50 protein-coding genes, 1 other RNA gene and 1 pseudogene are annotated in these 57671 nt (G+C 63.2%); 17 read left to right on the top strand and 35 right to left on the bottom strand.

The window, feature by feature from the left end:
• The first annotated feature begins 65 nt into the window (after window positions 1–65).
• The 5 genes from ACN0YJ_RS02170 (at window position 66) to ACN0YJ_RS02150 (ending at window position 4001) form a co-directional block, all read left to right on the top strand.
• A complete protein-coding gene (locus ACN0YJ_RS02170) occupies window positions 66–1124 on the top strand; it encodes a DUF3667 domain-containing protein (protein ID WP_417495204.1) in 1059 nt (352 codons plus the stop codon).
• A gap of 123 nt (window positions 1125–1247) precedes the next feature.
• Entirely contained in the window at window positions 1248–1571 is a 324-nt protein-coding gene (locus ACN0YJ_RS02165) for a hypothetical protein (protein WP_417495203.1), read from the top strand.
• A 239-nt stretch (window positions 1572–1810) separates the two neighbouring features.
• Window positions 1811–2287: an SspB family protein gene (locus tag ACN0YJ_RS02160; protein ID WP_417477265.1), complete on the top strand. Its 477-nt coding sequence runs from the start codon at window positions 1811–1813 to the stop codon at window positions 2285–2287.
• Entirely contained in the window at window positions 2287–2781 is a 495-nt protein-coding gene (locus ACN0YJ_RS02155) for a PaaI family thioesterase (RefSeq protein ID WP_417477264.1), read from the top strand. The genes ACN0YJ_RS02160 and ACN0YJ_RS02155 overlap by 1 nt, the downstream gene beginning before the upstream one ends.
• Window positions 2778–4001 carry an MFS transporter gene (locus tag ACN0YJ_RS02150; protein ID WP_417495202.1) on the top strand — a complete coding sequence of 408 codons (1224 nt, stop codon included), beginning with the start codon at window positions 2778–2780 and terminating at the stop codon, window positions 3999–4001. Before ACN0YJ_RS02155 ends, ACN0YJ_RS02150 begins: the two co-directional genes overlap by 4 nt.
• 27 nt (window positions 4002–4028) lie before the next feature.
• Here ACN0YJ_RS02150 and ACN0YJ_RS02145 read toward each other — a convergent pair whose 3' ends face one another.
• Window positions 4029–4403: a RusA family crossover junction endodeoxyribonuclease gene (locus tag ACN0YJ_RS02145; protein WP_417488651.1), complete on the bottom strand. Its 375-nt coding sequence runs from the start codon at window positions 4401–4403 to the stop codon at window positions 4029–4031.
• Between the two features lie 158 nt (window positions 4404–4561).
• Between ACN0YJ_RS02145 and fumC the strand changes: the two genes are divergently transcribed.
• Both fumC and ACN0YJ_RS02135 read left to right on the top strand, forming a co-directional pair.
• Window positions 4562–5956, top strand: coding sequence for a class II fumarate hydratase (gene fumC, locus ACN0YJ_RS02140; protein ID WP_417495201.1), 1395 nt, complete (start codon window positions 4562–4564; stop codon window positions 5954–5956).
• A 2-nt stretch (window positions 5957–5958) separates the two neighbouring features.
• A complete protein-coding gene (locus tag ACN0YJ_RS02135) occupies window positions 5959–6144 on the top strand; it encodes a DUF4169 family protein (protein ID WP_417488653.1) in 186 nt (61 codons plus the stop codon).
• Window positions 6145–6386: 242 nt separating this feature from the next.
• Here the strand turns inward: ACN0YJ_RS02135 and ACN0YJ_RS02130 are convergent, their stop codons facing one another.
• Window positions 6387–6656 (bottom strand): hypothetical protein, encoded by a 270-nt coding sequence (locus ACN0YJ_RS02130; RefSeq protein ID WP_417477259.1) that lies wholly within the window; start codon window positions 6654–6656, stop codon window positions 6387–6389.
• Window positions 6657–6731: 75 nt separating this feature from the next.
• Here ACN0YJ_RS02130 and ACN0YJ_RS02125 point away from each other — a divergent pair, with 75 nt between their 5' ends.
• Complete coding sequence (locus ACN0YJ_RS02125) at window positions 6732–7025, top strand: ribbon-helix-helix domain-containing protein (protein ID WP_417495200.1); 294 nt, start codon at window positions 6732–6734, stop codon at window positions 7023–7025.
• On the opposite strand, the gene ACN0YJ_RS02120 is transcribed toward ACN0YJ_RS02125, so the two are convergent.
• Complete coding sequence (locus ACN0YJ_RS02120) at window positions 7022–7633, bottom strand: hypothetical protein (protein ID WP_417495199.1); 612 nt, start codon at window positions 7631–7633, stop codon at window positions 7022–7024. The two genes, ACN0YJ_RS02125 and ACN0YJ_RS02120, sit on opposite strands and share 4 nt — an antisense overlap.
• A 126-nt stretch (window positions 7634–7759) precedes the next feature.
• Here ACN0YJ_RS02120 and ACN0YJ_RS02115 point away from each other — a divergent pair, with 126 nt between their 5' ends.
• The 4 genes from ACN0YJ_RS02115 (at window position 7760) to ACN0YJ_RS02100 (ending at window position 12889) form a co-directional block, all read left to right on the top strand.
• Window positions 7760–9394: a chloride channel protein gene (locus ACN0YJ_RS02115; RefSeq protein WP_417495198.1), complete on the top strand. Its 1635-nt coding sequence runs from the start codon at window positions 7760–7762 to the stop codon at window positions 9392–9394.
• A gap of 70 nt (window positions 9395–9464) precedes the next feature.
• Window positions 9465–9992 (top strand): hypothetical protein, encoded by a 528-nt coding sequence (locus ACN0YJ_RS02110; RefSeq protein ID WP_417477255.1) that lies wholly within the window; start codon window positions 9465–9467, stop codon window positions 9990–9992.
• Window positions 9993–10101: 109 nt separating this feature from the next.
• Window positions 10102–10452: a hypothetical protein gene (locus ACN0YJ_RS02105; RefSeq protein WP_417477254.1), complete on the top strand. Its 351-nt coding sequence runs from the start codon at window positions 10102–10104 to the stop codon at window positions 10450–10452.
• A gap of 139 nt (window positions 10453–10591) precedes the next feature.
• The gene (locus ACN0YJ_RS02100) at window positions 10592–12889 is read left to right on the top strand and encodes an ATP-dependent helicase (protein WP_417495197.1); all 2298 of its coding nucleotides are present in this window, start codon (window positions 10592–10594) and stop codon (window positions 12887–12889) included.
• A gap of 85 nt (window positions 12890–12974) precedes the next feature.
• On the opposite strand, the gene ACN0YJ_RS02095 is transcribed toward ACN0YJ_RS02100, so the two are convergent.
• Entirely contained in the window at window positions 12975–15494 is a 2520-nt protein-coding gene (locus tag ACN0YJ_RS02095; RefSeq protein WP_417495196.1) for an acyltransferase family protein, read from the bottom strand.
• A gap of 527 nt (window positions 15495–16021) precedes the next feature.
• Here ACN0YJ_RS02095 and ACN0YJ_RS02090 point away from each other — a divergent pair.
• Window positions 16022–16882 (top strand): 50S ribosomal protein L11 methyltransferase, encoded by an 861-nt coding sequence (locus tag ACN0YJ_RS02090; RefSeq protein ID WP_417495195.1) that lies wholly within the window; start codon window positions 16022–16024, stop codon window positions 16880–16882.
• Window positions 16883–16913: 31 nt separating this feature from the next.
• Here the strand turns inward: ACN0YJ_RS02090 and ACN0YJ_RS02085 are convergent, their stop codons facing one another.
• Window positions 16914–17090 carry a hypothetical protein gene (locus tag ACN0YJ_RS02085; protein ID WP_417477250.1) on the bottom strand — a complete coding sequence of 59 codons (177 nt, stop codon included), beginning with the start codon at window positions 17088–17090 and terminating at the stop codon, window positions 16914–16916.
• A gap of 149 nt (window positions 17091–17239) precedes the next feature.
• Between ACN0YJ_RS02085 and ACN0YJ_RS02080 the strand changes: the two genes are divergently transcribed.
• Both ACN0YJ_RS02080 and ACN0YJ_RS02075 read left to right on the top strand, forming a co-directional pair.
• Complete coding sequence (locus tag ACN0YJ_RS02080; protein WP_417495194.1) at window positions 17240–19078, top strand: aminopeptidase P family protein; 1839 nt, start codon at window positions 17240–17242, stop codon at window positions 19076–19078.
• The gene (locus ACN0YJ_RS02075; protein ID WP_417495193.1) at window positions 19078–19602 is read left to right on the top strand and encodes a hypothetical protein; all 525 of its coding nucleotides are present in this window, start codon (window positions 19078–19080) and stop codon (window positions 19600–19602) included. The genes ACN0YJ_RS02080 and ACN0YJ_RS02075 overlap by 1 nt, the downstream gene beginning before the upstream one ends.
• 174 nt (window positions 19603–19776) lie before the next feature.
• Here ACN0YJ_RS02075 and ACN0YJ_RS02070 read toward each other — a convergent pair whose 3' ends face one another.
• The 28 genes and pseudogenes from ACN0YJ_RS02070 to ACN0YJ_RS01935 all read right to left on the bottom strand — a co-directional run bounded on the left by ACN0YJ_RS02070 (window position 19777) and on the right by ACN0YJ_RS01935 (window position 50057).
• Window positions 19777–20379 carry a 3'-5' exonuclease gene (locus ACN0YJ_RS02070; protein ID WP_417495192.1) on the bottom strand — a complete coding sequence of 201 codons (603 nt, stop codon included), beginning with the start codon at window positions 20377–20379 and terminating at the stop codon, window positions 19777–19779.
• A 154-nt stretch (window positions 20380–20533) separates the two neighbouring features.
• Entirely contained in the window at window positions 20534–22642 is a 2109-nt protein-coding gene (gene ligA / locus ACN0YJ_RS02065; protein ID WP_417495191.1) for an NAD-dependent DNA ligase LigA, read from the bottom strand.
• 111 nt (window positions 22643–22753) lie between these two features.
• Window positions 22754–24451 (bottom strand): DNA repair protein RecN, encoded by a 1698-nt coding sequence (recN, locus tag ACN0YJ_RS02060; protein ID WP_417495190.1) that lies wholly within the window; start codon window positions 24449–24451, stop codon window positions 22754–22756.
• 27 nt (window positions 24452–24478) lie between these two features.
• Window positions 24479–25309, bottom strand: coding sequence for an outer membrane protein assembly factor BamD (locus ACN0YJ_RS02055; RefSeq protein ID WP_417477244.1), 831 nt, complete (start codon window positions 25307–25309; stop codon window positions 24479–24481).
• A 110-nt stretch (window positions 25310–25419) separates the two neighbouring features.
• Window positions 25420–26319: a UDP-3-O-acyl-N-acetylglucosamine deacetylase gene (lpxC, locus tag ACN0YJ_RS02050; RefSeq protein WP_417477243.1), complete on the bottom strand. Its 900-nt coding sequence runs from the start codon at window positions 26317–26319 to the stop codon at window positions 25420–25422.
• Between the two features lie 124 nt (window positions 26320–26443).
• Window positions 26444–28021 carry a cell division protein FtsZ gene (gene ftsZ, locus ACN0YJ_RS02045; RefSeq protein WP_417495189.1) on the bottom strand — a complete coding sequence of 526 codons (1578 nt, stop codon included), beginning with the start codon at window positions 28019–28021 and terminating at the stop codon, window positions 26444–26446.
• A 147-nt stretch (window positions 28022–28168) separates the two neighbouring features.
• The gene (locus tag ACN0YJ_RS02040) at window positions 28169–28567 is read right to left on the bottom strand and encodes a hypothetical protein (RefSeq protein ID WP_417495188.1); all 399 of its coding nucleotides are present in this window, start codon (window positions 28565–28567) and stop codon (window positions 28169–28171) included.
• Between the two features lie 102 nt (window positions 28568–28669).
• Window positions 28670–29995, bottom strand: coding sequence for a cell division protein FtsA (gene ftsA / locus ACN0YJ_RS02035; protein WP_417477240.1), 1326 nt, complete (start codon window positions 29993–29995; stop codon window positions 28670–28672).
• Window positions 29992–30768, bottom strand: a complete 777-nt coding sequence (locus tag ACN0YJ_RS02030) for a cell division protein FtsQ/DivIB (RefSeq protein ID WP_417488667.1) — start codon at window positions 30766–30768, stop codon at window positions 29992–29994. Before ACN0YJ_RS02030 ends, ftsA begins: the two co-directional genes overlap by 4 nt.
• Window positions 30769–30887: 119 nt before the next feature.
• Window positions 30888–31802 (bottom strand): D-alanine--D-alanine ligase, encoded by a 915-nt coding sequence (locus tag ACN0YJ_RS02025; protein ID WP_417495187.1) that lies wholly within the window; start codon window positions 31800–31802, stop codon window positions 30888–30890.
• Window positions 31799–32770: a UDP-N-acetylmuramate dehydrogenase gene (gene murB, locus ACN0YJ_RS02020; protein WP_417495186.1), complete on the bottom strand. Its 972-nt coding sequence runs from the start codon at window positions 32768–32770 to the stop codon at window positions 31799–31801. The genes ACN0YJ_RS02025 and murB overlap by 4 nt, the downstream gene beginning before the upstream one ends.
• On the bottom strand, window positions 32728–34134 hold the full coding sequence (murC, locus tag ACN0YJ_RS02015; protein ID WP_417495185.1) for a UDP-N-acetylmuramate--L-alanine ligase: 1407 nt from the start codon (window positions 34132–34134) through the stop codon (window positions 32728–32730). The genes murB and murC overlap by 43 nt, the downstream gene beginning before the upstream one ends.
• Window positions 34131–35237, bottom strand: coding sequence for an undecaprenyldiphospho-muramoylpentapeptide beta-N-acetylglucosaminyltransferase (murG, locus tag ACN0YJ_RS02010; protein WP_417495184.1), 1107 nt, complete (start codon window positions 35235–35237; stop codon window positions 34131–34133). The genes murC and murG overlap by 4 nt, the downstream gene beginning before the upstream one ends.
• Complete coding sequence (gene ftsW, locus ACN0YJ_RS02005; RefSeq protein WP_417477234.1) at window positions 35234–36361, bottom strand: putative lipid II flippase FtsW; 1128 nt, start codon at window positions 36359–36361, stop codon at window positions 35234–35236. The genes murG and ftsW overlap by 4 nt, the downstream gene beginning before the upstream one ends.
• On the bottom strand, window positions 36358–37782 hold the full coding sequence (gene murD / locus ACN0YJ_RS02000; protein ID WP_417495183.1) for a UDP-N-acetylmuramoyl-L-alanine--D-glutamate ligase: 1425 nt from the start codon (window positions 37780–37782) through the stop codon (window positions 36358–36360). The genes ftsW and murD overlap by 4 nt, the downstream gene beginning before the upstream one ends.
• 3 nt (window positions 37783–37785) lie before the next feature.
• Entirely contained in the window at window positions 37786–38889 is a 1104-nt protein-coding gene (gene mraY, locus ACN0YJ_RS01995; RefSeq protein ID WP_417477232.1) for a phospho-N-acetylmuramoyl-pentapeptide-transferase, read from the bottom strand.
• A 7-nt stretch (window positions 38890–38896) separates the two neighbouring features.
• Complete coding sequence (locus ACN0YJ_RS01990) at window positions 38897–40309, bottom strand: UDP-N-acetylmuramoyl-tripeptide--D-alanyl-D-alanine ligase (RefSeq protein WP_417495182.1); 1413 nt, start codon at window positions 40307–40309, stop codon at window positions 38897–38899.
• Complete coding sequence (locus tag ACN0YJ_RS01985; protein ID WP_417495181.1) at window positions 40302–41774, bottom strand: UDP-N-acetylmuramoyl-L-alanyl-D-glutamate--2,6-diaminopimelate ligase; 1473 nt, start codon at window positions 41772–41774, stop codon at window positions 40302–40304. The genes ACN0YJ_RS01990 and ACN0YJ_RS01985 overlap by 8 nt, the downstream gene beginning before the upstream one ends.
• Window positions 41771–43438, bottom strand: coding sequence for a peptidoglycan D,D-transpeptidase FtsI family protein (locus ACN0YJ_RS01980; protein WP_417495180.1), 1668 nt, complete (start codon window positions 43436–43438; stop codon window positions 41771–41773). The genes ACN0YJ_RS01985 and ACN0YJ_RS01980 overlap by 4 nt, the downstream gene beginning before the upstream one ends.
• An 86-nt stretch (window positions 43439–43524) precedes the next feature.
• A complete protein-coding gene (gene ftsL, locus ACN0YJ_RS01975) occupies window positions 43525–43908 on the bottom strand; it encodes a cell division protein FtsL (RefSeq protein ID WP_417477228.1) in 384 nt (127 codons plus the stop codon).
• Window positions 43905–44909, bottom strand: coding sequence for a 16S rRNA (cytosine(1402)-N(4))-methyltransferase RsmH (gene rsmH, locus ACN0YJ_RS01970; RefSeq protein WP_417495179.1), 1005 nt, complete (start codon window positions 44907–44909; stop codon window positions 43905–43907). Before rsmH ends, ftsL begins: the two co-directional genes overlap by 4 nt.
• Window positions 44906–45367 carry a division/cell wall cluster transcriptional repressor MraZ gene (locus tag ACN0YJ_RS01965; RefSeq protein WP_417477226.1) on the bottom strand — a complete coding sequence of 154 codons (462 nt, stop codon included), beginning with the start codon at window positions 45365–45367 and terminating at the stop codon, window positions 44906–44908. Before ACN0YJ_RS01965 ends, rsmH begins: the two co-directional genes overlap by 4 nt.
• A gap of 206 nt (window positions 45368–45573) precedes the next feature.
• Window positions 45574–45967: RNase P RNA component class A (gene rnpB, locus ACN0YJ_RS01960), an RNA gene on the bottom strand.
• 296 nt (window positions 45968–46263) lie between these two features.
• On the bottom strand, window positions 46264–47436 hold the full coding sequence (locus tag ACN0YJ_RS01955; RefSeq protein WP_417488676.1) for an iron-containing alcohol dehydrogenase: 1173 nt from the start codon (window positions 47434–47436) through the stop codon (window positions 46264–46266).
• 58 nt (window positions 47437–47494) lie between these two features.
• Window positions 47495–47962: pseudogene (locus ACN0YJ_RS01950) on the bottom strand (N-acetylmuramoyl-L-alanine amidase); the annotation flags it as partial.
• A complete protein-coding gene (locus ACN0YJ_RS01945) occupies window positions 47962–48876 on the bottom strand; it encodes a DMT family transporter (RefSeq protein WP_417477224.1) in 915 nt (304 codons plus the stop codon). The pseudogene ACN0YJ_RS01950 and the gene ACN0YJ_RS01945, both read right to left, overlap by 1 nt.
• A 118-nt stretch (window positions 48877–48994) precedes the next feature.
• Window positions 48995–49282: a hypothetical protein gene (locus ACN0YJ_RS01940; protein WP_417477223.1), complete on the bottom strand. Its 288-nt coding sequence runs from the start codon at window positions 49280–49282 to the stop codon at window positions 48995–48997.
• A gap of 55 nt (window positions 49283–49337) precedes the next feature.
• Window positions 49338–50057, bottom strand: coding sequence for a TerB family tellurite resistance protein (locus ACN0YJ_RS01935; RefSeq protein ID WP_417477222.1), 720 nt, complete (start codon window positions 50055–50057; stop codon window positions 49338–49340).
• 167 nt (window positions 50058–50224) lie between these two features.
• On the opposite strand from ACN0YJ_RS01935, the gene ACN0YJ_RS01930 reads away from it, so the two are divergent.
• Window positions 50225–53785: a hydantoinase B/oxoprolinase family protein gene (locus ACN0YJ_RS01930; protein ID WP_417495178.1), complete on the top strand. Its 3561-nt coding sequence runs from the start codon at window positions 50225–50227 to the stop codon at window positions 53783–53785.
• Between the two features lie 107 nt (window positions 53786–53892).
• On the opposite strand, the gene ACN0YJ_RS01925 is transcribed toward ACN0YJ_RS01930, so the two are convergent.
• Window positions 53893–54891, bottom strand: a complete 999-nt coding sequence (locus ACN0YJ_RS01925) for a hypothetical protein (protein WP_417495177.1) — start codon at window positions 54889–54891, stop codon at window positions 53893–53895.
• A 329-nt stretch (window positions 54892–55220) separates the two neighbouring features.
• On the opposite strand from ACN0YJ_RS01925, the gene ACN0YJ_RS01920 reads away from it, so the two are divergent.
• The gene (locus ACN0YJ_RS01920) at window positions 55221–55643 is read left to right on the top strand and encodes a hypothetical protein (protein WP_417495176.1); all 423 of its coding nucleotides are present in this window, start codon (window positions 55221–55223) and stop codon (window positions 55641–55643) included.
• Between the two features lie 375 nt (window positions 55644–56018).
• Here ACN0YJ_RS01920 and rimK read toward each other — a convergent pair whose 3' ends face one another.
• Complete coding sequence (gene rimK, locus ACN0YJ_RS01915; RefSeq protein WP_417495175.1) at window positions 56019–57440, bottom strand: 30S ribosomal protein S6--L-glutamate ligase; 1422 nt, start codon at window positions 57438–57440, stop codon at window positions 56019–56021.
• Window positions 57441–57671: the final 231 nt, after the last annotated feature.

Genomic DNA, 57671 nt, shown 5'->3' with positions numbered 1-57671 from the left:
CGAGCTTGACGCGCGGGCCGTCTCTCCGGCTAGATAGCCCTTGCCCGCGCGGCGCAGGAGCTTGCATGACCCCGACCCAGCCGCCTGACCATCCCCGACCCGCCCTGTGCGCCAATTGCGGCACCCCGCTCGAGGGGCCCTATTGTGCGGCCTGCGGCCAGTCGGATGCCGACTTGCGCCGCCCCGTCCTGTCGCTCGTCACCGATTTTCTCGACGGCGCGGTGGCCTGGGATGGCCGCTTCCTGACAACGCTGCGCGGCCTCTATACCCGGCCCGGCAAGGTCGCGCGCGACTATGTCGACGGCAAGCGGATGCAGTTTTCGCCGCCGGTGCGGATCTATCTGATCATGACCTTGATATTTTTCGCGGTGAACGCCGCGGCCGGCACACGCCCCGTCTCGATTATCTTCACCCCCGATGCCGCCACCATCCGCAGCCAGACCGCCGGGGATGTCGAAGCAAGACGCCAGGCCTGGGAGGCTTATGATGCGAGGGCCCGCAGGGACGGCACCGGCCCGCGCTTCACATGCGGCGTCATGCCCGGACCCGACGAATTCGATCCCGATGGCGGTCTCGTCTATGCGCGCGATACCGGTATCAATGTCACCCTGTTCCAGCGCGGCCGCCCGCCGGAGCCCCGTAGCCTCGATGCACAGGGCGAAGCCTGTTTCCGGCAGGCACTGATCGCCGAGGACGCCGGCTGGATCGTGCCGGTAATCCTTGAAGCCATCCGTCATCCAGACGCCTATGAGGCGCGCGCGGCGGCGATTGCCAGCCAGGCCCTATTGTTCATGGTGGCCGCCTTTGCCCTGTTGAACATGGCGCTGCACCCCCGGCGGCGGGTGATCGAACATGTCGTCTATTCGCTCTACTGGAATGCCAGCATGGTCCCGGCGATCATGCTGACCATCCTGACCTTCAATCTCGGCGGCATCAGCGCACCAAGCCTTGTCGCGCTGGCCTGTATCAGCATCGCCACCCAGGTTTTTACGGCGCTGCAGGAGCGCGGCTTCTATGGCTCGAGCTGGCTGGGCACCGCGCTGCGGCTGCCGGTTCTGGTCGCTGGCTACGGCGCCGGCATGACCGCAGTCTCGTTCGGGTTGATCTGGCTGGGCGCGCGATGAGGGCGCGCTTGTCTGAAACATCTGCGCCCCCAACTCTTGCGGGAACACGCACCAACCGCCCGAACGGGTTGACTTAATCGCGCCCATAGCTTGAATAGCGCTTTATTTAATGGGGGGTCCCAAATGAAAACATCTCAAATTGCCGCGCTCGCCGCGACCGTATTCATCGTGTCAGCCTGCACATCGACACCGAAGGTCAATGTTCGTCAACCCGGCGACCGCAATCTCAGCTGCGCCGAAATTCAAAGCGAGTTTGACAGCCTGGACAATGTCCAGAACGAAGCTGAGGACAATCAGGGCGTGAACACAGCGAATGTCGCCGCTGTCCTGTTCTTCTGGCCCGCCGCCGTGGGCAATTACATGGATGCTGATCGCGCCATGGATCTGGTTGAAGAGCGCCGCGCGGTCCTGATGGACCTGTATGAAGCGAAATCCTGCGACGCCTGATCGCGCCTGTCCAAACCGGTATGGAATAAAGGGGCTCCTGGGCGGAGCCCCTTTATTCTTCCCGATTGGAGAGCGCATACCCGCCGCCCCTTGCATGCCAGGCGCGAAAATCCCGCCTAACGGGCAAAACCCGAACGCCTGTCTCACCATGCCACGCCTTGTGCAGTGAAACGACCAGAATGCGTTGACCTGCTCACGCCGTGAGTTACCCTTGATGCAAGGGAAAAACGGGGATTTTCATGGCCAAGGATCTGATGCGCTACGACTTGATGGCGCAAGAGGCGCTGCGCGGCGTTGTCCGTCAGGCTCTGCTCAGAGCGGGTATGCCGCAAGGCCTGCCCGGCCCGCACCATTTCTACATCACCTTCCGCACGCGCGCGCCGGGCGTCGATATCGACCCCTCCCTGCTCGAGAAATATCCTGATGAGATGACCATTGTCCTGGAGCATCAATTCTGGGACCTGGAAGTGACCGATATCGGTTTCGAAGTGACGCTGAAATTTGGCGGCGTGCCGAAATATATCAAAATGCCCTACTCAGCCGTGTCGCGTTTCCACGATCCCAGCGTCGGCTTTCACCTGCAATTCGACCAGGCTGTCACCGGCGATGATCCGGCCGCCGATAGCGGCCCCGGCTCGAAACCCGCCCCCCGGGGTGCCCCCGCCGAGGGCGAGGCCGGCCAGGTCGTCAGCCTCGACAGTTTCCGCAAGAAGTGATGTCGGGCCAACGTCCGGTTGCCCCTGATCTGAGCGATGGCCCGGTTCACAGGCTCGACGCAGAGCAGATTCGCGCCCGGCTCACCGCGATGACCCATCTGGAGCACGCCGCGACCCTGCTGGGCTTTCGCCTGCTCGATTTCTCCATTGAAGACGGTTGGCTCGAGGCTGAATTCAACCCCTCGCCCCAGGTCTCCAATCTGCGCGGCGGCGTGCAGGGCGGCATGATGTGCGCCATGCTCGATGAGGTGATGTCACTCGCGGTCCTGGTCGATCAGGGCTTCACGGTCGGGGTGCCGACGCTGGAGATGAAGACCAGCTTTCTCGCACCGCTGCCGCTGGCCCGGTGCAAGGCACGCGGACAGGCGCTCCGCGTCGGCCGCAATGTCGCTTTCATGGAAGGCACGATCTGGACTGGCGACGGCATTATTGCGGCCAAGGGCACAGCGACCGCACAGGTGCGCCGGCCAAGGGCGCTGCGCGACAAGGTGTGAGTCCGGCCAGCGCCTTTACCGGAAAGACCCACGCCCTGGCGCTGATCGCGCTGGCACAATTCCTCGCCCTTTCGGTCTGGTTTGCCGGCGCCGCCGCGCTGCCAGCCCTGCTGGAGGCCGCGCCCCTCTCCGCCTTCCGCCAGGCCGCCCTGACCAGTGCCGTCCAGGCCGGTTTTGTCGTCGGCGCCGTGCTGAGCGCGCTCTACGGTCTGCCCGACCGGATTGAGCCGCGGCGCCTGTTCGCGATCGGCGCGGCGATTGCCGCCCTTGCCAATCTCGCGGCGCTCGCCCTGCCCCCGGGCGGACTTGCGATGATCGTCAGCCGGGCGATTGCCGGTGCCGCACTGGCGCTGGTCTATCCGGTCGGCATGAAGCTGGCCGCCAGCTGGGCCCGCGATGATGCCGGGCTCCTGGTCGGCCTGCTGGTCGGGGCGCTGACACTGGGCTCGGCCACGCCCTACCTGTTCAATCTCGCCGAGATCGGCCTCGGCTGGCAAACGCCCTTCGCGCTCTCGGGCATCGTGGCGCTCATCTCGAGCGGCATTATTTTGCTGGCGCGCGCCGGCCCTGGCCTGCATGCCGCCGCGGCGTTTGATCCGGGCGCGATCCAGCTCGCGTTTCGCGACCCGGCCCTGCGCCTGGCCAATCTGGGCTATCTCGGACATATGTGGGAATTATATGCGATGTGGGCCTGGATTGGCCCCTTTCTGCACGCCTATTGGGCCCTGCAGGCGCGCAGCGGCGTGGCAAATGCTGCCAACCTCTCGGCCTTCGCCGTCATCGCCATTGGCGCCATCGCCTGCGTATTGGCGGGGCGCGCCGCCGACCGGTTCGGCCGTACATCGGTCACCATGCTGGCGATGGCGATCAGCGGCAGTTGCGCCCTGCTGGTCGGTTTCTTGTTCGAGGCCTCACCCTGGCTGATGCTGCCGCTGCTGATGATCTGGGGCATGAGCGTGATTGCCGACAGCGCCCAGTTTTCCGCCGCCATCACCGAATTGGCGCCCGCGGACCGTGTCGGCACGCTCCTCACCGCGCAAACCGCGATGGGTTTCGCCCTGACGACACTCCTGGTGCAGATCCTGCCACTCTGGATCGGTGTTTCCGGCTGGAGCTATGCCTTTGCACCGCTGGCGATCGGGCCGGCGGTCGGCGTCTGGGCGATGTGGCGGTTGCGCCAACGGCCCGAAGCGCGGCGCATGGCCGGTGGCCGACGCTGATCACGGGCCAGCCTGCCCCGATGGGCGTCAGGCGTCTTCGAGCACGCGCTGCCGCCGCACGGCCAGCGGCGGGGCGATAACGGGCGGGGTGCTGATCGGCCGCGCCACAATACTGACCCGCGCCTGTTCGCCATCATGGCGGGTCACCGATAGCGCATTGACCGGGCTGTCATCGTGAAACAGCACGCCGGTCAGCGCATCAAACACCGATCGGGCGACATGATCGACCTCCGGGTCGGCGCTGGTGCCGGGCCGTTCGATGCGGATACACACTTCATAGACACGGCCCGGCAAGCGGTCGCGCTTGAACTCCAGACGCAGGAATTCGCCGATCAGCGACCGGAAACGGCGCGTCTGACTGGTCAGCGCATCGACGCGCATATTGAGTTCGTCACCCGACATTGTGCGAAATTTCGCCCCTGCTTCCAAGCTGACCGAATGCAGTGCCCCCACGGCGATGCGCATCATCATCTTGATCCGTCATCTGTGAGTGATACACGTCCGACCTGTTCTTCACCATCTTCGTCCGGCGCACCACGCGCTGCAAGGAGCTTCCCCTCATGCGCGAGACCCGCACCGAAACCGACAGCTTTGGCCCGCTCGAAGTTCCCAGTGAAAAGCTCTGGGGGGCACAGACTGCCCGCTCCCTGATCAATTTCCCGATCGGCACCGAGACGATGCCGAAACCGCTGATCCGCGCGCTCGGCGTCGTGAAATACAGCGCCGCCCGCGCCAATCAACGGCTCGACAATCTGGACGCCAATCTGGCCGACGCCATCGCCAGGGCGGCGCTGGAAGTCGCCGAAGGCAAGCTCGACGATCACTTCCCGCTCTCCGTCTGGCAGACCGGTTCGGGCACCCAGTCGAACATGAATACCAATGAGGTCGTCTCCAATCGCGCGATCCAGATCCTTGGCGGCGAGGTCGGCTCGAAAGACCCGGTCCACCCGAATGATCACGTCAATCGCTCGCAATCGTCCAATGATACATTCCCGACCGCGATGCATATTGCCGCCGCCGAAGAGATCACCCACCGGCTGATCCCGGCGCTGCAAACCCTGCACAATGCGCTCAACGACAAGTCGCAGGCCTTCAAATCCATCATCAAGATCGGCCGCACCCATTTGCAGGATGCGACGCCTTTGACCCTCGGTCAGGAGTTTTCCGGTTATACGGCCATGGTCGCCAATGCGATCCGCCGCGTTGAAAGCGCCCTGCCGGCGCTTTGCGAACTGGCCCAGGGCGGTACCGCTGTCGGCACCGGGCTGAACACCAGGATCGGTTTCGCCGAGGCCTTCGCCGAGGAAGCCGCCGCGCTGACCAAAATCCCCTTCATCACCGCGCCCAACAAGTTCGAGGCGCTGGCGACCAAGGATGGTCTGGTCGAGGCGCATGGCACGCTCAACTCCGTCGCCGTCTCGCTGTTCAAGATCGCCAATGATATCCGCCTGCTGGGCTCGGGCCCGCGTTCCGGTCTTGGCGAACTGGCCCTGCCGGAGAATGAGCCGGGCTCGTCAATCATGCCGGGCAAGGTCAATCCGACCCAGTGCGAGGCGTTGACCATGGTCTGCACCCAGGTGATGGGCAATAACACCACCGTCTCGATGGCCGGCAGCCAGGGCCATTTCGAGCTCAATGTCTACAAGCCGGTGATCATCTTCAACGTGCTGCAATCGATCCGCCTGCTGGCGGACGCCGCGGAGAGTTTCACGGAACGCTGCGTCGTTGGCATCAAGGCGCGCGAAGACAATATCGCGCTTCTGATGAACCGCTCTTTGATGCTGGTCACCGCGCTCAATTCCACCATCGGCTATGACAAGGCGACCATCGTCGCCAAGACGGCCCACAAGAACGGCACCACCCTGCGCGAAGAAGCCGTCAAGCTCGGCTTCGTCACAACCGAACAGTTCGACGCCATCGTGAAGCCGGAAAACATGCTCGGGCCGAAGGATTAGGCGTGGGCAAGCCGGTCAATCTCAAACAGGCGCGCAAGCGCAAGGCCCGCGCCGAAAAGGCGAAGAAGGCCGAGGCCAACCGGCTGCTGCACGGGCAGCCGAAAGCCGTGACCGATCTGGCCAAGGCGCGCAGCGAGAAAGCCGCGCGCGAGCTGGACGGCAAGAAGCTTGAGACGCCCGGGGATTGAGCTCCTGATTGATGGGTGCATGCAAGCGTCTGCCCCTATGATCCTCACCAGCTCCGTCGGCTTCGCCGCCACCTCTTCCATCAAGGAAGAGGAGGGTGATTGATTGATGCGGGGCACCAGGATTCGAGCCGGCATCACCTGAAATCGCCGCAAGCTGCCCACCTCTTCCTTGATGGAAGAGGTGCGCCGGACTTAAGTCCGGGGCGGAGCTGGTGACCGCCGTGGAGCTCCGGCGACGGTCGCTAGAACCCGGAATTATACATCGGGCGCTCACCGCGGCGGTCGCGGTATTCGGCGAGGAAGCGGGTGGCTTCCTCCGATTCGCTCAGGCTCTCGAAATACAGGAAAGCCGCCGGCCGGACCGGCCAGTTCTCCGCCGGCTCGAGCCGGATCTGGCTGAACGCCCCGCGCAGGGATCGCGAGGAGGCAATCTTGAGCACAGAGGAAGGATCGGTCTCGGACCGCAGCAGGACATAAACGCCAGGCCGGTTCGGGACACGCCGTTCACTCATCGCCGAAAACGGCAGGGGTTGGCTCCATCTACGCATAGGGTCAGATAGCACGCCAATAGCTGCGGATTGGTAACCATGAACGCGGGCGACGCAGTGACGACTGCGCATCACCGGCTTGCCTGCACGGCGGCGCTGGGAGATGCTGCCGCCATGCCCCTGATCAAACGCTCAGTTTCGCTTGCCGGTCACCGTACCTCCCTGTCGCTGGAGCCGGAATTCTGGGCCGTGATCGACACGGCTATCCGGGCCGACGGCCTGTCGCTGGCCGGGCTGATCGCGCAGATCGACGAGGCCCGCGGTCTGGAACCGCTCGCCTCCTCGATGCGCGTCTGGGCCCTGAAACGCGCGCAGGGCTTGCCGGACGACTAGTGCCCGGGCCGGCGCTGGGCCGCGACTGTCAGCACGTCCATCTCTGAATCGAGATCGAACACGATCGGTTCCTCGATGCCGCACTGCCAGCCCGGCGCCAGATAATCGGCTGCATCGCGGGCGATCTGATTGGCATTGGGCTGCTGCGCCGCCTCGATATAGGCGACATGGCAGGCGCCAACTTCGCCGTCGGGCCGCAAGGCGGCGACGGTCAGATATTGCCCGCCATCGCCGCGCTCATACCCGGTGAATATCGAGCGATAAATCGTCGCGAAGGGTGCGCCGGACGCGTCCAGACGCCATTCCATCACCTGGCCGAGATCCTGGAACACCGCAGCGCGCGGCGGGTTCTGCCCCCATTGGGTTTCCTTGCCGCGCTGGGAATAGGCCACCGCCGCACCATGTTCGCCGGCGACGATATGGACCGTCCAGCCTGCGAAGCCGGCGCAATCGGAGAAATGGACCGGCTCGTCCTCGGCCTGGTAGCTCGTGCAATTGTCGAAGACGCGCACATAGGCGCTGTCATGGCCGGCGCCGCCCGATTGGGCATGGGCCGGGACGGCCAGTGCGAGAATGGCGATCAGGCTTGCAGGCATAAAGTGTTGCATGGGGTCTCCCTTTTCCGCTTCAGTCTAGGGCGGGCTGGCCGGTCTGTGCCAGAAAAAACCGCCCGGCCGTGCACACCCTTGCCGCTTGCCCTTGACCCCGGTCGCCGGAGCACGGCAAATCGCCTTGTGTCAAAGCCAAAGCCCAAAGCCTCCACCGGGGAATTTCTCGTCCGCTCCATTCGCGATGGCCGCGGGCCGGTTCTATGGGTGCTGGGGATATTCGTCGGCCTGATCGCCGGCTATGCCACGATCGGCCTGCGGCTGGGCATCAGCTTTTTCGAGCAACCCGCCTTTGGCGTCACCGAAGAGAATCTGGCCAGCCAGGCTGCGACCCTGCCCTATCTGCGCCTGGTCTTGATTCCGCTGGCCACCGGCGTCGTGATCGCCTCGCTCTATTATATCGCCCGCCGCTTCGGACTGGTGACCGAGCCCAGCGGCAAGGCGGTCGCCGACATAGTCGAGGCGCGCGCCGTCAAGGGCGGCAAGGTCGAGCTGAAGTCCGGCCTGTATTCGGCCCTGCTCGCGGCGATCTCGCTCGGCGGCGGGGCCAGCGCCGGGCGCGAAGGCCCGGCCGTGCATCTGGGCGGCACAATGGGATCGGCGCTGGCGGCCTGGCTCAATATGCCCGCCCGCGCCAGCCGTATCCTGCTCGCCTGCGGCGCCGCGGCCGCCGTCTCCGCCAGTTTCAACGCCCCGGTCGCCGGTGCCCTGTTCGCCTTCGAGGTCGTGCTCGGCCATTACGCCCTGCGCTCGATCGCCCCCGTCGCGGTCGCCAGCGTGGTCGGCGCGTTGATCCTGCGCCTGCATCTGGGCGAGGATCCGGTGTTTGGCCATTTGCCGGTCGCCCCGGTCGGGCTGTGGGATTATCCCGCCGCCGCCGTGCTCGGCATTGCCGCCGCTGGCCTGGCCATCCTGTTTGATCGCGGCGTGCTGCACGGCCCCGTGATTGTCACAGGCTGGGCTGACAGAATTGGCTTTCCCCACTGGATGCTCCCAATCCCCGGCGGGCTTCTGGTCGGACTGCTGGCGCTGATCGCCCCGGAAATCCTCGGCGTCGGTTATGAAGCGACATCCAATGCACTCAATGTCGCCTATCCGCTGCAACTCCTCCTGCTCTTCATCGCGCTCAAGGTGATCGCCACCACCATCACCCTCTCCTTCCGCTTTGCCGGCGGCGTGTTTTCACCCTCCATCTATCTGGGCGCCATGCTCGGCTCGGCGTTCGGCCTGGTGATGGTGACCCTGTTCGGTGATGCGACCGCCGGCGCCGGATTCTTCGCCGTGATCGGCATGGGTGCCGTCGCCGGCGCCGTGCTCGGCGCGCCGCTCTCGACCACGCTGATCGTGTTCGAACTGACCTCGAGCTATGAGGCCTCGGTCGCGGTGCTGGTCTCGGTCTCGCTGGCGACGATATTGACCCAGTCAGCACTGGGCGGCTCGCTCTTCCAGCGCCAGATCATGCGCCATGGCTATGACATCTCAGGCGGTTCAAGCCGGCTGGTATTGCAAACCGTGCGGGTGCGCGACTTCATGATTTCACTGGATGAATGGGGGAAGGCCGAGCTGGCCACCGGCGTCTGCCTGTATGAGGATGACACGCTGAGCCGCGCCATGGGCCTGCTCGACGCCGAGCAGATTGACGGCGCCCCGGTGCGCAGCCGCTCTGATGACCAGTCCGTCGTCGGCTGGGTCACCAAGGCCGATGCCCAGGCGGCCTATGCACGGCGGCTGGCCGAAATCAGCGAAGAGGAACATCGCTGATCGCACCGGGCTTCAATTCCCGCACGGCGATTATCCGTCTGGAAAGAATGTCGGCGTATATGTGTGACACATGAGCGCAGAGCAGCACGACATGACGGGGCCAACCCCGCTTCTGGGAGAGGGCCTTCTGAGCGCCGAAGCCCTGCGTGCAGCCAATATCAATCCGGTTACCGGCCTGGCGACGGACTATCTCAATCACTTCAATGAAGTGATGATGTTGATGGAAATGCTCCCCGACATGCCCGATTGCGCCGAAGACGTGCTCGACTGGGCCCCGGCCGACTATACCGCCCACTTCACCAATTCCCGCTTCAAGGACAAGGAACTCGCCGTGCTGGCCTTCCAGGCGGCGCCGCGTCATGTCCGGGCGGAACTGGTCACCGTGGTCTTGCAGATCGAGGCCGAGGTCGAACGGGCCCAGGACATGTTGCGCGGTGAAGCCGATGCCAGCGCCTGCCGCGCGGTGGCCGGTCTGGCGACCGACTGCATCAAGCCGCTGATCGCCGCAGCGTCGGGTGCCATCCACGGCCAGGTCGAGAGCGTCGATGATTTCGGCGATGAGAATGTCCAGGCCGGTGTCGACGCCCTCTTCGACTAGTTGCGTATTGCGACCTCACACGCAGTTTCATATTCTATGAGTTGGGTTAACCAGGAAAATCGCGAATAAGCGCGCCGCTATTCATTGTTCCAATTACGAGAATCCCATCATGCCCCGCCTGACACTGGTCCCGCCCTCATCCCGCAATCCAACACCATGCCCGACGCAGGAATTGCAGGCGATCATCGATGATCTGCATGCAGCGCGTGATGGCATGACCGATGGCCCTGAAGTGCTGTGGCTGGTGAATGATCTGATGTCCTGGTGCGACAGCCGGATCGAGGATGACGACACGCAGGCGACTGGCAATGCCCAGCTCACCCTGTCCCGCCAGAATTTCATGGCCCGCCTGACCGGCTATGCCGAGAATATCCGGCGCTCGAATGGCGAAATCACCGATGAATTCCTCGCCTTCCTCGCCACCGCGCAGACCGCGATGGATGCACCGACGACCAATTAGGCCCGCTCCGGCCCGCCGCAGGTTTCGGCCCTGCCATCCGATGCGAACAAATAACGAACAATTGCACATCACCGGCTTGGGATTGCGCGCTTTTCAGTCCAGACTATCCGATTGAACGACTCGTAATCTGCAGGCTGGCATGTCTAACCTCTCGATTTCCGACATGGCGCGCCCGGCGCCGCCCTCGCCTTATCTTGAAGGGCTCAATACCGAGCAGCGCACCGCTGTCGAGGCGCTCGACGGGGCCGTGCTGGTGCTCGCAGGTGCCGGCACAGGCAAGACCCGCGTGCTGACCACCCGCCTCGCCCATATCCTCGCCACCGGCCGCGCGCGTCCGTGGGAAATCCTCGCCGTCACCTTCACCAACAAGGCGGCGCGCGAGATGAAGGAACGGGTCGGCAAGATTATCGGCGAAGCCGTCGAGGGCGTGCCGTGGATGGGAACCTTCCACTCGGTCTCGGCCCAGATCCTGCGCCGCCATGCCGAGCTCGTGGGTCTGAAATCCGCCTTCACCATCATCGATACCGATGATCAGCTGCGGCTGATGAAACAGATCATCCAGGCCGAGGGGCTCGACGAAAAGCGCTGGACGCCGCGCCATCTGGCTTCGGTGATTGATGGCTGGAAAAATCGCGGCCTGATGCCGGAACAACTGGGCGAGGAAGACAAATACGCCTTCGCCGAGGGGCGCGGCAAAGACCTCTACGCGATGTATCAGGCGCGCCTGAAAGTGCTCAATTGCTGCGATTTCGGCGACCTCCTGCTGCACACGCTCCACATCCTGAAAGATAATCCGGACGTGCTGGCCGAGTATCACCGCAAATTCCGCTATCTTCTGGTCGACGAGTATCAGGACACCAATGTCGCCCAATATATGTGGCTGCGCCTGCTCGCACGCGGCACCGGAAATCTGTGCTGCGTCGGCGATGACGACCAGTCCATCTATGGCTGGCGCGGCGCCGAGGTCGACAATATCCTGCGCTTCGACAAGGACTTCCCCGGCGCAACCGTGGTCCGTCTGGAGCGCAATTACCGCTCGACCGAACACATCCTTGGCGCCGCCTCCGGCCTGATCTCCGCCAATCGCGACCGGCTCGGCAAGACGCTGTGGACCGATGAGGAAGGCGGCGAGAAAGTCCAGGTTCGCGGCCTCTGGGATGGCGAGGCGGAAGCGCGCTTTGTCGCCGAGGAATGCGAGAACTGGGTCTCGGCCGGCCGCTCCTATGCCGATATCGCCATTCTGGTGCGCGCCTCCTGGCAGATGCGCGCCTTTGAAGAGCGCTTCATCATGCTGGGCCTGCCCTACAAGGTGATCGGCGGCCCGCGCTTCTTCGAGCGCGCCGAAGTGCGCGATGCCCACGCTTACTTGCGCCTCGTGCGCTCGCCGGAGGACGATCTCGCCTTTGAGCGTATCGTCAACACGCCCAAGCGCGGCATTGGCGATACCAGCGTCCAGAAAATCGCCATGCTGTCGCGCGAGCTGCAGATCCCGATGACCGAAGCGACGCGGATCATGGTCGGCACGGACGAGATCCGCGGCAAGGCGCGCACCAGCCTTCAGGTTTTCCTGCGCGATCTGGCGCGCTGGCGCGATCTGTCCGAAACCAGCCCGCTCAACGAGATGGCCGAAATCATCCTCGATGAGAGCGGCTATACCGCGATGTGGCGCGAGGACAAGACGCCCCAGGCCGCCGGCCGGCTGGAAAACCTCAAGGAATTGGTCAGTTCGATGGCCGAATGGGACACGCTGGAAGCCTATCTCGAGCATGTCGCCCTGGTCACCGATGCCGATCGTGCCGTCAGCGAGGACGAGGTCTCCCTGATGACACTACACGGCGCCAAGGGCCTGGAATTCCCGCACGTCTTCCTGCCCGGCTGGGAAGAGACCGTCTTCCCCTCGCAGCGATCGCTCGATGAAGGCGGCACCAAATCCCTCGAGGAAGAACGCCGCCTCGCCTATGTCGGCATAACCAGAGCGCGCGAGCGCGCCACCATCACCTTCACCGCCAACCGCATGATCTATGGCCGCTGGCAGAGCGTGCTGCCGTCACGCTTCATCGACGAACTGCCGCACGACCATGTCGAGGCGCGCAGCGAGACCGGCTATTACGAGGGCGGCGGCCCCGGCTTCGAAAACGTGCGCCAGACCGCCGACCCGATGGCGTCGAGCTATTCCAGCCCCGGCTGGAAACGCTACCAGGCCTCAGCCCAGGAAAACCGCCGCACCACCCCGCTCACCATCGACGCCAAGGCCAATCTGATCGAAAGCGGCCCGGTCGGCGGCGGCAGCGGCAAATGGAAAGCCGGCGACCGCGTCTTCCACGACAAGTTCGGCTATGGCCGCATCAAGACGGCGGACGGCTCAAAGCTGACGGTTGCGTTCGACAAGGCCGGGATCAAGAAGGTGGTGGAGAGCTTTGTGCGGGAGCTGCCTTAGGGGGGCAGCGCGCCCCTGCAGTCTCGCCCCGCCCAGTTTCGGCCCATTTCGGAATTCGCGCGCTGTCAGGCTTGCCTGAGCCCGGTCACTCCGGACCCGCCAGTCGCTCGAAATTCATCCCGCCTACCGACACCCGACTGACCGCCGCGCGATCCGCATGCGCGGCGTCAGGGCCCCATGCAGGGAATAATGACAACTCCAGCACGCTCGCCTCAGGCAGTTCAAACTCGAATGAGATTTGGTAGGAGTCAGCGTCCAGTTCGTCGAGCGAAATCGCGTCGACATTGATCCGGCGCCACACCTCCGTCGCCGGGTCCAGCGCGACTTCGTAACGCAGCTCATTGAGGGGACGCCCAGGCTTGCGAAGCCGGATCGCGAACGCTCCCGCCTCCGGCCCGCCCAGACGGGCCGTCAGCCGGTAGCGCCCTGCCTCAAAGGCTTCGCGACCAGTCCAGACTGCCGGTTCCCAGGCGCTGGTTGAGCTGTCTACGACAATAGCGGCGAGCCCGTCCCGGGCCGCCGGGTTTGCGTCGACGGAACCTGACCAGCCAGAATTACCGTAGAAAGGCAGCGGCAATTCCAGGGCAGTGCCATTCCAGGTGGCCGCACGAGCGGCCCCTTGAGTGAGATCAGCCAAGGGATGCCCGGCCATATATTCAAAGAGCGATTCGTTCAAACCACTCTGGAGCGCCGCCGGGATAATCACCTGCATCCCCGTGAGACTGAAATGATTGACGTCCCGGATGATCGGCTCCCCCGCAAATTCAATATTGCAGGAGGTAATGCTGTCTGTTGTGCACAGCAAGTCGATCTGATCGATGTAGAAGAAATCCAGTCTCGGCCAGTGGCTACTGATTTCGCGCCGCTCATCCGGGTTGAAATAGGACACGTACTCAGGGTCCAGACAGGCTCCGGCGCTACCGAGCGAACGTGCCAGATCCGGGCAGCGATAGGGTGAGAAATTTGCGAAAGATCCCAGCACCACAATTTTGATATCGGGATTGAGAGCCTGAAGCGCCGCTGCATAGTCCAGATAGATGCGCGAATAGGTAAATGGCAGAAACCCGGCGACGGCGACCACATCGAATTGCCGGGCGATTTCTTCCATATCATTCAGTGCCGAGGCGAGGCCCCGGCAACGAGCCGATGGTGTCGATAGTGGCACACCTGCATTGTCGCCAAACTCGCACTCGACATCATCTCTTACGTGGGTGGATCCATAGACAAGTCCGACATCCATCGCGTTGATCTGGTCGAGGAACAGGGTCCGTAACAGTCGATAGAGATGCAATTCATGTGAATTACCAATGGTCAGAATGCGGGTTTCTGCGTCCGGCGAGCAAAGCCGGTTGCCGTAACGATCCAGCGAGGCTTCCGGGTCCTGCCCAAGCAGACAGAATTCCGTCGCCGCCCGTGTATCAATCGGGGCATCGGCCAAAGCCGGCACCGCGTCGCCATCATCAGTGCGAGCCTGCAAGCTCCAGGAAAGCGCGGCCAGCAGGACGCAGATCGAAACTGCGCCGCCCAATGTCACGCTGAGAACCCGGGTCGGCGTCCAGCGACTTCCCGCAAGTAGTCGGTAGCGAACAGGGTTCTCCAGCCCATGATGGAGCATCACGGAGATGAGCACCATCAATGACAGAAGAGCAGCAATCTCAAAAGTCGTGTTTTGACCCGGATTCATATAATTGAAGAAAACAATTATCGGCCAATGAACCAGATATAGCGCATAACTGATTTTGCCCAAGTACACGACAGCAACATTGCCGAAGACATGCCTAGAGATAGAGTTTTGGCCATCCAATATTATAGCGGCGGTCGCGACTGATACGATCAATGCACTCCAGGATGGGAATCGGACCGCCTCATCTATCAGCAGCACCGCCGCAAACAGGCCGATAATCCCCGCAATGATAAGGGGGAATCGGAATGATTTTCGAATATAGCCGGCCGCGCCGATTTCGAACGCGATCGCGCCAATGCAGAACTCAAACACGCGAAACGGCGTCAGATAGAAGGCCGCGCTATTATCGAGATAAACGCCAAGAATGGCCATTTCCGCGGTCAGAAATGAGACCAGACCCAAGACCGCGAGCACCGCGATTCTCGCGCCTCTGGAAAACCGGCTGATCGCGACAATCAGAATGGGCCAGAAGATGTAAAACTGCTCCTCAACACCAAGCGACCACGTGTGGAGCAAGGGTCGGAGGGTTGAGATGGCGTCAAAATAGTCTGAGTTAAAATAGAAATATACGTTCGCCAAGCTTAACGTGGCGTATTTTGCCGAATTCAGATAGTCTAACCTTATATCTACCGGAAATAATATATATGCTGCAATGGTTGATGTCAGAATTACGAAAAACAGGACTGGAAGCAAACGCTTAGCGCGTCTAGACCAAAAATTTAGAAAAGAAAACCCGTTAGAGCTAAGCGATTGCCTTTGGATGATGCCCGTAATTAAGTAACCACTAATTACGAAAAAAACATCGACGCCAATGAATCCGCCAGAAAAGCCGCTTACGCCAATATGATAAAGAATTACGACTGATACAGCGAACGCGCGAAGGCCGTCAATATCAGATCTGTACTCTATTTGCTTAGACATTTATCAATCTTGATTTTGAAGTGGGGACATTGAAAACCGAAGCTTTAGGCGAAATTTTATTAAATCCAAAAACTACCTTAGGCAACAACCTTGCTCTATGCGAGCTGCCGGATAGTCCGTCAAACCAGTGAATATTCAAGGGGATTGATTGCGCCTTCCGGGCAGGCGGCCAGCTGTGCCGGTGAGCAGGCCGGCGGGTGGCGCCGGGATGGTCTTGATCGGACCGCCCTTAATTGGCTCGCAAGGGCCGGGCTTCACCGGGTTGTGGACGGTCCTCCCGGGACAAAAGACACCAGAAGACAAACGCAGACTTCCCGATGGATCGTCCGCAATGCCCGCCGATACGGGATCGGGACATGATCCGGCCTCAACGAGGCCGGTGCGTGTCCCGTTTTGCGTGGTGAAGCGCGCGCCCACCACATGGGGACACGCACCGGCTGGACGCCGGACCATGTCCCCGGCGCGGCGCTCTTGAATTTCGCGCTTCATCGGTCCAAACCCGCGCCACACCATCCAAGGACATTCCGATGAGCACGATCTGGCGCCTGACTGCCTTTGCTGATTTCAAACCCCTGGCCGATGCCGTCGAGCGGCTGGATGAGGCCTATCCACCGATTGCCCTGTCCTGGCTCCTGTTTGAGGATGGCGCGGCGGCGCGGATGGATGTGTTGTTTGAGGCGCGGCCCGATGAAGCGGCCTTCCGGGAGGCTTCAGGTCTGGCCGGTGATATCGCCCTTACCGTCGAGCCGATGCCGGACGAGGACTGGGTGCGGATTTCGCTGGAGGGTTTGAAGCCGGTCGATGCCGGGCGTTTTGTATTGTTCGGCGCGCATGACCGCGAGGCGATTGCGCCGGGACAGATCGGGATCGAGATCGAGGCCGGGCCGGCCTTCGGCACCGGGCATCACGGCACCACGCGCGGCTGCCTGATCGCCTTTGACGACATGCTCAATACCGGCTTCGAGCCGAGCACCGTATTCGATCTCGGCTGCGGCACCGCGGCCCTGGCGATCGCCGCCGCGAAAGTCCTGCCCGACGCCGAGGTGATCGCCTCGGACATCGATCCGGAAGCGGTCGAGGAGAGCGCCGAGAATTGCACCAAGAACGGCACGCCAGGGATTGATTGCTTCGTCGCCGAAGGGCTCGATCATGCCAAGCTCGCCGGGCGCGAGTTTGAGCTGATCTTCGCCAATATTCTTGCCGGCCCGCTGGTCGATCTGGCACCGGGAATTGCCCGGGCGCTGACACCGGGCGGGCGGGTCATCCTGTCCGGTCTCTTGACCGAACAGGAACCCTGGGTGCGCGCCGCCTATGAATCGGCCGGGCTCGACGTCCACCGCCAGCCGCCCCTGGAAGGCTGGGAGTGTCTTGTAGCCAGCAAACAATAGTCCAGCGGGTGACGAACGGCAGGGTAACGCGCTATTTGCGGCGGGCTTTGAGACCACAGGCCGACAGGAAGCTGTCGACATCATGATTGCGCGCACGCACACGCACACCGGCACGCTCGCGGGAGCGATCCAGCGTGTGTGAGAAACTGTCACCGCCATTGAGGCGCAGGACGTCATCCATCATCGAATACATTGCAGGCTCTTTCATGCTCGGGTCGGGCAGATGTTAAATTCGCCCTGCCTTTGCAGCGCTTTGCGCGAGATGTAGAGGGCCTTTACCGCAGGGCGGCCCTGCGCAAATGCATGCAGAAGCCGACAGGCATTGAAACGCGCCGCGCTGAGGCCTAGCTTGCGCTCATGACCCAGATGATCTCCCAGACTTTCGACGTAAAAGGCGGCTTTCACTATGGCCGCGACAATGTTCCCAAGCTGCGCGCAGAGCTGAAAAAGCTCGGCCTCGATGGCTTTCTCGTCCCGCATGAGGATGAGTATGACAATGAGTATCTACCTGATTGTAATGAGCGTTTACTGTGGATCGCCGGCTTCTCCGGTTCCGCTGGCGCCGCCATTGTGATGAGCGACCGCGCCGCGATTTTCGTCGACGGACGCTATACCGCACAGGTCAAGCATCAGGCCGCACCGGAGATTTTCGACTATTGCGACCTGGTCAATCAGGGCCTGTATGGCTGGATCGAGGAACACGGCAAGCCCGGCGAGACGATCGGCTATGATGCCCGTCTGCACAGCCCCGCCGCCCTCGATCTGCTGAAGACCGCCGCGATGCGGGCCAAGGTCGAACTGGTCGCGGTTGAGACCAATCCGATCGACCTCGCCTGGAGCGACCGTCCGGCCGCGCCGATGGCGCTTATCAACCCGCAACCGCTTGAATTTGCGGGCGAAGACCATAATTCCAAACGCCAACGCATCGGCATTGCCATCGAGCGCGGCGGCGCCGATGCCGCCGTCATCACGGCACCGCCCTCGATCGCCTGGCTGTTCAATATCCGTGGCGGCGATGTCTCGCGTTCGCCCCTGCCCTTGTCCTCCGCGATCATCAACAAGGATGGCACCGCGACCCTGTTTGTCGCTCCGGAAAAGATCACCGACGAAACCCGCAGCCATCTCGGCAACCAGGTCGCCCTGCGCCCCGAAAGCGAGTTCGAATCCGGCCTGTCCGAGCTTGCTGGCAAGACAATCCGCGTCGATCCATCGACCGCATCAGCCTGGGTGCTGGAACGCCTCGGGGCCGGCGGCGCCGAGGTGCAAAAGCTGGAAGATCCGGTGATGCGCCCCAAGGCGATCAAGAATGCCGCCGAGATCGAAGGCTCACGCCAGGCGCATATCCGCGATGGCGGCGCCATCGTCAAATTCCTGCACTGGCTCGACACCACCGCCCAGACCGGCGAAGTCGATGAAATCATTGCCGCACGCAAACTGGAATCGATCCGCAAGACCTTGCCCGAACTGCGGGATTTGTCCTTCGACACCATCTCCGGCGCGCAAGGTAATGGTGCCTTCGCGCATTACCGCGTCTCCGAGGCCAGCAATCTGAAACTCGTGCCCGGCTCGCTCTATCTGGTTGATAGTGGTGGCCAATATCCCGATGGCACCACAGACATCACCCGCACCGTGCCGATCGGCCAGCCAACGGCGGAAATGCGCACCCAGTTTACCCGCGTCCTCAAGGGCCATATCGCCCTGTCGCGCGTGCGCTTTCCCAAGGGCACGACCGGCACCCAGCTGGATATCCTGGCGCGTCTGCCATTGTGGGAAGCCGGCTTCGATTATGATCACGGCACCGGCCATGGCGTCGGCGCCTTCCTGGGCGTGCATGAAGGCCCGCAGCGCATTGCCAAGTCACCCAATGCCGTCGCCCTCGAGCCGGGGATGATCCTGTCCAATGAGCCGGGCTATTACAAGGAAGACGGCTATGGCATCCGGATCGAAAACCTGCAGGTGGTCACAGAGGCCGAGCTGATCCATGGCGGCGACCGGCCGATGCTCGGCTTTGAGACGCTGACCATGGCACCGATCCATCGCAAACTGATCGACGTGCCCTCCCTGACCCCGGCCGAGCTGCAATGGCTCGACGCCTATCACGCCGAAGTCCGCGCCCGTATCGCACCATTGGTCGATGGCGAAACTGCGGTCTGGCTGCATGGCGCGACCGAGCCGCTCGCGGGCGCCACACCCTAGTGTCGCGCTTTGCGATTCTCCTTGCGGCACTGATCCTGAGCGGCTGTTTCTATTCGGAACGGCCGCTGATCGGCCGCCGCGCAGCGGAGTTTCCGATCGCTGACGGCTTCTATACCCACACGCCCTATCTCACCGACGGCACCCCCTTCGACCAGCCGATGTGGCGCGGCGAGATACGTCGGCGCGGTGTCAGCTATTATTCGGAAGTCGTGGATTTCCCGCACGAAAATGTCCGCCTGCGCGAACTCTCGCGCGGGATATATGTGGCGATGAAGCCCGATTACAATAACTGGGTTTACGGCCTGGCCTGGGTCTATCCCGGCGGCGTCATCACCTATCACCAGCCCTCCTGCTCTGAGCTGGAACAGGCCGTACTCGATGATTACGACATCACCCAGACCGAAGGCGAAGCGGGCTATTGCCGGGTCAATGACTGGGACCGGCTGAGCGGGATCATGCTGAGCTATCTCGAGGCCGTGGGCGAGCCGCGCATTGACGGGGTTTACCGGCTGGTCAGCGAGTAGTCGCAGCGCCTTCCCTCCCTGCACTTCCCTCTCCGTGAGGAGAGGGTCCGGCGAAGCCGGGGGTGAGGCGGGCAGCACCACGCTCTCAGACGGCACCGCCCACCAGAACCGTCTTGGCCGAAACCGAGCCCGCTGCCTTGGACCGAGCGGTTGCGCCTTGGGTTCGCCGCGCCTCTACACCCGGCGCGGTCTTCGCGCAGCGGGCCCGGTGCAGGCCTGGTATCCACGCCCCGCCAGACGCCCCGGGACGATGCGAAGTCGTTGGCACGCCTCGTAGAAACACCCATCGCCATGGGATTCTCCGATCTCACCAGCGACAAGCCCGCAGACACGGGCATCGTCTTCGGCACGGTGATGGTTGAATTCAAATTGGAACCGGGCCGCCAGGAGGTTCAGCTTGACGCGATCCATATCCGGAAAAGCCACCCTGGCCGCATTCATGGTGCACAAGTATTCGAGCTGCGGATATTGAAGGCCATAATGGTCGCACGTATGGCGGATGACGCTCATGTCGAATGAGGCATTGTGCGCAACGACCAGCGAGCCGCCAATGATCGCCGTGAGTTGTTCCAGAATTTCCCGGAAGTCCGGCGCATCCTCAACATCGGTCGGCCGAATACCGTGAATGCCGATATTGAATGAGCTGAACCGCATTTCCGGCGGGCGGATAAGGAATTCATGCGAATTGACCAGTTCGCGTCCTTCGAAGACCGCGATCCCGACGGAGCATGGGCTGCCCCGCTGCTCATTTGCGGTTTCGAAGTCGATCGCCACCATTCTCATTGAGCAAACCCCTGAATACCTTGATCACCACCCGACAGTGTGGCCCGTTCGGCCTCCGGGACAAGCTCATTTTCGGAGCAAAACAAGGACTCTGCGCCCTCAGGAAGAGGCGCCCCCAATGCGGCCAGAGCTGGTGAGGCTGTGGCGCTCACCCCTCCCCGATCAGCACGAACCACTCATCCTCGGAGATCATCTCCACCCCGAGCTCTGCGGCTTTCTTCGCCTTCGAACCGGCACCGGGACCGGCGACGACAAGATCCGTCTTGGCCGAAACCGAGCCCGCGACCTTGGCACCGAGCGATTGCGCCTTGGCCTTGGCCTCGTCGCGGGTCATGCGTTCCAGCGCACCGGTGAAGACGACTGTCTTGCCAGCGACCGGGCTATCACTGGCGACGGCCTGCGCATCCTCGATGGTCAGCTCAGCCACCAGGCGCGCCAGAAGATCGCGATTATGCGGTTCGGAGAAATACTGGTCGAGCGCCTCGATGACGGTTTCGCCAATGCCATCAATGCCGAGCATTTCGGCGCGAACGGTCTCGTCGGAGAGATGTTCGGCGGCGGCGCTGAACGCGTCCCAGCTGCCATAGGTGCGCGCCAGCAAGGTCGCCGTATTCTCACCGACATGCCTGATGCCGAGCGCATTGAGCAGCCGCGCCAGCGCAATCGTGCGCCGGCTCTCAATGGCGGCGAAGAGATTGTTGGCGCTGGTCTCGCCCCAGCCCTCTCGCTCCTGTATCGGCGGAACGACCTCGCCGGCCTCATTGCGCGCTTTCAGAGTGAAGATGTGCGAGGGTTCGGTGATCAGGCCCTCTTCGTGGAAGGCCTCGATCTGCTTGGCGCCCAGCCCCTCGATATCGAAGGCCTTGCGGCTGACGAAATGGCGCAGCCTCTCCTTGATCTGGGCCCCGCAGATCAGCCCACCGGTGCAGCGGCGCACGACATCAAGCTTGCCGGTCTTCTCGTCATGCTCGCGCACGGCCTGGCTGTGGCAGATCGGGCATTCAGTGGGAAAGACGAAGGCCTCACCCCGGCCCGCCCGCTCGGCATCAACGGCGCGCACAATCTGCGGGATGACATCGCCGGCGCGCTGGATCACCACCGTATCGCCTACGCGCACATCCTTGCGGGCAATCTCGTCTTCATTGTGAAGGGTTGCATTCGACACGACGACGCCGCCGACCGTGACCGGTCTGAGCCGCGCCACCGGGGTCAGCGAGCCGGTGCGGCCGACCTGGATATCGATGCCCTCAAGCACGGTGGTTGCCTGTTCGGCGGGAAATTTATGGGCGATAGCCCAGCGCGGTGCGCGCGCGACCTGGCCAAGACGGGCCTGCCAGTCGAGCCGGTCAACCTTGTAGACGACGCCGTCGATATCATAGCCCAGGCTGGCGCGCTGCGCCTCGATATCGCGATAGACGGCGATCAGGGCCTCAATGCTGTCGCAGCGCTGCATCAGCGCATTGATCGTGAAGCCCAAGCCCTTGAAGCGTTGAACGGCTTCCATCTGGGTCGGTGCCAGGGGCTCGCTCAACTCACCCCAGGCATAGGCGAAGAATTTGAGCGGCCGCTGCGCTGTCATTTTCGGATCGATCTGGCGCAGGGAGCCGGCGGCGGCATTGCGCGGATTCTTGTAGGCGGGCTTGCCGGCCGCTTCCTGGCGCTCATTGAGCGCTGCGAAATCGGCATGGCTCATATAGACCTCGCCGCGCACTTCCAGCACATCGGGCCAGTCGCTGCCGGGCAGGCTTTGCGGGATGTCCTTGAGGGTACGGATATTGGCGGTGACATCCTCGCCGGTCGTGCCATCGCCGCGCGTCGCGGCGGAGACCAGCTCGCCCTTCACATAGCGCAGGCTGGCCGAGAGCCCGTCAATCTTGGGCTCGGCGGTGATGGCGACCGGCTCCTCATCGGTGAGGCCGAGAAAGCGGCGCACCCGGCCGACAAAATCGGCGACATCCTCATCATTGAAGGCATTGCCCAACGAGAGCATGGGCACCGCATGCGTGATCTCGCCAAACTTGCCCGAGGGTGTGGCGCCGACCCGCTGGCTCGGGCTGAACAGGTCGACCAATTGCGGAAAGCGGGCCTCGACCGCCTCGAGCCGCTGACGCAGGGCGTCATAGACGGCGTCTGAGACCTTGGGGGCATCGTTTTGGTAATAGGCCTTGTCGTGGCGGCTGATTTCACGCGCCAGCCGGGCATGCTCGGCATTCGCCTCGGCCTCGCTCAACATGCCGACATCTTTCAAAGCGCTCATGATTTGCTCGCGTGCTGGGCTAACCGGTCGAATCTAGCCGCTTCCGGGCGCATTGTGGAGCGTTTGTCGGCGAGGTCGAGCGCGCGCTCACACCACTGTGCAGTCAGCCCCTCAAGCCTCGACCGCCATCAGCTGATCGGCCTGGGCCCGGGCCGCATCGGTAACCTCGGCTCCGGAGAGCATGCGGGCAATTTCCTCGCGGCGGGCGTCACCGTCGAGCTGGATCAGAACCGTGCGGACACCGCCCTTGCCATCATCTTCCTTGACGATCTTCCAGTGATGGTCGGCCAGGGCAGCAACTTGCGGGCTATGGGTGACCACGAGGGTCTGACCGGTCTTCGCCAGGCGTTTGAGACGGCGGCCAACGGCATCGGCAACCGCACCGCCGACCCCCTGATCGACTTCGTCGAAGACCAGAACACGGCCATCATCATCGCCGGCCAGCGCCACTTTCAATGCCAGACCGAAACGCGACAGCTCGCCGCCGGAGGCGATCTTGTCGAGAGCGCCAAAGGGCGCGCCCGGATTGGTCGAAACTTCAAAGCGGACGCTGTCGCAGCCATCCGGCCCGCCATGCCCGGCATCGGTCACCAGCGCGACACGGAATTGCGCCCTGTCCATTTTCAGCGGTGGCAATTCGGACGCCACGGCGGCACCGAGTTCTTGCGCCGCGCTGTCGCGTGAGCGCGTCAGGGCCCCTGCCGCGTCGCGATATAGTGCCTCGGCCGCCTGCACGTTCTTCTCCGCCTCGGCGATACGCTCACCGGCATTCTCGATCGCATCGAGCTGATCGGCGAACCGGATCTGCAAGCCCGGCAATTCCTCGATCGCGACATCATGCTTGCGGGCCAGAGCACGCAGGGCGAACAATCTTTCCTCGACGCTCTCCAGCCGGCCCGGCTCAACCTCAAAGGCGCGTGCTGCATCGCCGAGCGCATCGCCGGCTTCGGAAAACTCGATCAGGGCCCGCTCGATCGCCGCCGAGGCCCGGTCGAGGGCCGTCCCGGCCTCGCCGCCCGCGCTGCCAATCTGGTCACGCACGCGTTCCAGACCGCGCACAGCCGTATTGAGCCGGCCTTCAAGCCCGCCGCCATCTCCGGCCAGCGCATCCTGGGCTTCCTGAAGATCGCCGAGCGCGCGCTCGGCCGCCATCAGAAACTGCCGCTCCTCGGCCAGGGCATCTTCCTCACCGGGACGCGGCTGCATCTTGTTGATCTCGGCGAGCGCATGGCGCAGGAAATCCTGCTCCTCGGTCGAGGCCGAATGCGCACGCACCAGGTCGTCGAGACCGTTTCGGGCGGCCGAGACGGTGGCCCAGGCCTTGCGGCAGGCGTCGCGCAGCGATGCATTGCCGGCATAGCTGTCGAGTTGACCGCGATGGGTTTTGGGGTCGAGCAGGCCGCGGCCATCATGCTGACCGTGCACTTCAACGAGGACATCGCCGAGACTGCGCAACAGGCCAATACTGGCGGGCTGGTCGTTGATATGGGCGCGGCTGCGGCCATCCTCGGCGAGGCGGCGGCGCAGAATCAGGGCCTCACCGGGTTCCACCACAAGCCCGGCCTCTTCGAGCACAGCCCAGGCGGCATGCCCGGGAGCCAGGTCGAATTCAGCGGCGGCAGAGGCTTCATCCGTGCCGGCGCGAACGAGACCGCGCTCGGCACGTTCGCCGGCAGCCAGCCCGAGGGCGCCCAGGAGAATGGATTTTCCGGCACCGGTTTCGCCCGTCAGCGCACACAGACCCCGGTCGAAGCCGGCATCGAGGCTGTCGATGAGCACAACATTCCGGATCGAGAGCGATTGCAGCATTCAGAGCGATCGCACCCCCTGCCCGACCTAGCCGAAGATACGCTGCATGGCGCGTTCAATGAAGGTTGGATCGCGCTGATTGACAGCATCTTCGATCGCAATGCCCTCCCGCGTCAGCAGGTTATAGCTGTTTTCATACCAGTCACTGCCCGGGAAGTTATAGCCCAGAACCGACGCGACCTGGGTCGCCTCGCTATCAAGGCCGAGCGCCACATAGGCTTCGACCAACCGGTGCAGGGACTCCGGAACATGCGATGTCGTGCCATAGTCCCGAACGACATTCTGGAAGCGGTTGACCGCTGCAAGATGATAATTGCGGCGCAGATACCAGCGCCCGATATCCATCTCCTTGCCGGCGAGATGGTCACGCGTCATGTCAATCTTCAGCCGCGCGTCGGTGGCATAACGGCTCTCGGGATAACGGCGCACCACTTGCTGCAACGCATCGAGCGCCTGCTGCGTGATCTGCTGGTCGCGGCCGACATCGACGATCTGCTCGAAATAGCTGATCGCGATCAGGTAATAGGCGTAGGGCGCGCTGCGATTGCCCGGGTGTAGCGAGATGAAGCGCCGGGCATCAGAGACCGCCTCGTCATATTTATTGGCCTGGTAATTGGCGAAGGCGGCCATCAGCATCGAACGCCGGGCCCACTCTGAATAAGGGTGCTGACGCTCGACCTCATCGAACTGGGCCGCGGCAAGCTGATACTGGCCACGCTCCATGGTCTGAAAAGCGTCGGCATAGATCAGTTCGGCCGGCCGCTCGACATAAGCTACCGAAGTATCCGGTCCATTTGCGCAGGCCGCGACAAGAACGGACAGGAAAAGTGTCGGCAACAAACGCGGCAAGAAGGTCATATTGAACACGGCCCAGCAGCTAGGGCGGTCGAATGACCGCCGGTCCAGAAAAGCTTGTAGCGGATCATGCGCCGCGACAAAAGTGCCGCGTCAGGTCAACCGCCGCAATATCAGGAGTTGGCCATCGCCACGTCGTGCTGGCAAGCGTCACGCACTGTAACCATTTTCCAGGCGGACTTGTCGGCCAGCAATGCGCGCAGTGCCAGATTATTGATCGCATGACCGGGACGCTGGGCATGATAGCGGCCGATAATCGGCGCACCGGCCAGGTAGAGATCGCCCAGCGCATCAAGCGCCTTGTGCCGTGCAAACTCATCGTCGAAGCGCAGCCCTTCAGGGTTTGCGACACCGTCATCATCAAGGACGACAGCATTATCCATCGAACCACCGCGTGCCAGACCGGCGGCGAGAAGCGCGTCGAGATCCTTGCGGAAGCCGAAGGTGCGGGCCGCAGCGATATCGCCGGCAAAGATTTCAGGCGTGACTTCAAACGTGCAGGTCTGATTGCCAACCGCGCTGTGCTCAAAATTGATTTCGACTTCGATCATCGAACTCAGGGCCGGCAGGAAACTGGCGCGGCGGCCTTCCGATTCGACGACAACAGGCTTGAGAACCTGGATGGCCCGGCGCGGTGCAGCGAGCTGCTTCAGGCCGACCCGATTGACCAGATCAACGAAAGGCGCCGAGGAGCCATCCATCACCGGCAATTCAGGACCATCGATCTCGACAACCGCGTCATCGACACCGAGCCCGGCGAGGGCCGCCATCAGATGTTCAACCGTCGCGACCGACACGCCCGCCGCATTGGCGATCGTGGTTCCCAGTCGAACGGTGGTGACATTATCGGCCAGGGCCGCGATCCGGTTATCACGATCCGTGATGTCGGAGCGCACAAAGCTGATACCGGCACCGGTTGAAGCCGGCTTCAGGACGAGACGGACACGTTCGCCCGTGTGAAGGCCAATGCCTGCGCACACTACGGGTGCCGCCAATGTTTGCCGGTAAATCACAACACAACGCCGTTTGTTCTGGGCCAATAATCAGCGACTTGCGTCGCCCCTCGCCTGCACAAAACGACATGCCGGGTCAGCATTCAACTAAAGCTTTGTTGCGATTTGTTACGCTTAAGGCAGGCTAGTTCGCCTGACGACGCAGGAAGGCCGGGATTTCGAGATCGCCTTCGTCCACGCTCTCACCGAACAAATCGCCGCTCGCCATGCGAGTGGTTGATTGCACAGGGGTATTGCGTGTGGTCGGAGCGGCCTTCGGTGCCGGCTCGGCCGGCTTGCGACGGCGTCCGAACAGGGAGAACCCGCCACGCTTGGGCTCGTCGGCGACCGGTTGGGCGGAATGGCCTGGAACTTCGCCGGCACGGCGTTGCTCATAACGGGCATTCAGCGTTGCGGCCTCTTCGGCCAGGCGGGCCTGATCGACACGGACCTGGGGCGTCTGGGCGCTGACATGATGTGTGTCGTCGGCTTCGGCGACATAGGGGTCGCGTGAATTATCTTCCGGTGCCTGGGCGACCGCATCGCTCAACTCTTCGGCGCCAACGGCCATCGGCAGGGCTCCGGCCTGGGCTTCGCGGGGCGCTTCATTGCGCTCGCCCGACTCAACCTTCTGCTCGACGGCAACACGACCGGGACGGTCGGAATTGGTCCGCTTCCACGGCAGGATCGCATCATTGGGGGCACGTTCCGGCGCCGCGGCGCCGCGCAGGCGCGAGCGTGGATCGACGACGGCGACCTCGGCATCGATACCGGTTGCGACCACGGAAACCCGCATCGAACCTTCCATCGTCTCGTCAAAGGTCGAACCGACAATGATATTGGCTTCAGGGTCGACTTCGGAGCGGATCTCATTGGCCGCTTCATCGACTTCATACAGCGTCATGTCATAGCCGCCGGTGATGTTGATCAACACGCCGGTCGCACCGCGCATCGAGACATCGTCGAGCAGCGGATTGGAAATCGCAGCCTGGGCCGCTTCAATGGCGCGCTTCTCGCCGGACGCTTCGCCGGTTCCCATCATCGCCTTGCCCATCTCATTCATCACGGAACGGACATCGGCAAAGTCGAGATTGATCAGGCCGGGCATCACCATCAGATCAGTAATGCCGCGAACGCCGGAATGCAGGACCTGGTCGGCCATTGAGAAGGCTTCGGAGAAGGTGGTTTTCTCGGTCGCGATCCGGAACAGGTTCTGGTTGGGGATTACGATCAGCGTATCAACATGATCCTGCAGCTGGCCGATGCCGGCCTCCGCCAGTTTCATGCGGCGCGTGCCCTCGAAATGGAATGGCTTGGTGATCACACCCACGGTCAGGATACCCATTTCCCGAGCCGCGCGCGCCACGACGGGTGCAGCGCCAGTCCCGGTACCGCCACCCATTCCGGCGGTAATGAAGACCATGTGTGCGCCACCGAGGTGCTCGCGAATTTCCTCGATCGAATCCTCGGCCGATTGCTCGCCCACTTCCGGACGGGCGCCAGCGCCGAGCCCTTCGGTGATTGCCGCGCCCATCTGGATGCGTTTTTCGGCCTGTGAACGTGTCAGGGCCTGGGCATCGGTATTGGCGACAACGAAGTCGACGCCTTCGAGTTTGGACTCGATCATGTTGTTGACGGCATTGCCGCCAGCGCCACCGACACCAAACACCACAATACGAGGGCGCAATTCAGTCGTTTCGGGAAGGGAAAGATTCAACGTCATGCGAGACCTCGTGGCCGAATGGGTTCGGGTAATAATCGATTCACCATGAAGTTTCCGCCTGCGACGCTTAAGCGAGCGTTAAACGTCGTGGAATTTTTCAAGTGAGTGCTGCTGCTCGTGGACCGCATGCCGGCAGCCGGGCCGCTCTCAGCCGGTGCGGCGAAGACGCGTCGCAGGCGTGCGGGTCCAGGCCTCGACATCCGCCGCAGCATCGAGGTCCCTGATCTCATGACCCTGGGCGAGCATGTTGGCGGCGAAGGCATTGATCGTCGCGCAGGCCCGCTGATCGACGGGCCGGATAATGCCAATACTCATCTGCTGGTGGGCAAATTCGTGAAAGAATTCGGCCACGTGGGGCGCTTCCACAACGGCAACGCGCATATCGACGAGCCGGAAATCAAGCAGGACGCGTCGCACATCGAGCTGTTCGACGGCGGCGACGATCCGCTCGATCGTGTCGACCGCCGACAGCCAGTCCTCGTGGCCGTCAAAAACGACCTCGATATAGCCCGCTGCGCGGTGTGGAAGAATGCGACTGAATGACATGGTTCCGGCCTGTATGTTTCACAGGCGGTATAACGCGTCTGATGCCGGAAAGTCTTACCGCCAGGCTCATTGATTATGAGCTGTGCAGCCCTTTGCAGGCGGTCAGAAGCTCTCGGCGAACCAGCGCCAGACAGCACCCCCGCGCTCGGTTTCGCGGGTCGGGTCGCGCCGGATCCTCGCGCCTGACATCACGCCAAGCCGCGGCGGTCCGGCGATGGCTTCCGCCGCACCACGGGTCTCACGGCGGACGACGCCCGCAACCGCGCTGAAGGCCGGTCCGGACACCGCATCACCCAGACCGGTAATACCGCTGGGCTCTGCAATACGGACCTGTTTGCCAAACACACGTGCGGCCAGCTCGCCGGTCCCGGGAAGCTGTGACGCTCCGCCGGTAAGGACCAGCCGGCGGCCGGAGGTCTTGCTGACGCCGGCCGCGTCAAGCCGGTCGCGGATCAGTTCAAACGTTTCTTCCAGCCGGGGTCGGATAATCGAATTGAGCAGGGAGCGCGGCGCCGATCCGTAAATCCGGTCACCGGTCACCGAGGGCACTTCAATCATCTGCTGGTCATCGTCTGGACTGTCGAGCGCGGAGCCGTAGAGCGTCTTCAGGCGCTCGGCGGCGGCGAGCGGTGTCGACAGGCCGCGCGCGACATCGGAGGTCACATGCGAACCGCCGACGGGCACGGTGTCGATGTGCAGCAATGCGCCTTCGGCGAACACGGCAGCCGTCGTGGCGCCGGCCCCCATATCGATCAGCGTGGCGCCGAGTTGAACTTCATCATCGCCCAGGGCTGACAAGCCTGAGGCATAAGGTGTGGCGACAACGCCCTTGAGGTCGAAATGGCAGCGTTCGACGCAGGTCATCAGATTGCGCAATGGCCCGATCGCGGCGGTGATGACATGCACCTCGACGCCAAGCGTGCGGCCGAACATGCCGCGCGGATCGCGAATGCCGCGATGATCATCAACCGACCAGGCCAGCGGGATGGCGTGCAACACGACGCGGTCGGCGACGGCAAATTCTGACAGGGCCCCGTCGAGCAGACGGCGCAGATCGCGCTCGCTCACTTCGCGTTGAGGCAAGTCGATTTCGGCACCGATACGCGTGCTGGTCGGCTGACCGGCCGACAGGGTGAGTGTGACTGAATTAACCGCCTGTCCGGCCATGCGTTCGGCCTGCTCGACCGCGGCACGAATAGCCTCGGCAGCTTCGTCCATATCGACGATGGCACCGGCGCGGACACCGCGGCTCGATTGATGGCCGACACCGACCACGCGCGGACGTGGCCCGGCAATCGTCTGGTCGGTCTTGGCGATGAAGCAGGCAATCTTGGACGATCCGACATCGAGCGCTGCGCACACACCGGGGGCCTTGCCATTGGAACCATTGCGGGCCGTCTGGGGACGTAAGAACTCGAACACACTCATGCTTCATGCTCCCGCATGCCGGCCGCAGCAGCCCGGTCGGGCAAGGCTCTGACAATCAAATCACCCTGCCCGCGCAGGTCAAAACTTTCGGCCGCGAGCCGCAAGACACCGCGCTCGGCCTGCAAGCGCGCCAGAATGGCAATTGACGCCTGGACGTCGCCGGCCGGCAATTTCACATCGGCGCCGGTATCGAGGCGCAGATTCCAGCGTCGCTCACCGACACGGACCGCCCCGACAACATGAGCGCGGATGGCGGGATGGCGGGCGAGCGCCTCGACAATCTCAACGACGCTGTCATTGGCGCCATCGGCGACCACCAGCGGCAAGGCGGGCGGGTTCATGACATCCGCCTCGGCCAGCACGACACCGTCGCGATCAATAATATTGAGCACACCCTCGACCTGCCACAGGGCGAAGGCCTCACGGGTTTCAACCACAATGGAAATGCGGTCCGGCCACAGCCGCGCCACGGTCGCCGAACGCACCATGGGCAGCGCCTCGACCCGGGCGCGCACGGCGTCTGGATCAACAGAGAAGAGTGACTGACCGTCATAAACTTCGGTCGCCACAACGATGGAGTGGGCAATCGCATCGCCGGCGCCGGTGACATCGACGGAACGGACAGCAAAGCCCATATCGGCCAGACGGACGGTGATTTTCTCGCCGCCCAGGCGCAACACGTCATCAAGCTGGCCGAACAGAGTCAGGCCGGCGATCGTCGCCAGCACGAGTGCGGCAGCCGCCATCGCGCCCATACGGGCTGCATTTGCCACTCGGTAACGCGCACTTCTAAATTGGGCTTCCGCCCAGTTACGCAAACGCCGCGGTGCAGACACCGCGGCGGACCGGTGGTTAGACTTGCGACGGGGTGCTTTTCGCGACCCGCCACGTGCTACCTTCGACACGACGCATTCTCCGCCATCCACTCCACGAGATCATTAAACGCGATCCCGCAGAAGAGCGCCTGTTCTGGCGCCAATGAAGTGGGAGTCATGCCCGGTTGGGTGTTAATTTCGAGTAACCATAGCGGCGGATTTGCTGATTCGTCGTAGCGGAAATCACTGCGTGTCAAGCCACGGCAGCCCAGCACTGCGTGGGCCTGCAGGGCCAGGGCGCGTGCCTGGTCAGCAATCTCCGGCGACACGTCCGCGGGTAAAATATGAGTCGAGCCGCCGGCCGAATATTTCGCCTCATAATCATAGAACTTCGTGTTGGGGATAATCTCGGTCACCGCGAGCGCCCGGTCCTCCATCACCGCGACGGTTAATTCACGGCCGGGGATATAGCGTTCGATCAGCACCTCTTCGCCCAGCGCCCAGGCATTTGAGCCGAGCTCGGCCGGTGGCCGATTGGCCCCTTCCAGCACGATATGCACCCCGACCGAGGAGCCTTGTGCATTCGGTTTGGCGACATAGGGTGGCTTCATCGCATGGGCCTTGGCGGCCTCGAAGCGATTGACGATCAGGCCTTCCGGACACGGAATGCCGGAGGCGCGCAGCACGGCCTTGGCTTTCTGCTTGTCCATCGCCAGTGCCGAAGCGAGCACGCCGGAATGGGTATAAGGCTTGCCGAAATGCTCCAGCACACCCTGCACCATGCCGTCCTCGCCCCATTCGCCGTGCAGCGCATTGAAGACGATATCCGGAGCGGCATCCTTGAGCTGCTGCGCCAGATCGCGCGACGCATCAATCTCGACGACGTCATAGCCCTTTTCCCGCAGGCCCTTGGCACAGGCGCGGCCCGAGACCAGCGAGACATCACGTTCCGGAGACAACCCGCCGAGCAGGACAGCGACACGTTTGGTCATGATGTTTCCCCTTTGCCGCGCACTCCGACGCGTTTGACTTCCCAGCGCAATTCGACGCCGGACTTGTGTTTCACTCGCGCGCGAACCTCTTCGCCGAGATCTTCCAGATCGGCAGCGGTGGCGGTGCCATCATTGATCAGGAAATTGCAATGCTGTTCGGAAAAATGCGCCCCGCCGACGCGCAGGCCGCGGCCGCCGGCCTGATCGATCAATTGCCAGGTCTTGCGCGCATCGGGTGTGCCCGGCGCGTCCGGATTGGCAAAGGTCGAGCCGGATGTCTTCTCGCGGATCGGCTGGGTCGTCTCGCGGCGCGCGGTGATGGCATCCATGCGCTCGAGGATGGCGGCCGGCTCGTCTTCTGTGCCCTGCAGCACCGCCTCGACGAAGATCCAGTCCGCCGGTGCGCCGCAATGGCGATAGCCATAGGCCAGCTCGTCGGGCCGGGCGATGATGCGGCGACCGGCGCGGTCGAGTGCCACCACCTCAACCACCACATCCTTGGTCTCTTGCTCGTAACAGCCGGCATTCATCCGCAAGGCACCGCCAATCGTGCCCGGCACGCCAACGAGATATTCCATCCCGCCGATGCCGGCTTTCGCAGCCGCCTTGGCGACCATCTTGTCGAGCGCCCCGGCCCCGGCGCGCAGCCGGTTCTCGCCGAGCGCTTCGGTCTTGGCGAAAGCACCCGTCAGGCGGATCACCACGCCGGGCACGCCGCCATCACGCACCAGCGTATTGGAACCGGCGCCGAGCACATGCACGGGGATTTCATCAGGTGTTTCAGCGAGAAAGCGCGCCAGGTCGGATTCGTCGGCCGGTAGATAAAGCACCTCGGCCGGGCCGCCAACGCGCAGCCAGGTCACATCGGCCAGCGGTGCAGCCTCGATATATTTTCCGCGGACAGGAGGAAGGCGATTGACCAGGCTCAACCCAGCGCCTCCAGCTCTCCCGGCAGGGCATAGGCCCATTGCGTGATGTCGCCGGCACCGAGGCAGACGACCACATCGCCAGCTGCCGCTCGGCTGGCGACTTCGGCGGCAACATTGGAGCGCATCACCGGATTGGCATCGCGATGCCCGTGGGCGCGCAGGCTCTCGACCAGATGATCGCGGTCAATGCCCTCGATCGGGTCTTCGCCGGCGGTGTAGACATCGGCGACGAGGACGCTGTCGGCATCATTGAAACAGGTCGAGAAATCGTCGAACAAATCGTGCAGGCGGCTGAAACGATGCGGCTGCATCACGGCGATCACCTTGCCGGAGGACGCCTGGCGCGCGGCTTTCAGCACTGCCGTGATCTCGACCGGGTGATGGCCGTAATCATCGATAATGCTGGCGCCCTTCCACTCACCGGTCTTGGTGAAGCGGCGCTTGACGCCGCCGAACTCGGCCAGCGCCTTCTTGCCCGCCGCTTCGGTGAGGCCCAGCTCTCGCGCCGTCGCGAGCGCCGCCAGCGTGTTGAGCACATTATGCTCGCCCATCATCGGCAGGAAGACATCGCTCCAGCGTTCTTCGCTCTGGCCGCGAATGCGGAAACAGACATCGAAGGTCGCCCCCTTGGCGTCCGAGCGCAGATTCTCAACGCGCACATCAGCCTGCGGGTTGAAGCCATAAGTAATCACGCGCCGGTCCTGGATGCGGCTGGCCAGGCTCTGGACTTCGGGGTGGTCGGTGCAAAGCACGGCAAAGCCATAAAAGGGCAGGTTCTCGACGAACTGGAAGAAGGCCTCGCGCAGCGTGTCGAAATCGCCGTAATGCTCGAGATGTTCCGGATCGATATTGGTGACGATGGCGACGGTGCCGCGCAGTTTCAGGAAAGAGCCGTCCGACTCGTCCGCCTCGACCGCCATCCAGTCACCCAGCCCGACCTTGGCGTTGGAGCCGTAGGCGGAGATGATGCCGCCATTGATCACCGTTGGATCCACACCGGCCGCATCCATCAGCACCGAGACCAGCGAAGTGGTCGTCGTTTTGCCATGTGTACCGCCGACGGCGACGGCGAATTTCAGCCGCATCAGCTCGGCCAGCATTTCCGCGCGGCGCACGACGGGGATCTTGGCGGCGCGGGCCGCGAGGAGTTCGGGATTATTCGGCCGGATCGCCGAGGAGACGACGATGGCACCGGCACCGCTGACATTCTCGCCCGCATGGCCGATCGCCACCTGGGCGCCCAGCGTGCGCAGCCGCTCGACATTGGGATTGGCCTTGATGTCGGAGCCCTGCACCGCATAGCCCAGATTGAGCATCACCTCGGCAATACCGCTCATGCCAATGCCGCCTATGCCGACGAAATGGACCGGACCAACCGGAAAGGGCAAAGCGGCAAATTTCATGTGAGTGCTCCTCGAACCAGACCATCGACCGCCTTGGCCAGGGCCTCGGCGGCGTCAGGCCGGCCCAGCGAACGCGCCGCAGCGGCGCGCTCTGCCAAATCGGCGGGATTGGATAAACGGGATTGCAAAAGACCGGCCAGACGCCCGGCCGTGAAATCGGATTCCGGGATGACGTCAGCGGCGAGAGCGGCGACCAGCCCCTCGACATTGGCGCTTTGATGATCGTCGGCGGCGATGGCCAGCGGGCAGAAGATCGCCGGACGCCCGACGCCCGCCACTTCAGACACGGTTGAGGCCCCGGCGCGTCCGATCACCAGATGTGAGGCGGCATAGAGCGCGCCCACATCCTCGAAGAAGGGCTCGCAGCGGGCATTCACGCCGGCAGACTGGTAACTTTCACGCGCCATCACCAGCGATTCTTCGCGGGTTTGTTGGACGATATCAAGGCGGGAACGAAGCGATTCCGGGAGTTGTGCGACAGCCGCCGGAACCGTTTCCGACAAGAGCCGCGCGCCAAGACTGCCACCGAGGATGAGCAGATTGATCCGGCCCTCCGCCGTCAGCGCAGGATAACCGGCGGCGCGCGCATCCAGAATCGGCTGGCGTAGCGGATTGCCGGTCAGCAAATGGTGTTTGCGGCCTGTGACTGAGAGCTTGTCGAGGCGTTCAAATCCCGACGCGATAAAACCCGCCCGGCCCGCGAAGACGCGATTGACCCGGCCGAGCACGGCGTTTTGTTCATGGATGGCATAGGCAATGCCCATGGTCTGGGCCGCGGCCAGCGCCGGAAAGGCGGGATAGCCGCCAAAGCCGGCGACGACATCGGGTTTCCAGCGCTTGATGATGGCCCGCGTCTCGCTCAGCCCCTTGGCCAGTTCGACGCCGGCCCGGGCCAGTTTGATCGGGTTCTTCGTGGACGGGCTGGCAGCATGGATTTCGTCGATCGCCACAGCAGGAAAACCGGCGGTGTGCTTGAGCCCGCGGGCATCGGTCACCAGCCGGATCTGCCAGCCGCGCGCGATCAGCGCCTCGGCAGCAGCGCGAGCGGGAAACATATGTCCGCCGGTTCCGCCGGCAGCAATCAGACAGCGACGCGGCGTCATGCGGAATATTGCATCGAATAGGCGCCGGGACGACGGCGCGTGAATGCCAGCATCAGGCCAGCCGCAAAGGTCAGGGCGAGCATGGACGACCCTCCATTGGAAACGAATGGCAATGTCATGCCCTTCGGCGGGATCAGGTTCAAGTTCACAGAGATGTTGATCAGCGCCTGCAGCCCGAATTGCAGCGCCAGACCGGCCACTGCAAGCTGCGCGAAATGGTCATTGAGCCGCATCGCCTGGTTCCAGGCGCGGGTCACCAGGATGGCGAACAGGCCAATGATGGACAGTGATGCCAAGAGGCCGAACTCCTCGGTCGCAACGGAGAAGATGAAATCGGTATTGGCGTCCGGCAAAATATGTTTCACCTCGCCCTCGCCCGGCCCGACCCCGGTCAGTCCGCCGCGCGAAATCGCCTCGAGCGCCCGGTCGATCTGATAGGTCTCATTGCCTTCCGGATTGATAAAGCTTTGCACCCGCGCCGCGACGTGAGGCAGTGTCAGATAGGCCAGGCCTGAGCCGGTCACCGCCAGACCGCCGAGCACGGAAACCCAGAGCCAGGACAAGCCGGACGCGAAGAAGACGCCGCCAAAGCACAGGGTCAGCAGGACCGATTGGCCGAAGTCCGGCTGCGCCATAAGCAAGCCGACCGAAGCGACAAACAGGATGAAGGCGATCAGGCGGCCGGGGATCGGCGCGCCGCGCTTCTCCTCGGCAAACAGCCAGGCGACCGTCACGAGCAAGGCCGGTTTGAGAAATTCAGAGGGCTGCAATGAGAAAGAACCGAGGCGTAACCAGCGTGTCGCGCCCTTGACCTCATGGCCGATAAAGAGAACCGCCACCATCAGAACGAAAGCACCCACCAGAACCAGCGCAGCCAGCCGGCGCGCGCCTTTCGGGCTCAGACTGGAGATCGCCAGCATGCCGATGATACCAAGCACCGCAAACACGCCCTGCCGGTAGAGAAAGTGGAAGGGGTCATCGAGGCCAAGGCGTGCAGCGGCCGCCGGGCTGGACGCCATGGACAGCACAACCCCGGTGGTGATCAGTGCCAGGATGACGAAGAGCAGGGTGCGGTCAATGCCGCGCCACCAGGAAGCGAAGGCTCGCGGCAGAGTCTGCATCATTGGCCAGGCTCCGCACCGCGTGCCGGCATTTCGAGCGCCGCGACCAGGTCGCGGAAGGCATCGCCTCGCGCTTCAAAATTGGCGAACTGGTCAAAGGAGGCGGCCGCTGGCGATAACAGCACCACCGCATTGTCCCGGCCATCTGCGGTCGCGTCCCGACAAGCCGCCGCCGTCGCTGCCGCCAGATCACCGCAGCGCTCATAGGCCAGCTTGCCGTCAAGATCCTTGGCGAAGCGCGCCTCGGACTCCCCGATCAAATAGGCCTTGGCGATGCGTGGATAGAGATGTGCCAGTGCTGACAGCCCGCCTGATTTCGGACGCCCGCCGACAATCCAGTAAATCGGGTCATAGCAGGCCAGGGCCTGCATGGCGGCCTCGGCATTGGTTGCCTTGCTGTCATTGATGAAACGCACGCCGCCCAGCTTGCCGACCTCTTCCTGGCGGTGTGCCAGTCCGCCAAAGCTTTCAATGGCTGCAGCCGCCACTCGCGACCCGATCCCCAGCACGCGCACCGCGGCCAGGGCCGCGGCAATATTCTGGGCATTATGCCGGCCGGGAAGCGCCCGCGCACGGCTGAGCTGCAAGACGGGATGCGGTGCGATATCGAGTGCTTCATACACCTGGTCGCCCAGTGCATAGACACCGCGCGATACCACACGTCCGGCCGAAATCGGCAGGACTTGCGCGTCGGGGCGCTTCATCCTCAGGCGGGAATAATAGTCGCGGGTCGGATCATCATCGACACCAATCACCGCAACGCCCGCCTCGCCCTGCATCGCGAACAGGCGTTGTTTGGCGGCGAAATAGCCGGCGAAATCACCATGGCGGTCAATATGGTCCGGCGTCATATTGAGCAGGATGGCGACATCGCATTGCAGGCTCTGGGTCAGGTCAATCTGGTAGGAGGATAGTTCCAGCACGAAAAACGAACCCGGTCGCGGCGGTTCCTGGGCCAGGACGGCATCGCCGATATTGCCGGCCACGGTCACATTGCGGCCCGCCTGGCGCAGGATATGCCCGATCAGCGCTGTCGTGGTGGATTTGCCGTTTGTGCCCGTAATGCCAATGATTTTCGGGCGCCGCTTGGCCGGCATGGCGAGCACTTCCAGCGCGAAGAGTTCGATATCCCCGATCACCGGCGCTCCGACCGCATGCGCCAGTTCGACCATGCGGTGCGGTTTGGGATGGGTCAGCGGCACACCCGGCGAGAGGACCAGCGCGGCGATATCGCCCCAGTCGCGCCGGTTGAGATCTTCGAGCTCAAAGCCCTGGGCCTGCGCAGCGGCGCGCGAGGCTTCGGAATCATCCCAGGCTGACACCTCGGCACCGCCCGCCAGCAACGCTCGTATGGTCGCCAGACCGGTACGTCCTAGTCCGAAAACGGCGACGCGGCGCCCCTTGAAGGCATGGACCGGAATCATCGCCTATCTCAGCTTGAGCGTGGCAAGACCGACCAGCGCCAGAACCACGGCAATGATCCAGAAGCGGATCACGATAGTGGCCTCGGCCCAGCCCTTCTTCTCGTAATGGTGATGGATGGGCGCCATGCGGAAAACGCGCTTTCCGGTCAGCTTGAAACTGGCGACCTGGACCATGACCGACACCATTTCCAGCACGAACAGCCCGCCGACAATCGCCAGCACGATCTCATGCTTGACCGCGACCGCGATCACGCCGAGCGCGCCGCCCAGCGAGAGCGAGCCGGTATCGCCCATGAAGATCATCGCCGGCGGGGCATTCCACCATAAGAATCCGAGACCGGCGCCGAGCAAGGCACCGCAGAAGACGAGGATTTCACCGGTTCCCGGCGTGTAGAGGACTTGCAGATATTCGGCGAAATCGACACGGCCGACAACATAGGCGATCACGCCGAAGGTCGCCGCCGCAATCATCACCGGCACGATGGCCAGCCCGTCCAGCCCGTCCGTCATATTCACCGCATTGCCGGATCCGACGATCACCAGGCAGCCAAACACCAGAAAGAGCGGGCCGAGATTGAACAGGAAATCCTTGAAGAAGGGGAAGGTGATCGATGTCGTCACCGCGGGGTCCATGCCATTGGCGGTCGCCGTTGCGGTGGCCCACCAGACCGCGATCAGCGCGATGGTGAACTCGCCGGCGAGCTTGAGCTTGCCGCCCAGCCCGTCCGTCGTCTGCTTGGTGACTTTCTGATAATCGTCGATAAATCCGATCAGGCCGAAGCCGGCGGTGACGAAAATCACGATCCACACATAGCTATTGGACAGATCGGCCCATAGCAGCGTGCCAACCATCACCCCGAGCAGGATCAGAAAACCGCCCATGGTCGGGGTGCCGGCCTTTTCGATCACGTGACGCTCAATGCCCTCGGCGCGGATTGGCTGACCCCGGCCCTGCTTGCGCCGCAACCAGCCAATCATGGGCTGGCCGAACACGAAGGCGATCAGCATCGCCGTCATCAGCGCGCCGCCGGAGCGGAAGGTGATATAGCGAAACAGGTTGGCGATCTGGACATCGTCCGCCATCGGCGCAAACAGCAAATACAACATGGGCGGATCAGGCCTCCGACAGATTGAAAGCCGAGCCGTCGGCCAGGACAGCGGCGATTTTATGAAGACCGGAGCCATTCGACCCCTTGATCAGAACGACATCACCGGCGCGAATGGCCGAAGCGACCATCTTGCGGCCCTCTCCAGCATTGGCCGCATAACCGGCGCGCAAGCGGTCAGGCAAGTGATCGTGCAGCTCGCGCATCAACGCTCCACAGCTAAACACAGCGTCGACATTCGCCTCGGCCAGGGCCGGCGCCAGACCGCGATGCAGTTGCGGGGATTGGGGCCCGAGCTCGAGCATGTCGCCGAGCACTGCGATGCGGCGGCCGCCTGCGCCCGGCTTGGCACTGCCCAGCGAGGCAATCGCGGCGGCCATCGAGACGGGATTGGCGTTATAGGCGTCGTCGAGCAGGGTAAAAGACCCGCCCTTGGGCAGTGTGACCTCAATGGCGCGGCCACGGCCAGCCTCGGCATCGACGGTGCGCAATGTCTCGGCCACCTGCCGCGGGTCGAGTCCTGAAGCGGCGGCAGCGGCAAACACCGCGCCGGCATTCCAGGCCCAGTGTTCGCCGGTGGCAGCGAGATGGAAGGGTACACGCACACCCATCACATTGACGACACCATCACTGCCGCCAAGCCCGGTTTCAAAGGATTCCATCCGGATTGCCGCGGTGGCGCTGCGCCCGAAGTCGAGCATGAAGGCGGCTGTCGAACGCTTGGCATGGCTGGCCAGACGCTCGGCCAGCGGGTCATCGGCGGGATAGATGGCAACACCGTCCGGCTCGAGACCTTCATAGATTTCCGCCTTGGCATCGGCGATCGCCTCGATCGTGCCGAGATGCTCCAGATGCGCTGGCGCGATACGGGTGATCAGGGCGATATGCGGCCGCACCAGATTGGCGAGATCATGGATTTCGCCGGCGTGGTTCATGCCCAGCTCGAACACGGCGCGCTGGGTCTCGGCCGGCATGCGCGCCAGGGTCAGCGGCACGCCCCAGTGATTATTGTAGGATTTGACGCTCCAGTGCGCCGGCCCCGCAGCCCGCAGGACGGCGGCCAGTGCCTCCTTGACGCTGGTCTTGCCGACACTGCCGGTCACCGCGATACGCACGGCATTGCTGCGGTCACGTGCCGCCTCCCCAAGCGCGCGCAGGGCCCGCCGCGTGTCCTTTACCTGCAAGGCAGGGCCCGGGCAGTTGGAGGTGTCGGTGACCAGGCAGGCGGCGGCACCGCGCGCCATCGCGTCGGTAATGAATTCATGCCCGTCGCGCACATCCTGCAAGGCGACGAAGAGGTCGCCGGGCAGGATGGATCGCGTATCGATCGACAGGCCCGAACAGGTCCAGTCGAGATCGCCGGTCAACATGCCGCCGGTCGCGGCCATCGCCTGCCTGGCGGTCCACAGGGGTTTATGCATCAGCGCCCTCCTGTCCCAGATAGGCCTTGCGTGCGAGCAGCGCCTTGCGACCCTGCTCGCGGTCATCGAACGGATGCACGACCCCGGCGACAGTCTGACCGGTTTCATGGCCCTTGCCCGCCAGCAACAGGCAATCGCCCGGCTGCAACAGGGCGACGCCCCGCGCGATGGCGGCAGCGCGGTCGGCAATTTCCTCGGCGTCCGGGCACCCGTCCAGGATCGCCGCGCGGATCAGCGCGGCATCCTCGGAGCGCGGATTATCGTCGGTAACAATGACATGATCGGCCTGACGGGCGGCAATCTCGCCCATCTTGGCGCGCTTGGTCGGGTCACGATCACCGCCGCAGCCGAACACCAGGATGATACGGCCACGGGTGTGCGGACGCGCCGAGCGGAGCAATTTGTCCAGCCCGTCCGGCGTATGCGCATAATCGACCAGGACCGGGGCTGCCGCCTCGGTCTCGCCGACCTTTTCCAGCCGTCCGGGCACGCCGCCCAGCTGGCCCAGCGTCTTGAGCACGACATTGAGGGCGACACCCTCGACCAGGGCAATAGCGGCGGCACCCAGCGCATTGAGGACCTGGAATTCGCCGACCAGCGGCACTTCGACCTGATGCTCGACACCGCGCCAGGCGAAGACGACATCCTGGCTGGCCGGGCGCGGGGTAATCTCGCGGATCTGCAGGTCGCTGCCGCGCCAGCCAATCGTCGTGATCATCAGGCCGCGCGTGCGGGCCAGCTCGGCCATGCGTTCACCCCACCGGGAATCGACATTGATCACCGCGCCGGCGCCATCCGGCAAACGCTCGGTGAAGAGCAAAGCTTTGGATGCGAAATAGTCGTCAAAATCCGGGTGATAGTCGAGGTGGTCCTGGGTCAGATTGGTGAAGGCACCAATCGCCAGCCGCGCCCCGTCCATCCGCCTTTGCTTCAAGCCATGGCTGGAGGCCTCCATCGCCAGATGCGTGACGCCATCGGCGGCGAGCGCATCGAGCGCATGGTGCAGGGCCACAGCGTCGGGTGTGGTGTAGCCGGTGGTCTCGAGCGAAGCCCCGCGCGCCACACCGAGCGTGCCGAGGCTGGCACCGTCAATGCCCGCTGCGGTCCAGATCTGGCGCAGGAATTCCACCGTCGAGCTTTTGCCATTCGTACCGGTAATGGCGACGATATGGCCCGGCTGGCGCGGATAGAAGCGGGCTGCCATCGCCGCCAGCTCAGCCGCTGCGTCATCGGCGATGATCACCGGCACATCAAGGCCTGGAATGTCCCGGTCGGACAGAATGGCCACCGCACCTTGCGCGACCGCCTGGGCCGCATAGGCGCTGCCATGCAGTTTCACACCCGGCAGGGCGGCAAACAGAAAGCCGGGCTTCACGGCCCGGCTGTCCAGCGTCAGGCCCGCAACCTCGATCTGATCGGTCGCAGGCGTGGCATGTTCAGGTGTGAGAAGGCCGGACAGGGTCAAGGGATGGCCTCCGGCATCAGTGCCGCGCGCACCAGCGCCGCGCGCTCATTATGATCGGCATCGGAGCGGTCGACGCCGAGGATGGGCGCAATGCGGGAGACGATCTGGCCCACGGCGGGCGCGGCCGTCCAGCCACCGGTGGAATAGCCATGTGTCGATTCATTGCCATGCGGCTCATCGAGCAGGACGAGAATGGCATATTGCGGGTCGTTATAGGGGAAGACGGCCGAGAAGGAGGAGATCAGTCGATTGCGGTCATAGCCGCCGCGCGAGGGCTTTTCCGCCGTGCCGGTCTTGCCCGCGACGAGATAGCCGGGCGCCTCGGCGCGGCCGCCCGTGCCATCGGTGACATTTTCGCGCATCAGCGCCATCACGTCGCGTGCGGCGCTCGCCTCCATCACCCGCTCGCCGACAATCCTTTCGTCGGCAGCGACGGGCTGCAGCGTCGGCGCGACATAAATGCCGTCATTGGCGATGGCCGCAAAGGCCGCGATTGTGGCGATCGGGCTGACGGCGAGGCCGTGGCCATAGGAAATCGTCGCCGTTTCCGTCGGACCCCAATTGCGCGGCAGGAGCGGATCGGCGCTCTCGGCCAGCTCGATTGGCGCGCGTTCAAGCAGGCGCATCCGGCCGAGAAATTCTCTCTGCCCTTCGGATCCGACGTCCAGCGCAATGCGCGAGGAGCCGATATTGGAGGAATGGATGAAGATTTCCGACAGCGTCAGCCAGCGGTTCTCGCCATGAAAATCATGAATGGTGTGACCGCCGATCTGCAGCGGCTCGGTCGCGTCGAACCCGCTTTCGAGCGTGGCCGCACCGGATTCCAGTGCCATCGCAACGGTGAAGGCCTTGAAGGTCGACCCCATTTCATAAACCGACTGGGCGCTGCGATTCAGGCGCTCATTATTGGAGGCATCATTGGGCCGGTTGGGATCATAATCCGGCAGCGACACCATGCCGACGATCTCGCCGGTGCGCACATTCATCACAATGCCCGAAGCCGCGAGGGCGCTGAACTCGTCCATCGTCGTGCGCAGGACTTCGTCGAGATGGAATTGCACGCCCATATCGATCGACAGCGCCACCGGGCGGCCATCGCTCGAGGACAGCGCCGCATCAAAGGAGCGCTCGGCGCCGGCCAGCCCGTTCAGGTCGCGATCCGTATAGCCGACGATATGCGAAGCCAGCCGGCCACGCGGATAGACGCGGCGCGGCTCGAGGCGGAAATCCAGGCCTGGCAGGCCGAGCGAGAAGACCGCCTGGCGCTGGCGCGGGGTGAGGTTTCTGCGCACCCAGACGAAGCGGCGATGCGAGGACAGATCGCGCGTGACCGCTTCGATATCGAGATCGGGCAGCACGCCCGCCAGCGCCTCGGCGGTTTCGGCGGCATCCCAGACCAGGCTCGGATCAGCAAACAGGGAATGGGTCTGCAAGGTCGTCGCCAGCACCTGGCCGGTACGATCGAACAGATCACCACGCGTCGCCTCGGCCATCACCGGCCGTGTCGCGGCGGCATGGGCCGGGCTGGTGACAGCCAGCTCAATGGCGCGCAGACCGAGCACGCCGAAACACAGCGCAAGGCTCAGCCCGACGATCTTCAGCCGGCCGCGCGCGGCATCGAGCGCCTTGATTTCGGTACTTTCAATGCGCAGCAGGCGTGACATGTCGGCCGGCGCCGCCTCGGCCATGGGTGGCGGGCCGACGCTGCGGGATTCAGCTGAAACTTGACGGCGAAAGGGCCACCAGCGCATCAGTTTTGCCCCCCAACCTCATGCGGTTCGGCCAGCGCCAGTGCCTGGTCGGACTGGTTGACCAGCAGGCCCTCACGGCGCGGCTGCTCGACCCCGGGACCGGGCTCAGCCAGCAGGGGCAGATCGCCCAGCGCAACTTCACGGCTCGGATCAAGCGGCTCAAAGCCGAGATAGCGGCGCGCCAGGGCGCGCAGGCGCTCGGGGTCTTCGAGATGGGCAATCTCGACATTGAGAACATTGATCTGGCGCCGCTCCTCGACCAGTTGCGACTGGATATCCTCGAGCCGCTCCTGGGAGTTCTTGGCTTCGGTCTTGGCGACATAGAGGGCGCCAGCCAGGGCGACTGCAACGACAAGGGCTATCGCGTTAAACGTACGGATCATAACACGGCCTCCAGACGCTCAAGCGACACAACATTCCTGCCGAACTCCGACAGATCCTCAGCCCAGGCCGGAGCCTCGGTACGAATAGCAACACGCATTTTGGCGGAACGTGACCGCGGATTGGCGGCGATCTCGGCCTCACTGGCGGCGCTCGCCTTACGGTGCAGCAAGGAAAAACTCGGACTGGCGACAGGACCGGTTTCCACTGCAGGCGCATGGCGCGAGCCACCCCCTCCCGCCTGGCCCGACCGGGCCCGCAAGAAGTCCTTCACCATGCGATCTTCCAGTGAATGGAAGGTAACCACGACGAGACGCCCATGCGGCGCGAGAATGGCCTCGGCGGCCTCGAGCGCGCGGGCCAGTTCGCCCAATTCGTCATTCACATAAATCCGCAACGCCTGGAAGACTTTGGTCGCGGGGTGAATCTTGGAATGTTTTCCGCCCGTTGCGCGCGTGACGATGGCGGCAAGGCGGTCTGTCGTCTCGATCGGCGCCTCAGCGCGCGCCTCGACAATCTGCTTGGCGATGCGGCGCGAGCGGCGCTCATCGCCGTAAACATAAAATATGTCTGCCAGCTCTTCCTCGCTCAGCAGATTGACCGCATCGGCCGCGCTGGCACCGGTCCGGGCCATGCGCATGTCGAGCGGGCCGGCACGCATGAAGGAAAAACCGCGCTCGGCCTGGTCGATCTGCATCGAGGAGACGCCGATATCGAGCACAATGCCCTGCACGCTCTCGCCGCCATTGGCGCGGATCACTTCAGCCATTTTCGAGAATGGCGCCTGCACGAAGACGAAACGCCCACCCGAGGCCTTGCCCAGCTGTTCAGCCGCCGGAATGACGCTGGGATCGCGATCAATCCCGATCAGGCGGCAATCGGCCGCTGACAAGATGGCGCGCGAGTAACCGCCGGCGCCGAATGTGCCGTCAATATAGAGACCGGAATCCTGCGGATCCAGCGCACGCACGACTTCATCGAGCATCACAGGGAGATGGCTCATGACGCCCCCCCATTGCGGGGAACCAGACGCAGGGAGCGCTTGTTCTCGCGGGCATAGGCGCGCGCCGTCGCCTGATGCTCGGCATAGGCCTCCGGCGACCAGAGCTCGAAACGTGAACCGAGACCGACAAAGGTCGCCTTGCCCTCAAGCCCGGCGTGATCAATCAATTCCTTTGGCAGGGTGACACGGCCGGTCGCATCAAAGGCGAGCGGTCTGGCGGCCCCGAAAATGGCGCGTTCGAAAGCGATGCGCGCATCATCATACGGGTCCATGTCTTCGATCAGACGCTGATAACTGTCGAGCAGGGCCTGGCCACCACCTTCCAGATAAGGACCGTCGAAAGAAGGCCAGACGATAATGCCGTCGAACGGACCACCGCGCACCACGGAACGGAAATCGGCTGGCACCGATACACGTCCCTTGGCGTCAACGCCATTAATGGTGGTCGATAAAAACACGCTCGATTTGCTCCCCGGCCATACCGATCCGTCCCCGCATGGTTAACTATGGGATAACATGGGATTTGATGGGAAACAACGCCGAAAGCATCGAATTCTATGGATTGAAGCGCCTTTTGAAGTAATCAAATATGGCCAAATTGAGAACAACAAGGGAACATTAAGTTAATATCCACAGGGCCGCGGATGGATGAATGGAGGAAACGAGGATCAGGTGGCCTGTAAGCCGGGTTCTGTGTCGCTTGTTCCGGAACGGAACAAGCGCGACGACCATTCATCTGCGACATGCCTTGCGACATGCCTGGTGCGACCTACCCGGATGGCATGCGGAGACGCATGTGTGGCCGAGGCCACGGCCCATCCCTATTCGGTCTTGCTCCAGGTGGGGCTTGCCTAGCCCCCTTCCTTGCGGTCGGGGCGGTGCGCTCTTACCGCACCGTTTCACCCTTACCGGACGCGCACGCCCGGCGGTCTTTCTCTGCTGCGCTTTCCCTGGGGTCACCCCCGCCGGGAATTACCCGGCACCTTGTCTCCGTGGAGCCCGGACTTTCCTCGGTGCCGCCTTTTCAAGCCTGACACCGCGGCCGCCCAGCCACCTGATCGGGAATGTATGTGGTTGAGTTGTGAGAGGCGGTCAAGCGGCGGGGGATGCGGGCCTGGCAGCAAGCCATTGAAACCGCATCGCGAGGCCGTCACCAGCTCCGTCGCCTTCGGCGCCACCTCTTCCATCAAGGAAGAGGTGGGAGACAATCGAGGCCGGTCAGATCAAACGCCCTCCTCTTCCTTGATGGAAGAGGTGGCCGCGAAGCGGTCGGAGCTGGTGAGGATGACGGGCTCGGCGGTCCTTGCTGGCACCGAGAATAAGCGGAGCCAGCCACGCCCCGTTTTCAACCCCCTCACTCCCAAACCGCCTCATACAACCCCGCCAGCTCATCCGCCGTCGGCACTCTTGGATTATTCCCCGGTGAGCCCGACGCCAGCGCCTGCTCGACCATCACCGGGATCATCTCGAAATAGCGCCCGCGGTCGATGCCGAAGCCCGACAGTGTCGGCACTTCGAGCGCCGTGACGATGCGGTTGAGGCCGGCCATCAGCTTGGCGTGCGCGACAGTCTCATCATCGCCGGCCCCGGCAAAACCAATCGCACGGCTGCACGCCGCATAGCGTTGCGGCGCGGCGGCGAGCGAGAACTCGGTGACCTTCGCCAGCAGCATCGCATTGGACAGGCCATGCGGCACATGGAAATGCGCGCCGATCGGGCGGCTCATCCCGTGGACCAGGGCGACGGAGGCGCCGGAAAAGGCGATGCCGGCAAGCGTCGCGCCGAGCATGACGGCCTCGCGGGCATTGCGGTTTTGTGGCTCGGTGTAGACGGTTTCCAGATTGGGGCCGATCAGACGCATCGCGGCGAGCGCCTGCTGGTCGCAGAACGCATTGGCCTTCGCGCTGACATGCGCCTCGATCGCATGGGTCAGCGCATCCAGTCCGGTATCGGCCGTGGTGCGCGGCGGCAGGCCAAGCGTGAGCTCGTAATCGATGATGGCGGCGGCGGAGACCAGGCCCGGCCCCATGCATAAAAGTTTCTCGTCATTGGCCGCCTCGGTGATAACGGCGACGCCGGTGACTTCGGAGCCCGTGCCCGCCGTTGTCGGAATGGCGATCACCGGCAGGCCGACCGGTGCCACCACGGCCGGAACCGCGATCTCGCGAATGGTTTTGCCCGTCGCGGCGAGCACCGCCATCACCTTGGCGGTATCGATCACGCTGCCGCCGCCAAGCGCGATCACCGCATCAAACGGCCCGCGCGGCGATCCGGCCAGCAAGACCCGCGTGCCCGCCATGACGCAGGCATCGGAGGGTTCCGGCTCGGTGCCGTCAAACAGGGCGTGGGGAATTTGGGCCGCATCGAGCAAGGCAGTGAGCTGGCCCACCAGGCCGATCTTGGCCAACACCATGTCGCTGACAATCAGCGGATTGCTGCAGCCCAGCCGCGCCAGGATCGGTGCGATCTCACGCAGCGCGCCGCCGCCGATCTGCAGGATAGGCGGGATGGAGATATTGGCGGACATGGATGCGAACTCCTCACCTAAGCAGCGACAGACGTCACCCACGCACAACCCGCGCGCAGCCCGCCGCAGCCAGCCGGTCCCAGGGGAATTTCTCGCCCGGGTCCTGTTTGCGGCCCGGGGCGATGTCGGAATGACCGATCACGCCCTCGGGGCCGATCCCATGGCGTCCCATGACATCACGCACCAGTTCGATCACCGCATCAATCTGGACGCCGGGAAAGTCCGGCAAGCCGAAATCATGGCCGCCATTGACGATCTCGATGCCGATCGAGCTGGAATTGATGTCGGTCTCGCCGCGCCAGAGGCTGACGCCGGCATGCCAGGCACGCTTGTCCTCATCGACGAGCTGGAAGATGCGGCCATCTTCCTCGACCATGTAATGGGCACTGACCTGGGCGGCCGGATCGCGCAGTCTCGCCAGCGCCGACGGGCCGTCTTTCATGCCGGTATAATGCAGCACGATCAGACTGACCGGCAATTTGCGGTCGTTGAAATTCGGCGAGGGCGTCGAGATCGGCGGCTGCATCACAGGGTTTTCTCCCGCGCCAGCCCCGCTTCCGGCAGCGCCCGGTTGGGCCGCAGGGCGATAATCCCGACACCGAGCAGCGCCAGTCCGCCACCGACCAGCAGGCGCCAGCCGAAGGGGTCGCCCGTGATGACGATGCCGGAAATGACGCCAATCAGGGGCGCCAGCAGGGTGATCGGTGCAATCATGGTCGCATCATAGCGCTGCAGCATTTTGTAGAACACACCATGGCCGAACACATTGACCAGCAGGACGGTGAAAACGACCGTCAGCATGAAGGGCCAGCCGCCGGCCATGACTGAAGCGATCTGGTCGCGCTCGAAGATCAGCGACAACACCAGCAGGGGCGGCCAGGAAATCAGACCGATCCAGGCCTGCATCCGCATCGAATCCAGTGGCATGCGCTTGACCAGTATCATCCCCAGTGCGCCCGTGAAGGCGGCACCGATGCCGAGCAGCAGCCCGAAGGAGAGCCCGCCAATCCCGGGCCGGGCGACGACGAGGATAATCCCGGCGAAGGCGATGATGATGCCGGTGATACGCGGCAGGCCGAGCCTTTCCTTCAGCATCACCACCGAGAGCAGTGTCGCGAACGGCACGCCCATTTGCAGCGTGATCGCCATGCCCGAGGGCGTCGCCCATTGCAGACCGAGGAACATCAGCGCGTATTGCAGCGCCCCCATGGAGAGCGCGATACCGATCATCGCCTTCATGTCCTGCGGCCGTGGTCGCAGCCAGGGCGAGAGGATGGCGAACAGCAGCGCAAAGCGCAGGAAGGCGAAGAAAAGCGGCGGTGAGCCCTCGAATCCGGGCACCCATCCCGGCGAGCCCGTGATCGAGAATTTTGCAACGACGAAGTTGACGCCCCAGACCGCACAAACAGCGATCAGGGCGAGGAGATCACGAATACGCATATCGCTTCATGGACCGGCCCGGCCAGCCGCACAAGCGGCCACGCGTATGGGCGACATGCACGCTTGATGTCAGTACGTTACGAAATATGTCGTGGGCATTGCAAAGCGGTGGCGAGGTTCAGGAACCGAGCCCGTCAACCGTCCAGCCGTCGGGACCGCGCGTTGCGACGAGAACTTCCGGGCCCTTGGCCCCACGCCGTCCGCGCACCTTCATCCAGAGCCAGTAAACCCCGAAGGTCACGAGACCAGCGCCAGCCACGATCAGGAAGACTGCCGTCAGCATGACCGCCATAAAGACGATCGCGCCGATGAAGGCCAGGGCAATCATGGCCGCCAGAACATCGCGTGCAATACGGCCTGCGCCGCTCGCGAAGAATGCGGATTGGGTATGAGGTGTCTCTGTCATATTCCTCGATCCATATCTGCCCCTGCTCCCCATGTTGGCATTTCAACCGCCGAGGTCAATTGGCAGCGCCGACATTAAGCCCGCGCTCTGCAAGGATCTGGCCATAAGCCGCGTTGATTACTGCCATTTTTTCATTGGCGAAACGCTGGGTTTCGAGCGGCGCGCCGCGCGCCATCATGCGATCAGGATGGTTTTGCGAGGCGATTCGGCGGTAGGCGCGCTTGAGGTCGCTGTCGGAAATATCGGCCTCAATGCCGAGAATTATATAGGGATCATCGTCGGACGCGCCCAGATGGGCGGTGCTGATGCGGCGAAATTCGAGCGGCGAGAAACCGAAGATTTCCGCTACCTGGCTGAGATATTCCAGTTCATCGCTGGTCACCGCCCCATCCGCCTTGGCGATATGGAACAAGCCGTCGAGGACATCTTCCAGGATCGCCGGATTGGCCCGGAAACGCCGGGCCAGGCGCCGGGCATAGCCCTCGAAGCCGAGCGTCGTCTGCATCGCCAGTTCGAAGGCGCGGTCGAGGGCGGCGCGCCCCTCGGGCGGTGGCCGGAAGACCTCGTAGAAGGCCTTGATCTCGCTGCGGGTCACAAAGCCATCGGCCTTGGCCATTTTGGCACCCAGCCCGATCAGGGCCATGGCAAATTCGGCATCCCCGACCCGGCGCTCCGGCATCTCCTCGGCCAGGCCAGTGCCGGCATCACAACCGTCACAGTCGAGGAAGCTGTCCCGTCCCTGCAGGCGGGCTGCCAATTTGTGCCAAAAACGCATGCGTGAATGTCCCTTGCACGGCCATATAGGTGTTCAATCGGGAATACGTCAGGGATGGGCAATCGGATTGACCGTATTTTGTCAGCTTTACCCGCTCACGCCGGCGCAGACCATGATAAACCTTGCCGCAGGCAGAGATATGCGGCCGCGCTGCGACGGGAGTTTTCATGTCTGACTGGGAGTTCTGGATTGATCGCGGCGGCACCTTCACCGATGTGATCGGGCGCGGTCCCGATGGACGGCTGCATCCGCTCAAACTCCTGTCGGAAAGCCCCGACTATCCCGATGCTGCCAGCGAAGGCGTGCGCCGCCTCGCCGCCGGAGCGCCGGTCGGTTCGGTCAAGATGGGCACCACGGTGGCCACCAATGCCCTGCTCGAACGCAAGGGCGCGAAGACCCTCTTCCTGGTCACGCGCGGTTTCGCCGACCTGCTGATCATCGGCGACCAGACCCGGCCCGATATTTTCGCCCTCGACATCGCGCGCCCGGCGCCGCTGCATGACCGCGTCGTCGAAATCGATGAACGGCTCGATGCCGAAGGCCATGTCCTGATCCCGCTCGATGAGGCGCCAGTCCGCGAAGCGCTCGTGGCGGCGAAGCTGGACGGCTTCACCTCGGTCGCGATCACGCTGATGCATGCCTATGGCAATGATACTCACGAGGTCAGGCTCGAGACGCTCGCCCGCGAGGCCGGCTTTGCCACCGTGATCCGCTCCAGCATTGCCAGCCCGCTGGTCAAGATCGTGCCGCGCGCCTCGACCACGGTTCTTGATGCCTACCTCACCCCGGTCCTGCGCGATTATGTCGACCGCGTCGATGCCGGGCTGGAGGGCACGCCGCTCTATTTCATGCAGTCCTCGGGCGGACTCGCCCCGGCCGCCGGTTTCCATGCCCGCGACGCAGTCTTGTCCGGCCCCGCCGGCGGTGTCGTCGGCATGGCCAAGACGGCGCTGGCCGCCGGTCATCCAAAAGTGATCGGTTTCGACATGGGCGGCACCTCGACCGATGTCTCGCGCTTTGATGGCGAGACGTTCGAGCGCGTCCAGGAAACCCTCGTCGCCGGCCACCGCCTGCGCGCACCGATGATGGCGGTCCACACAGTCGCCGCCGGCGGCGGCTCCCTGCTCACCTTCGATGGCGAACGCGCCCGGGTCGGCCCGGAAAGCGCTGGCGCCATGCCGGGACCGGCTGGCTATGGCCGCGGTGGGCCGGCTGCCGTCACCGATGCCAATATCGTGCTCGGCCGGGTGCAGGCCGAGTGGTTCCCGCTCGTCTTCGGCACGGACGGAGCCTCACCGCTTGATGTCGCCGCCAGCCGCGCCGCGCTGCAGACACTCGCCGATGCCATGGAGCTCGACAGCCCGGAAGCCGCTGCCGAGGGCTTCCTCGCCGTCGCCGTCGAGAGCATGGCCCAGGCGATCAAGCAGATCTCCATCGGCCAGGGCGTCAATCCATCGGCCTATGCGCTCGCGGCCTTCGGCGGTGCCGGGGCGCAGCACGCCTGCAAGGTCGCCGACGCGCTCGGCATGAGAAGTGTGCTGATCCACCCCTATGCCGGCCTGCTCTCGGCGCTGGGTATCGGACTCGCCGAAATCCGCCAGACCCGGCTCGCCGCCGTCGAACAGGATTTCCAGACCGGGCTTGAGACCGCCCACGCCCTCGCCGCCGATCTGGCGACGGACGTCACCGCCCGCCTGTCGGAAGAAGGTTTCGCGGCAGGCCAGATCCGCACCCGTACCGAGTGGCGCCTGCGCGTGCAGGGCTCCGACACCAGCTTGCCCGTGCCCGTCGACGAACCCGACGCGATGCAGGTCACATTCGCCGCCGCTCACAAGCGCCTGTTCGGCTTCGCGCCGGATGCGGCGCTGGTGATTGAATCGGTGATGGTCGAAGCCGAGGCCGATCCGCCCGGCGCGCGGGGCTGGTCCATCGAGATGAGTGAAGAGACGACGGCGCCGCAAGCCATCGCCTCCGTGAATGTGTTCGATCGCGGCGCCTGGCGCGAGACGCCGCTTTACCGGCTCGACCAGTTTAGTGCCGGAGCCGAGGCGCCCGGCCCGGCCCTGGTGATGGACCCCAATTCCACCATCGTCATCGACGCCGGATGGTCAGCGACCCGCCTGCCCGATGGCACGTTGAAACTGACCCGCACCGAGGCGCTCGCCACCGAGACCGCCGACACAGCCCTCGATCCGATCCGCCTCGAACTCTTCAACAAGCGTTTCATGAGCGTCGCCGAGCAAATGGGCCTGGCGCTGGAGCGCACGGCCCATTCGGTCAATATCAAGGAGCGGCTGGATTTCTCCTGCGCCGTGTTTGATGCGGATGGTGGGCTGGTCGCCAATGCGCCGCACATGCCGGTGCATCTCGGCTCGATGTCGGCCAGCGTGCGCGCTGCGGCCGATGCGCATCCTGAGCTCAAGGCGGGCGATGCCGTCGCGGTCAACGCGCCCTATGATGGCGGCACCCATCTGCCCGATATCACCCTCGTCACGCCCGTCCATGACGAGAGCGCGGGCGAGCGGATCTTCTATGTCGCCTCGCGCGGGCACCATGCCGATGTCGGCGGTATCGCGCCCGGCTCAATGCCGCCCTTCTCGACCTCGATCGAGGAAGAAGGCGTGCAGTTCCGCAATATCAAGATCATGTCCGGCGGCCAATTCCTCGAAGCGGAAACCCGCGCCGTACTCGCCTCCAAGCCCTGGCCGGCCCGCAATCCCGACCAGAATATCGCCGACCTCAAGGCCCAGCTCGCCGCCTGCGCCAAGGGTGCCGACGAGCTGCGCCGGCTGGTCGATGATAACGGGCTCGCCGTCGTCAAAGCCTATATGGGCCATGTCCAGGACAATGCCGAACGCGCCGTGCGCCGGGTGATCGATGCGCTGAGCGATGGGGAGCACAGCGTCAAGCTCGATGACGGCGCCGAGATCCGCGTCGCGATCCGGGTCAATCGGGCGACGCGATCAGCCGTGGTCGATTTCACCGGTACCTCGCCCCAGCGCCCGAGCAATTTCAACGCCCCCTCCTCGGTCGCCCGCGCCGCCGTGCTCTATGTCTTCCGCTGTCTGGTCGGCGACGCCATTCCGCTCAATGAAGGCTGCCTGAAACCGCTCGAGCTGATCATCCCCGAGGGCAGCCTGCTCAACCCGAAACCGCCGGCCGCCGTGGTCGCCGGCAATGTCGAGACCAGCCAGCTGATCGTCGACGCCCTGTTCGGCGCCACCGGCAGGCTCGCCGCCAGCCAGGGCTCGATGAATAATCTCACCTTCGGCAATGACCGCCACCAGTATTACGAGACGATTTGCGGCGGTGCCGGAGCCGGCATCGACAATGAGGGCCACGGCTTTGCCGGTCTCTCGGCCATCCACACCCATATGACCAATTCGCGCATGACCGACCCGGAAGTGCTCGAACGGCGCTTCCCCGTACGGCTGGAGCATCACAGGATCCGCCCCGGATCGGGCGGCGCTGGCCAATTCCCCGGCGGCGATGGCAGCGATCGCAAGCTCACCTTCCTCGAACCGATGGAAGTCGCCCTCCTCTCCTCACGCCGCAAGGAAGCACCCTTTGGGCTGGCGGGAGGCGGCGATGCCGCGCGCGGCGAGCAGTGCGTCACCCGTGCGGGTGGGGAAACAGAGGCCCTGCCGGGCCTGTTCCGGATTGATGTTGAGCCGGGGGATAGTGTAGAGGTGAAGACGCCGGGTGGCGGCGGGTATGGGAAGCGCTAGCTGATCACTGCCGGAAAAAACGGTGCGTTTCCCGGTTTGCATCAACAATGCCATTGGCAGCTTTATCGAGATTGACCTGAACTTCTGGCCTTTGCCCAAATTGACATCTAGTTTTCCACCTCAAATTGATACCTGGCCGCGTAGGAAAAAGGGTCATCCGGCGTGAGATTGGCGCATTGCCGCACCGCAACCTTGCTCGGGTCGAATGGGCTACGACAGCAGATCGAAACTGCTCCGTCTCGCGATACAAGGACAGCCCGGCTTTCGCGGAAGACCACCCGGCCGTCCAATGTGATTTCGTGGATACTCTGGGCCAGACTTGCGCGCCCATCTGTGGCCAGCGTCCGGTGCGCGCTCGCCGCAATCGGCTGCTCCGACATCGGCATGCTTTCAATGTGCACACACTCTCCCTGGAGCCTGCGTGCTCGCAAGTCCCCATAGATCTGAGCCATCGGACTGTAATCTGCGTCGGCCCCGAATCTCGCCCAAGGCCAAATCGATCGTGCCATATTGCCGGGTGATTGCTCCACACTCATCCTGCGGGGATCGCCCGAGGGTATGGTCGGCCAGTCGCGTTCAACGGAGAGGAAATAGTCTGCTATTGCCAGAATTGCGTCAGCAACCTCACAATCACCACCCTCCTCGGCAACTGTCATGACAAAGGCTGATCGCTGATCGAGCCTGCGGGAATAGTCACTTCCAGCTCCGGGCCCACGAAATGCCAAGAAAGGCGCCCGCAATTCTTCCGGTATTCCACGAGGCAGCGTGATCGCCTCGCCAGACGCGGAGCCTCGCTGGCTCCAAGCGATCAACAAATCCCCAAGCCTTAAGTCGCGGACCGCGGCAAACTGTTGAACATCGTACGGATCCTGTTGTCCGAGCGCCCGAGTGAAATCCGTGTCCAGTGGCTGGAGCCAGTTCACCGTGACCGGGTTTGCGAACAGGGCCTCGCGATCCAGTACCGGTTCGACGGCACACATCGCCGCGTAGCGATCTGCGAAATCGGGCCCTTGCTCGGTTTCCTCGGCGCAAGACGCCACCCCCAGCACTGCCAACAAGCAAGACAGGTAGACGAAGTTGCCCCGATGACATCCCTGTACCGACACTCTAACCCTCCCCCATTTCCACCCGACTCTAAACGCACTTCCCGCCGGCCCACGAAAAACCCTCGACTATCTAACTCCAGCCGACATCCTCGCCCAGACCGTTGCGCTCACCGGTTAAATCCAAGCACTCACCATTTTTCCGACACTAAGAATTTGACAGAATTTATCCATTCCACCCCGCCCACGGCCCGAACCGGGCACAGCCATCCCTGAAATCCTTGCCAGTCTGGCCGGATCCCGGCATGGGTTTCAGGGCGGGGTCTGGCCGCTCGGAATTAATAGGTGCCTGTCACCATTTATTGCGGCCTTTTGCCCCCGGAGGAAAGGCAATGAACAAGACTGTTATGTGGCTATCATTGGCGCTGTTGATCCACGTCATTTCATCAATTTTGCTTGCCGCGATCGGGTGGGTTGGTTCCGAATGGATGCCGTTACTGCTAGGGACTGGCTTTATATCGGCCACCGCGAGCGGCCTTCTTTCATTTATTTTTTTGGACGCAAGTTTCGCACCTAAGATCACTCGTATCGCGGGAGCTAATCCTCTTACACTTTTATTGAGGAATTTATTGATTGTCTTCGTATCGATGTTTGCGTTCTTTTTAGTATTCCTAACGCACTTTATTCCGATTAGGTGTGATGGTGATTTTACAAACCCGTGCTATGCAACTGCTGTTTATGAAGTCGGGATAGTTTTTGTAGGCGCCGCCTTGGTTATTGCTATCGGAAAAACAATCCGAACATTTCTAAATTGAATAGTGAAAGGCACCGGTTTTCGCGAGCCAAGTATATACATGACCGGGTGTAAAAACAAACGGGGACACTCACCATTTTTCCGACACTAAGGTTTTGACAGAATTTATCTATTCCAATCCCGCCCACGGCCCGCGCCGGGCAGAGCTATCCCTGAAATCCTTGCCAGGCAGGGCGCCAGACTGGACTTGTCTCGTCAAGGGTCCTGACCGCGCAGCGGCGCTTCGCGCCCTTGACGAGACAAGTCCAGTCTGGCCGGATCCCGGCATGGGTTTCAGGGCGAGGTCTGGCCGCTCGGGCCGACGTGTTGGACGGGGGCCTCGTCAGCGGTAAATGGCGAGTTTCGCTGATTTTTTGGCCGGTCCGCAATCAGCTAATTAGGACGCGGAATTCGCCGCCGGCTTCGCCACCGCCTTCTTGCGCCGCACCGTCTTGCGGGCGATCGGGCGGACATGGTCTTCGATATATTCCACAATCATGCCGGCGACATCCTTGCCCGAAGTGCGCTCGACGCCTTCCAGTCCGGGCGATGAGTTCACTTCCAGGATTTTCGGGCCCACAGAAGAGCGCAGCAAATCCACCCCGGCGACCGAAAGCCCCAGCGCCTTGGCGGCCCGCAGGGCGGCGGTGCGTTCATCCTTGCTCACCTTGACCTTGGTCGCCGATCCGCCGCGATGCAGGTTGGAGCGGAACTCGCCGGCCTCGCCCTGGCGCATCATCGTCGCGACCACCTTGCCGCCAACGATGAAGCAGCGGATATCGGCGCCGCCGGCCTCCTTGACGAATTCCTGGACGATGAAATTGGCCTCGAGACCGCGAAAGGCATCGATCACCGATTCCGCAGCCTTCTTGGTCTCGGCCAGCACGACGCCGCGTCCTTGCGTGCTCTGCAACAGCTTGACCACCAGCGGCGCGCCGCCGACATGGGCGATCAGGTTATTGGTATCCTTGGGCGAATGGGCAAAGGCCGTCACCGGCATGGCGATGCCCTCGCGTGCCAGCACCTGATGAGCATAGAGCTTGTCGCGCGAGGCCCCGATCGCCTCGGCGGAATTGAGACAATAGGCGCCCATCATGTTGAATTGCCGCAGCACCGCCATGCCATATCCGGTCATGCTGGCACCGATACGCGGGATGACGGCGTCATAGGCGGGCAAGGGTTTGCCGTCATAGAAAACCCGCGGATCAGCCGCATCGAGCGCCAGGGTGCAGCGCGCCGTATTGATCATCTCGACGACATGGCCGCGCGTCTCGGCCGCATCCTTCAGACGCTGCGAGGAATAATTATTCGGCTCGCGCGTCAAAATCGCGACCCGCAGCGGCCGCTTGACCGGCCGGCGGCGCGGGAAATCCTTGTAGAGCTCATAATCCAGCACGCCCTGGGCACAGGACTGCCCCGGGCTGACCATCATGTCCTCGCCAATCGCCTGGCGTCCGAGCAGCATGCGATAGGTCATGGATTCGCGATTGGTCAGCGTCAGCTCGACCGGCCAGGTGCGGTCGCCAATCTTCATCGGAGTCTCGATCACCCAGCGCAATTCACGCTCGCCATTCGAGGACGTCACCTCGCGCCGGTCGACCGCGGGCGCCGAACAGACCACCTCGATCTCCGGCTTGTCCGGCACCGGGTGCATGATGAAACGCACTTGCGGCTTGTCGAGCGGCCCGAAGGGCTCAACCGAGACCGCATGCAGCGCCGATGTCCGCGCACCGGTATCGACCTTGGCGCGCACGGCCGGCAGCCCCAGCTTGGGAAAGGCCGCCCATTCTTCCCAACCGAGCTGAAATGTCTTGTCCATGGATATCTCTCAAGCGTCGCGGCGAAATACCGGTTCGTCTTAGCAGAATGATCGGAGGAGCCAAGCGCGAACGGGACATGCTCCTGACCGGGAGGGCAGGTGCGTGTTGTCTAATCGCGGCCCTTTCTGTCAAGCTCCGAGTTACTCCGTTTTGTCTGTCACCGCCGGTATCACGGTTGTCTTCGCGGTCTGGTGAGCCGGGTTTGCGTGGGCTCGCCGCATCATGGCTTT

The sequence above is a fragment of the Maricaulis sp. genome, from assembly GCF_048270095.1.
Taxonomy (GTDB): domain Bacteria; phylum Pseudomonadota; class Alphaproteobacteria; order Caulobacterales; family Maricaulaceae; genus Maricaulis.
The sequence above is the reverse complement of the archived record's forward strand: the minus strand, read 5'-3'. Positions and strand labels throughout refer to the sequence as shown.

Bases quoted from the DNA above. Each gene is read 5' to 3' on its own strand.
- ACN0YJ_RS02170 (WP_417495204.1), top strand. From the start codon at position 66: ATGACCCCGACCCAGCCGCCTGACCATCCCCGACCCGCCCTGTGCGCC.
- ACN0YJ_RS02165 (WP_417495203.1), top strand. From the start codon at position 1,248: ATGAAAACATCTCAAATTGCCGCGCTCGCCGCGACCGTATTCATCGTG.
- ACN0YJ_RS02160 (WP_417477265.1), top strand. From the start codon at position 1,811: ATGGCCAAGGATCTGATGCGCTACGACTTGATGGCGCAAGAGGCGCTG.
- ACN0YJ_RS02155 (WP_417477264.1), top strand. From the start codon at position 2,287: ATGTCGGGCCAACGTCCGGTTGCCCCTGATCTGAGCGATGGCCCGGTT.
- ACN0YJ_RS02145 (WP_417488651.1), bottom strand. From the start codon at position 4,403: ATGTCGGGTGACGAACTCAATATGCGCGTCGATGCGCTGACCAGTCAG.
- fumC (WP_417495201.1), top strand. From the start codon at position 4,562: ATGCGCGAGACCCGCACCGAAACCGACAGCTTTGGCCCGCTCGAAGTT.
- ACN0YJ_RS02130 (WP_417477259.1), bottom strand. From the start codon at position 6,656: ATGAGTGAACGGCGTGTCCCGAACCGGCCTGGCGTTTATGTCCTGCTG.
- ACN0YJ_RS02125 (WP_417495200.1), top strand. From the start codon at position 6,732: ATGAACGCGGGCGACGCAGTGACGACTGCGCATCACCGGCTTGCCTGC.
- ACN0YJ_RS02120 (WP_417495199.1), bottom strand. From the start codon at position 7,633: ATGCAACACTTTATGCCTGCAAGCCTGATCGCCATTCTCGCACTGGCC.
- ACN0YJ_RS02110 (WP_417477255.1), top strand. From the start codon at position 9,465: ATGAGCGCAGAGCAGCACGACATGACGGGGCCAACCCCGCTTCTGGGA.
- ACN0YJ_RS02105 (WP_417477254.1), top strand. From the start codon at position 10,102: ATGCCCCGCCTGACACTGGTCCCGCCCTCATCCCGCAATCCAACACCA.
- ACN0YJ_RS02100 (WP_417495197.1), top strand. From the start codon at position 10,592: ATGTCTAACCTCTCGATTTCCGACATGGCGCGCCCGGCGCCGCCCTCG.
- ACN0YJ_RS02095 (WP_417495196.1), bottom strand. From the start codon at position 15,494: ATGTCTAAGCAAATAGAGTACAGATCTGATATTGACGGCCTTCGCGCG.
- ACN0YJ_RS02090 (WP_417495195.1), top strand. From the start codon at position 16,022: ATGAGCACGATCTGGCGCCTGACTGCCTTTGCTGATTTCAAACCCCTG.
- ACN0YJ_RS02085 (WP_417477250.1), bottom strand. From the start codon at position 17,090: ATGAAAGAGCCTGCAATGTATTCGATGATGGATGACGTCCTGCGCCTC.
- ACN0YJ_RS02080 (WP_417495194.1), top strand. From the start codon at position 17,240: ATGACCCAGATGATCTCCCAGACTTTCGACGTAAAAGGCGGCTTTCAC.
- ACN0YJ_RS02070 (WP_417495192.1), bottom strand. From the start codon at position 20,379: ATGGTGGCGATCGACTTCGAAACCGCAAATGAGCAGCGGGGCAGCCCA.
- ligA (WP_417495191.1), bottom strand. From the start codon at position 22,642: ATGAGCGCTTTGAAAGATGTCGGCATGTTGAGCGAGGCCGAGGCGAAT.
- recN (WP_417495190.1), bottom strand. From the start codon at position 24,451: ATGCTGCAATCGCTCTCGATCCGGAATGTTGTGCTCATCGACAGCCTC.
- ACN0YJ_RS02055 (WP_417477244.1), bottom strand. From the start codon at position 25,309: ATGACCTTCTTGCCGCGTTTGTTGCCGACACTTTTCCTGTCCGTTCTT.
- ftsZ (WP_417495189.1), bottom strand. From the start codon at position 28,021: ATGACGTTGAATCTTTCCCTTCCCGAAACGACTGAATTGCGCCCTCGT.
- ACN0YJ_RS02040 (WP_417495188.1), bottom strand. From the start codon at position 28,567: ATGTCATTCAGTCGCATTCTTCCACACCGCGCAGCGGGCTATATCGAG.
- ftsA (WP_417477240.1), bottom strand. From the start codon at position 29,995: ATGAGTGTGTTCGAGTTCTTACGTCCCCAGACGGCCCGCAATGGTTCC.
- ACN0YJ_RS02025 (WP_417495187.1), bottom strand. From the start codon at position 31,802: ATGACCAAACGTGTCGCTGTCCTGCTCGGCGGGTTGTCTCCGGAACGT.
- murB (WP_417495186.1), bottom strand. From the start codon at position 32,770: ATGGGCCTATGCCCTGCCGGGAGAGCTGGAGGCGCTGGGTTGAGCCTG.
- murC (WP_417495185.1), bottom strand. From the start codon at position 34,134: ATGAAATTTGCCGCTTTGCCCTTTCCGGTTGGTCCGGTCCATTTCGTC.
- murG (WP_417495184.1), bottom strand. From the start codon at position 35,237: ATGACGCCGCGTCGCTGTCTGATTGCTGCCGGCGGAACCGGCGGACAT.
- ftsW (WP_417477234.1), bottom strand. From the start codon at position 36,361: ATGATGCAGACTCTGCCGCGAGCCTTCGCTTCCTGGTGGCGCGGCATT.
- murD (WP_417495183.1), bottom strand. From the start codon at position 37,782: ATGATTCCGGTCCATGCCTTCAAGGGGCGCCGCGTCGCCGTTTTCGGA.
- mraY (WP_417477232.1), bottom strand. From the start codon at position 38,889: ATGTTGTATTTGCTGTTTGCGCCGATGGCGGACGATGTCCAGATCGCC.
- ACN0YJ_RS01990 (WP_417495182.1), bottom strand. From the start codon at position 40,309: ATGCATAAACCCCTGTGGACCGCCAGGCAGGCGATGGCCGCGACCGGC.
- ACN0YJ_RS01980 (WP_417495180.1), bottom strand. From the start codon at position 43,438: ATGTCACGCCTGCTGCGCATTGAAAGTACCGAAATCAAGGCGCTCGAT.
- ftsL (WP_417477228.1), bottom strand. From the start codon at position 43,908: ATGATCCGTACGTTTAACGCGATAGCCCTTGTCGTTGCAGTCGCCCTG.
- rsmH (WP_417495179.1), bottom strand. From the start codon at position 44,909: ATGAGCCATCTCCCTGTGATGCTCGATGAAGTCGTGCGTGCGCTGGAT.
- ACN0YJ_RS01955 (WP_417488676.1), bottom strand. From the start codon at position 47,436: ATGTCCGCCAATATCTCCATCCCGCCTATCCTGCAGATCGGCGGCGGC.
- ACN0YJ_RS01945 (WP_417477224.1), bottom strand. From the start codon at position 48,876: ATGCGTATTCGTGATCTCCTCGCCCTGATCGCTGTTTGTGCGGTCTGG.
- ACN0YJ_RS01940 (WP_417477223.1), bottom strand. From the start codon at position 49,282: ATGACAGAGACACCTCATACCCAATCCGCATTCTTCGCGAGCGGCGCA.
- ACN0YJ_RS01935 (WP_417477222.1), bottom strand. From the start codon at position 50,057: ATGCGTTTTTGGCACAAATTGGCAGCCCGCCTGCAGGGACGGGACAGC.
- ACN0YJ_RS01930 (WP_417495178.1), top strand. From the start codon at position 50,225: ATGTCTGACTGGGAGTTCTGGATTGATCGCGGCGGCACCTTCACCGAT.
- ACN0YJ_RS01920 (WP_417495176.1), top strand. From the start codon at position 55,221: ATGAACAAGACTGTTATGTGGCTATCATTGGCGCTGTTGATCCACGTC.
- rimK (WP_417495175.1), bottom strand. From the start codon at position 57,440: ATGGACAAGACATTTCAGCTCGGTTGGGAAGAATGGGCGGCCTTTCCC.